The organism is Phenylobacterium sp., from assembly GCF_041913825.1.
Taxonomy (GTDB): domain Bacteria; phylum Pseudomonadota; class Alphaproteobacteria; order Caulobacterales; family Caulobacteraceae; genus Phenylobacterium.
The window spans coordinates 1-52048 of the sequence record NZ_JAYSEO010000028.1 but is presented as its reverse complement, the minus strand read 5'-3'; the positions used below and the strand labels follow the sequence as shown (position 1 = coordinate 52048).

Below are 52048 nucleotides of genomic sequence, written 5' to 3'. Positions count from 1 at the left end.
GTGTCGAGGCCGTTCACCCGGATCACCACCTCGCGGCCGCCGAAGCCGCCGCCCCGGACCGCGTCCGCCGCCTGGGCGCGGGCGTCCGCCTTTGCCTCCGGCGCCACCGCGTCCTCCAGGTCGAGGATGATCACGTCGGCGGGAAGGGTGCGGGCCTTCTCGATGGCCCGGGCGTTGGTCGCGGGGAGATAGAGGGCGCTGCGGCGGGGGCGGACCATGGGGACGAGGGGCTCCTTGGCGCATGGCGGACGCCTCCTCTTAGCGGTTAGGATGGCGCCATGACCACACGCTACGACCCGCACGCGAGGAACGTCCTGGGCGGCGAGCTGCAGCCCTGTTCCACCCGCCCCGTGACCGGCTTCTTCCGCAACGGCTGCTGCGAGACCGACCACAACGACCTCGGCATGCACACGGTCTGTGCGGTGATGACGGCGGAGTTCCTGGCCTTCTCCCGCTCGGTGGGGAACGACCTCTCCACGCCTCTGCCCGAGGCGATGTTCCCGGGCTTGCAGCCGGGCGACCGCTGGTGCCTCTGCGCGCCGCGGTGGAAGGAGGCGCTGGACGCCGGCGCGGCCCCGCAGGTGGTGCTGGAGGCGACCCACGAGGAAACCCTGGCGATCGTGCCGCTGGGCGTCCTCAAGGACCACGCCGTGGAGGCCTAGAGCCGGTACTCCGCCTCGAGGCGGTAGACCGAGCCGTCCTTGGTCTGGCGGCTCGAATAGAGGCCGAAGCGATCGACCCAGATGCCGGGGCTCTTCAGCAGGTTGTTGGCCTGGATCCAGCGGGCCACCTCGTCGGGGTTCGGCCGACGGGTGTAGGCGAGCGTCACGTGCGGCCGGTAGTGGCGGCCTTCGGCCTTCAGGCCGGCGCGACGGGCGGCGGTCTCGCAGGCCCGGGCGAGGTGGCGGAGCTCGGCGTTCTCCTGCACACCCGCCCAGACCGCGTGGATGTCGGCGCCGTCGCCGAACGCGCCGGCGCCTTCCAGCACCAGCTCGAACGGCCGGCCGCCCACCGCCGCGAGCTCGGCGTCGAGGTCACGGGCGACGTCCTCGCGCAGCTCGCCGAAGAAGCGCAGGGTGATGTGCAGCGCCTCGAGCGGGCGCCAGCGGGCGCCCTCGATGTCCTTCTGGCGTGCCTGAAGCGCCCGGCCGATGTCCTCGGGGATGGCGACGGCGGCGAAGAGGCGGATCATCCCCTCCCCTTTAGCCCGCCTGCAGCCCCTGCGCCACGAGCGGGGCGAGACGCCGGGCGATCAGGTTCACGCCGGCGGCGTTGGGGTGGATGCCGTCGCGCTGGTTGAGGTCGGGGTTGAGGACCACGCCCTCCAGCAGGTTCGGCAGGAACAGGACGCCGTGGGTGCGGGCGACGCTGGCGAAGGCCTGGTTGAAGTCTCGCGCATAGCGGCCGCCCAGCAGGTCCGGCACGCGGACGCCGGCCAGCACCACCTTGACGTTGCGCGCCTTCAGCCGGCGCACGATGCGGTCGAGGTTGGCGCGCACGGCGGCCGGATCGGCGCCGGTCAGCAGGTCGTTGCCGCCCAGCGCCACCACGCAGAGCTCGACGCCCGCCGGGACCGCCCGGTCGACGCGGGCCGCGCCTCCGGCGGTGGTGTCGCCGTTGACTCCCGCCGGCAGCACGCGGACCGGGGCGCCCAGCCGGGCGAGCTCGGCTTGCAGGCGGGACGGCAGGGCCTGACTGGCGGGCAGGCCGTAGCCGGCGGTGATGGAGTCGCCCAGGACGGCCACCTTGCGGACAGGCGCGGCCTCGGACGCCCCGGCCGCGGCGGCGAGCGCGAGGCCGGCGGCGAGCACGCCGCGGCGGGAGGGATCGGAAGAATTCATGGTCCGCGGCCATTTAGGCGCCCGCGATCAATCGCCAACCCCCTGCGACCCTAGAGTTTTGCTGCACCTGCGAGGTGCAGAGTTGCTGCACGTTCCGAGGTGATCCAAACGGCGTTTTTTAGGAACCCTTCACCCACCAAGGCCTTGCTTAGGCGACGAGCGGCCCCGATATTTGGGGCTGCGTCCAATCCGGACGAACTAGACAAGGGCTTTGCCTCAGATGAGCGACTTCAACCGCGGCTACGCGCGCACGATCCCCGCCGATCGCGCCGACATGTCGGTGGACGCGGGTCTTCGCAGCTTCATGCTCGGCGTCTACAACAAGGTTGCGCTGGGCCTGGTGGTCTCCGCCGCCCTCGCCTACCTGACCGGCCAGTTCCCGCCCGTCCGCGACCTGATGTACGCGGTGACGCCGGACGGCCGCTTCGCCGGCATGACCCCCATCGGCATGATCGTGGCCTTCGCGCCGCTCGCCGTGATGCTGTTCGGCATGTTCGCGCTGCGGAACGCCTCGCCGCGCAGCTCGGGCATCTTCTACTGGACGATCGTGGCGCTGATCGGCGCGGGCCTGGGCGTGCTGACGCTGGTCTACACCGGCGGCTCGATCGCCTCGACCTTCCTGATCACGGCCGCCGCCTTCGGCGCGCTGAGCCTGTTCGGCTACACGACGAAGAAGGACCTGACCGGCTTCGGCAGCTTCCTGATCGTCGGCCTGATCGGCCTGATCATCGCCTCGGTGGTGAACATCTTCCTGCAGAACTCGATGATGAACTTCATCATCAGCGTGCTGGGCGTGTTCATCTTCGCCGGCCTGATCGCCTACGACACCCAGCGCCTGAAGATGACCTACTACGAGCTGGGCGGCGACCAGGCGGCCATGGGCGTGGCCACCAACTACGGCGCGCTCAGCCTCTACATCAACTTCATCAACCTCTTCCAATTCCTGCTCAGCATCTTCGGCGACCGCCGCTAGACCAGAGCCAGGATCGAGGATCCGGAACCCCGGCGGGCGACCGCCGGGGTTTTTCTTTGGGCGATCCGGCCCTAGCCTCTCCCGCATGGTCGAGCTCCGCACCGAGAGGCTGAGGCTGCGCCGGGCGAGGCCCGAGGACCTGGAGGCGCTGTTCGCGGTGCTGAGCCACCCCGAGGCGATGCGGTACTGGTCGAGCCCGCCGCACGCCGACCGCGAGCAGACCCGCGCCTGGCTGGACGAGATGATCGCCGCCACGGACGAGGATTTCGTGGTCGAGTTCGAGGGTCGGGTGATCGGCAAGGCCGGCGCCTACCGCCTGCCCGACGTGGGCTACATCCTGCACCCGGACGCCTGGGGCCGGGGCCTGGCCACCGAGGCCATGGCCGCGGTGGTCGCCCACGTGTTCGCCACCCGCGACGTGGACCGGCTGACCGCGGACGTGGATCCGCGCAACGGCGCGTCCATCCGGCTGCTGGAGAAGCTCGGGTTCCGCGAGACCGGACGGGCGGCGCGCACCTGGCGGGTGGGCGAAGAGTGGTGCGACAGCGTCTACCTGGCCTTGGAGCGGCCTACTCCACGACCTTGAAGCGGCCCTTGTCGAAGAAGCGCAGCACCTGCTCCAGCTCGTGGCCGCGGCGCAGGATCATGCCGCCCTCGCCGATGATCGCCCAGGCGCCCTGTCGGCGGGCGAGCGCCGGCCGCTTCTCGATGCGGTAGAGCGGCTGTTCGCTGGAGCGGCGGAAGACCGAAAAGACGGCGGCGTCGGACAGGCCGTCCATGGCGTAGTCCCGCCACTCGCCCGCGGCCACCATGCGCCCGTAGAGGCTGAGCAGGCGCTCCAGTTCGCGCCTCTCGAAGAATACCCGCCCCTGCCGGGGCGCCGCGTAGGGCGGATCGAATGCCATTGAAACGAAGCCTAGACTGAATCTTCTGAGTTGTGCGAGCGCAGGCCGCAGAAGATGGGTTCCCGGGCGCGGGGAACAACCGGGGCCGGCACGCCTAGAAATCACCTTAATTCGGTCGCGCGGGCGACAAGGGCGAGGGGTTTATTGGCTGTGTCGGTTGGACAGAGACGGCGGTCCCGGATCCTGAACAGCCCCCCCAGCCCCCCTGGATCGGCGGCCTGTTCAACCGACACACTACACTGATCCCCCGACGAGCCCCCGCGGACCTCTCCAGCCGCGGGGGCTTTCGCGTTTAAGGGCTGCTGCGCGGGCCGTCGCTCTCCTGAGCGGGAGCTGTCGCCGCAGGGCGACGTTCCGGGCGTCTGAGCGGACCCCTCCGGCCCTCCGGGCCACCTCTCCGACCGGGGAGAAACCTCGGCTTCGCCCTCAGTCGGCCTTGGGCTGGGCCACGGCCAGTATGCGGCCGCCCTTGGCGCCCTGCACGATCACCACGGTGGCGAGGCCGGGATCCTCGGCCTCGGGCAGGCGGTAGGCGGTGGGCCGGCCCCGCCAGGCGCCCAGGCGATGGATCTCGCGCACCACGTTGCGATGGACGATGGTCTCGCCGCGGTTGTCGCCGCTCTTCACGGCCACCCCCTGCTCGCGCGGGTCGTAGCGCACCAGCCAGACCTCGGCCCCGCCGCGGGGCACGCGGCCAGAGCCCACGTCGACGCGCCGGGGGCTCATGAACTGCATGTCGGGCGGATCGACGGGCGTGCGGGCCGCCTCGCGGACGAGCTGCTCCACGCGCTGGGTCTGCCGCCCGGCCACCTGGGCACGCCCATCCACCACCACCTGCGGCGTGTAGGGCTCCCGCAGCTTCAGGCGCGCCACATAGGCCTTCTGACGCTCGGCGAACTCGGGCCGGGCGAAGGTGTCCTCCCAGCCCAGGTAGTCCCAGTAGTCCACCGAGAAGGTCAGCGGCAGGACGCCCGGGCGCTCAGCGAGGCGCACGACATAGGCGTTGGCCTCGCCGCAGGACTGGCAGCCCTGGGCGGTGAACAGCTCCACGACCACGGGCGGCCGCGCGAGGGCCGCCGCCGGCGTCAGCAGCAGCAGGAGGGTGAGGAGCGCGGCCTTCCGCATCGAGGCCGACTTAAGGGGTGTTCCGGCGGCTGTAAATTACAACAAGGCGTGAGACCTCCGGGGCGTCAGGCCGCAGGGGGCCGGAAACGGATCGGGCTCCGGACGGGGTCGTCCGGAGCCCGAGGTCTGCGCCGTTCGGCGAGCCGTCAGCCCTGGCGGGCGAGGCCGCGCAGCACGTAGTTCAGGACGCCGCCGTGCTTGAAGTACTCGAGCTCGGTGGGCGTATCGATCCGGCAGCGGACCGGGAAGCGGGCGATGCGGCCGTCGCTCGGACGGTACATCTCGACGATGAGCTGCTTGCGCGGCGCAAGGTCGGTGAGGCCGCGGATGGTGACGATCTCCTCGCCGGTCAGGCCGAGCTTGTGCCAGCCTTCCTGGGTGAACTGCAGCGGCAGCACGCCCATGCCGACCAGGTTCGAGCGGTGGATGCGCTCGAAGCTCTCGGCGACCACGGCCCGGACGCCGAGCAGCTTGGTGCCCTTGGCCGCCCAGTCGCGCGACGAGCCGGTGCCGTATTCCTTGCCCGCGAAGACCACCAGCGGACGGCCCTCGCCCTGATAGCGCATGGCCGCGTCGTAGATCGACATGGTCTCGCCGGAGGGGAAGTGCTTGGTCACGCCGCCCTCGATGTCGGGCGTGATCTTGTTGCGGATGCGGATGTTGGCGAAGGTGCCGCGCATCATGACTTCGTGGTTGCCGCGGCGCGCGCCGTAGGAGTTGAACTCCGACGTCGGCACCTGGCGCTCACGCAGGTAGACGCCCGCCGGCGAGGTGGCCTTGATCGAGCCGGCCGGCGAGATGTGGTCGGTGGTGATGGAGTCGCCGAACACGCCGAGGACGCGGGCCTCGACGATGTCCGTCACCGGCGCCGGCTCCATCTGCATGTCCTGGAAGTACGGCGGGTTCTGGACGTAGGTGGAGCCCATGTCCCAGGCGTAGGTCTGGCCGCCGGCCACCTTGATGCCCTGCCAGTTCTTGTCGCCCTTGAAGACGTCGGCATAGCGCGAGGCGAACATCTTGTTCGTCACGTGCTTGCGCTGCAGCGCGGCCACTTCCTCGGTGGTCGGCCAGATGTCCTTCAGGAACACTGGCCGGCCGTCCTTGCCCTCACCGAGCGGCTCGGTGGCCAGGTCCTTCAGCATGGTGCCGGCCAGCGCATAGGCCACCACCAGCGGCGGCGAGGCCAGGTAGTTGGCGCGCACGTCCGGGTTCACCCGGCCCTCGAAGTTCCGGTTGCCCGAGAGCACCGAGACAGCGACGAGGTCGTTCTTGTTGATGGCGTCCGAGATCGGCTCCGGCAGCGGGCCGGAGTTGCCGATGCAGGTCGTGCAGCCGTAGCCCACCAGGTTGAAGCCCAGCGCGTCGAGGTGCTTCGTCAGGCCGGCGGCCTTCAGGTAGTCGGTGACCACCTGCGAGCCGGGGGCGAGCGAGGTCTTCACCCACGGCTTCACCTGCAGGCCCTTCTCCACCGCCTTCTTGGCCACCAGGCCGGCGGCGATCAGCACCGAGGGGTTGGAGGTGTTGGTGCAGGAGGTGATGGCGGCGATCACCACGTCGCCGTTGCCGATGTCGAAGTTCTCCTTCTCCACCGGGAAGCGCACGTCCATGGCGTCGGCCTTGCCGAAGTCGTTGGCCAGGGCCGCCTTGAACTCGGCAGCCGCGCCGGTGAGCAGCACGCGGTCCTGCGGGCGCTTCGGGCCGGCCAGCGAGGCGGCGACCGTGCCGAGGTCGAGCTCGAGGGTGTCGGTGAACACCGGATCCGGGTCGGACGCGTCGCGCCAGATGCCCTGCTCCTTGGCGTAGGCCTCGACGAGGGCCACGCGGTCGGGGTCACGGCCGGTGGCGGTCAGGTAGCTGATCGTCGCCTGGGTGACCGGGAAGAAGCCGCAGGTGGCGCCGTATTCCGGGGCCATGTTGGCGATGGTGGCCTGGTCTTCCAGGGTCAGGTTGGCGAGGCCGGGGCCGTAGAACTCCACGAATTTGCCCACGACACCCTTCTTGCGGAGCATCTGGGTGACGGTGAGCACCAGGTCGGTGGCGGTGGCGCCCTCCGGCAGGGCGCCGTCCAGGCGGAAGCCGATGACCTCGGGGATCAGCATCGGGATCGGCTGGCCCAGCATGGCGGCCTCGGCCTCGATGCCGCCCACGCCCCAGCCCAGCACGGCCAAGCCGTTGACCATGGTGGTGTGGCTGTCGGTGCCGACGACGGTGTCCGGATAGGCGACGGTCGCGCCCTCGTCGTCGTTGGTCCACACGGTCTGCGCCAGGTACTCGAGGTTCACCTGGTGGCAGATGCCGGTGCCCGGCGGCACCACGCGGAAGTTGTTGAAGGCCGAGGAGCCCCAGCGCAGGAAGCGGTAGCGCTCCATGTTGCGCTCGTACTCGCGCTCGACGTTGGCGGCGAACGACTTGCCGGTGCCGAAGTAGTCCACCATCACCGAGTGGTCGATGACGAGGTCGACCGGGTTCAGCGGATTGATCTTCTCGGGGTTGGCGCCGAGCTGGGTCATGGCGTCGCGCATGGCGGCCAGGTCGACCACCGCCGGCACGCCGGTGAAGTCCTGCATCAGCACGCGGGCGGGACGGAAGCTGATCTCGTGCTCCACGGAGCCCTTGTTCTCGAGCCAGGCGGCCAGCGCCTTGAGGTCGTCCTGGGTGACGGTGTCGCCGTCCTCGTTGCGCAGCAGGTTCTCGAGCAGGACCTTCATCGAGATCGGCAGGCGGCTCACGCCCGAAAGTCCCGCTTCCTCGGCGGCGCGAAGGCTGTAGTAAGCGTAGGTCTTGTCGCCCACCACGAGCTCGCGGCGGGTTTTCAGGCTGTCGATCGACGCCATAGGGGAGATCCTCTCTCTGTTCCCGGCCGCCCCACGTCATCCCCGAGGAGCGCGCGTCTTTAGAGGCGGACACACAGGTTCCGACTCCGCGCGGCGTACGTCCCCTTCGTCGACGGCGGCCGGGCGCTCCATACGCCGAACCGCCTGGAACGTCCATGCGAAGGGCGTGTGCGAATGATTCGCACGGTGGAGCTGCAGGCGGTGGCCGTGCGCCGCGGCGGGCGGCTGCTGTTCGAAGGGGTGGACCTGGCGCTGCACGCGGGCGAGGCCTGCGCGCTGACCGGCGCCAACGGGGTGGGCAAGACCAGCCTGCTGCGCTGCGTGGCCGGCCTGGTCCGGGCCGAGGCGGGGCAGGTGGCGTTCGGCGGGATCGAGCCGTCGGAGGCGCGCGGCGCGGGCCTGCACTTCGTCGGCCATCACGACGGGCTGAAGCCGGCGCGCACGGCGCGCGAGGAGCTGGCCTTCTGGACGCGCTGGCTGGGCGGGGCGGAGATCGGCGAGGCCGCCGAGGCGCTGGAGCTCGGGCCGCTGCTCGACCTGGAGGTGCGCCGGCTGTCGGCCGGGCAGCGGCGGCGCGTGGCTCTGGCCCGCCTGCTCGCCGCGCCGCGGCCGCTGTGGCTGCTGGACGAGCCGCTCAGCCCGCTGGACGCCCGCTGGCGCGCCCGGCTGGGCGAGATCATGCAACGGCACCTGGACGGCGGCGGGATGATCCTCGCGGCGGTCCACGATCCCCTGCCGGTGGCCACCCGCAGCTTGGAGCTGGTGGGATGAGCCGGATTCTCACCCTGCTGTCGCGCGAGGCGACCCTCGCCTGGGGCCGCGGCGGCGGACCGCTGGTCGCCGTGGGCTTCTACGCCGGCGTCGCCACCCTGTTGCCCCTGGCCATCGGGCCCGAGCCCGCCCGGCTGGCGGCCGTGGCGCCGGGCCTCGCCTGGGTCGCCCTGGCCCTGGCGTCCCTGCTCTCCCTCGAACGGCTCTTCGAGCGCGACTACGAGGACGGCGCGCTGGACCTGCTGCTGCTGGCCGAGACGCCGCTAGAGCTGACCTGCGCCGTGAAGTGCCTGGGCCAGTGGCTGGCCACAGGGGCGCCGCTGGCGCTGGCCGCGCCGGTGGCCGCGATCGCGCTCGGCGCCAGCCCGGCGCTCGCCCCGCTGATCTTCGCCTGCGCCCTGCTGGGCGGCCTGGCCTTCGCCTTCGTGGGCGGGATCGGCGCGGCGCTCAGCCTGGGGGCGCGGCGCGGCGGGCTGCTGACGGCGGTGATCGTCCTGCCGCTGTTCACCCCGCCGGTGATCTTCGGCGGCGGGGCGCTGGACTCCTTCGCCGCCGGCCTGCCCTGGCAGCCGGGGTTCGCCCTGCTGGGCGCCTATGCGCTCGCTGCCGTGGCGCTGGGGCCGGTGGCCATGGCGGCGGCCTGCCGCAACGCCCTCTCCTAGGGCTGGGCGTCGCGCGGCTTCGGGTACCAGAGCGCGTTCACGATCACCCAGCGCTCGCCGAACCGGCCGAGATGGAAGTAGTCCACGAACCAGGGCGTCTCGACCCGGGCCACGGCGGCGTTGCCGGTGACGTCCAGCACCTTCACCGAGCGGCTCCACTGGGCCCTCGGCGTCTTCAGCACGCCCTGTCGGGTGAGCTCGACCAGCTCCTCCTTGGTCATCCGGCGCAGGCCGAGCGGCTCGTCGGGGTCGGTGGTCTCCACCGCCCGCTTGGCGAGGTCTGGGTGCAGCGAGCGGGCCACGCGCCGGGCGTCGCCCTCGAGCTGGCCGTCCACATAGTCGTAGGCCACGGCCTCGATCGCCTGGACGGTGGCGGCGTCGGCCGGCGCGGGGGCGGCGGCCTGCAGCGCCGCGGCGGCGGCGAGGACGGCGAGCATGGCGGAGGTCTCCGGGTTCGAACGGGCCGGCCCTATCCAACCGGTCACGGCTCGCGCAAGCGCGTTCGGCGAACATGAACAAAGCTTCACGCTAAGCGGCGCCGTTTCGCCCATTTTGGGCGTGAGCTTCGGGCTAGCTTGACGGTCCGCGACCTGGAGACACGGCATGACCCGACTGACCCACTCCGCCCTGGCGGCCGCCCTGGCCGCGCTGCTGGCCGGCGGCGCGGCCGCGGCCTACGCCCAGACCAGCCCTGACGAGGCCGTGCGCCAGGCGCAGCACGACGCCCGCAAGGCCGAGCGCGACGGCCGCGTCGCCGCCATGGAGGCCCGACGGGCCGGGCGCCAGGCGGAGCGGATGCGCGGCCGCCCGGCCCATCCCGTCATCGTGCGCCTGGACGACGACCGCGACCGCAGCGAGCACCTGCGCAACATCCTGCAACTGCGCCCCAACCAGGAGGCGGCGCTGAACGCCTACCTGGAGGCGATGACGCCGAAGACCGACCACCTCGTGCGGTTCGACCGCGAGGACGGCGAGGCCCGGCGCACCACGCCCGAGCGTCTGGCCGAGATGGAGCAGCGCCTGGCCGAGCGCGAGGCGCAGGGCCGCGCCCGCATCGAGGCCACCCGCCGGTTCTACGCCCAGCTCGACGAGCGCCAGAAGAAGGCCTTCGACGAGCTGCCGCTGATGATGGGCCCGGGCCATTTCGGGCCGGGGGCGATGCACATCGTCCACCGCGGCGCGCCGCTGCACGCGCCGCTTCCGCCGCCGCCGCCCGCGCCGCCCCGGCCGCCCGCCCCCCCGTCCCCGCCCTCGGACCTTTAGCCCGACTTGCGAGGCGGGCCGGCGGGCTCTAAGCCAGCGGCATGATCCCGGCGCCCGCCTTCCTGGCGAACCCTGAGCGGTTCATGGCCTTCTCGCGATGGGCCGCGCCGCTGCTGGGCGCGCTCGCCCTCGCGCTGGCCGTCGCGGGGCTTTGGCTGACCTTCTCGGTGCCGGAGGACTACCAGCAGGGCGACACCGTGCGGATCATGTTCATCCATGCGCCGGCGGCCCAACTCGGCCTGTTCGTCTACGCCTGCCTGGGCGCGGCGAGCTTCCTGGCGCTCGTCTTCCGCCACGTGCTGGCCGACGCCGCCGCCCAGGCCGCCGCCCCGCTGGGCGCGGCCTTCACCTTCCTGGCGCTGGCCACCGGCTCGCTGTGGGGCCAGCCCATGTGGGGGACGTGGTGGGTGTGGGACGCCCGCCTGACCTCGGTGCTGGTGCTGTTCCTGTTCTACGTGGCTTACATGGCGCTGCGCGCTTCGCTCGACGACGAGGCCAAGGCCAGCCGCGCCGCCGCCATCCTGGCGCTGGTCGGCCTGGTCAACCTGCCGGTGGTCTATTTCTCGGTCGAATGGTGGAACACCCTGCACCAGGGGTCCTCCACCTTCGCCGGCGAGGGCCGCGGCCTCGCGCCGGTCTACCGGCCGCCCTTCTACCTGATGAGCCTGGCCTATATGGCGGCGTTCGGGTCGCTGTGGCTGGTCCGCATCCGCGGCGAGGTCTGGCGCCGGCGCGCCGAGGCCGCGGCGCTGCGGGCGGCGAGGGCCTGAGAGCATGACGCCGGACTTCGACGCCAGCCCCTACGCCGCCTACGTGTGGCCGGCCTTCGCGCTCACCGCCCTGGTGTTCGCCTGGATGGTGCTGGGCGCGCTGGCCCACGCCCGCAAGTGGAAGCGCCGGGCCGACGAGCGCGGCGGCCGATGAGGCGCTGGCTCGCCTTCCTGCCGCTGGCGGTGCTGGCCGCTCTGGGCGGCCTGTTCGGCCTCTACGCGCTGAACCGCAACCCGCAGGTCCAGCCGGAGGCCATGGTCGGCAAGCAACTGCCGAACCTCACCCTGCCGACGCTCGCCGAAGGCCAGCCCGTGCCGCTGCGCGAAGCGGCGGCCGAGGGGCCGATGCTGGTGAACTTCTTCGCCTCCTGGTGCGCGCCCTGCGAGATCGAGCATCCGGTCCTGGTGCAGATGAAGCGCGACCAGGTGCGGATCGTCGGCATCGCCTACAAGGACGCGCCGCAGAACACCCAGGGCTTCCTGACCCGCCTGGGCGACCCGTTCTCCGAAATCCTGGTGGACCGCGACGGGCGCGCCGGCATCGAGTTCGGCGTCACCGGCGTGCCCGAGACCTATGTGGTCGGCCGCGACGGCACGATCCTGGCCAAGCACACCGGCCCCCTGACCCTCGAGGCGGCGCGACAGCTCGCCGCACGCGCCCGCTGAGCGCCGGGCTTCCGCCGCAAACCGGCCGATATGGCTAACGCGCCGTTAACCATGTCCGGCGAGCCTGCCTGACGTGACTCCGATCCGCCCGACCGGCCTTGCCCCCACGCCTCCGGCCCAGCCGGTCCAGCGGCCTGACGCCGGCCGCCTGGCGGCGCAGCGCGCCTTCTTCGACATGATCGCCGGCAAGACCCCCGCGGCGGCGGCCCCGGCGGCGGCGGCCGCCCAGCCGGAGCCTGCGGTCGCCAGTCCGCAGCGGATCGCCCCGGCTCCGGCCGAACCGCCGGCCCGGATCCTGCGGCCCGGCTCCCTGCTCGACATCCGGGTCTGACCGAACGGCGTTCCGCTGTTAAGCTGTTCAAGAAATTGCCCAAATTCATCGCGGAACAGCTCGCCCGGTGCGCGAGTTACGCCCGCCGTGATGGCAAATGATGAGACGAGCGAGAGGGACGCGCGCGTCCAGGCCGAAGCCGCCGCCCTGTGGCGCGAGCTGTTCGGCGAACCACCCCCGATCCGGGCGGAGGGCTCGATGATGCTCGACGCCATCATGCAGAGCCTGCCGGCCAAAGGGTACGACCGCCTGTGCTCGCCCTACCTGCGCCCGTCGCAGATCGCCCATCCGCGGCAGGGCTTCGCCGGCCGCTAGGCCTTCACCGCCTTCTTGCGCTTCTGAGGCTCGGGCTTGGCCGGCTTCGCCGCCTTCTTGCCGTTGCGCCCCGCCCCGGACGCCGCCTCCGCCTGGGCTTCCACCAGATCGCGAAGGATCGAGACCAGGGTGGTGCGCCGCCCGCCGCCGGCGATCAGCTTCAGCAGGCGGGCGTCCGCCTCGGCCATCTTCGGCCGCGCAGCCTCCAGGGTCTCGCGTCCGAGCACGGTCAGCCGCACGGCGTTGGCCCGGGCGTCGGAGGCGGAGCGCTCGCGCTCCAGCAGCCCCTTGGTGATCATTCGCGCGGCCATGTCGGCCAGGGTGGAGCGGTCGATGCCGGTGATCCGCACGAGGTCCGTCTGCGTCGCCCCCTCATGATCGGCGGCCGCGGCCAGCACCGCGTACTGCCGCTGGGTGACGCCAAGCGGGCCGAACACCTCCGCATAGATATCGACGGCGACCTGCTGTGCGCGGTGCAGCAGGTGACTGGGCGACCGGTCTAGCGCGGCCACACCCTTCGTCGCTGATTTGGATTTCGCCATGGACTCCTACAGACGCCCCCACCTGCAGTGTAACGCCGTTATACGAGTCGCTGTGTCGGGTAAACGACGCAAATCTATGTCTGGCGAGAAATTTTATTCCGTCGGCGGAGGCGGAAGGTCCTCGGCCTTCATGTACCGCATGAGCAGCGGCAATTGGGTCAGGACGAAGGCGATGGTCAGGAGCTGGAGCCCGAAGGAGCGGAACGCGACCCAGGTGGCTTCCGTCTGGGTGCGCCAGACCGCCTCGTTGAGGACCGCCAGGCTCCAGTAGAAGAGCCCGAACCGCAGCATGAGCTTGCGCCAGACCTCGTCGGGCAGGACGAGCGTCTGGCCGAGCACCGCCTTCAGCGGGTTCTTCTTCATCAGCAGGCCGCCCAGCAGCACGGCCCCGAGGGCGAAGTTCAGCACCGTCGGCTTCACCTTCATGATCCGGGGATCGTGGAACACCAGCGTCAGGCCGCCGAACAGCGCGCCCATCAGGCCGACGAACAGCGGCAGGGGCGCGAGCCGACGCTCGACGATCCCGCCCACCAGCAGGGCCACCACCGAGGTGACCACGATCGCGACGGTGGCCTTCATGAAGTCGCGGCCGAAGCCGAAGTAGACCACGGCGAAGGCGATGGGGGCCGAATAGTCGACGAACCAACGGACCCACTTGCGACGGCTCTCGGCGCTCATCGGACGGGCTCCTCAAGGCCGACCAGGGAGCGGGCGAAGGCGCGGGCGTCGAACGGCTGCAGGTCGTCGATCCCCTCGCCGACGCCGACCAGCTTGATCGGGCTGTCCGACGCCTGGGCGACGGGGACGAGGACGCCGCCGCGCGCCGTCCCGTCGAGCTTGGTCATCACGATGCCGGAGACGCCGATCTGGTTGCCGAAGATGTTCTCCTGGGCGAGCGCGTTGCGGCCCACCGTGGCGTCGAGCACCAGCAGGGTCTCGTGCGGCGCGTCGGGATCCACCTTCTTGACCACCCGGATGATCTTCAGGAGCTCGTCCATCAGCCCCTGCTTGTTCTGCAGCCGCCCGGCCGTGTCGATGAGCACCACGTCGTAGCCTTCGGCCTTGGCGCGCTCGACGGCGTCGAAGGCCAGGCCCGCGGCGTCCGAGCCCGTCGGCCGCGACATGAAGTCGGCGCCGGACCGCTCCGCCCACACCTTGAGCTGCTCCACGGCGGCGGCCCGGAAGGTGTCGCCGGCCACCACCAGCACCTTGGCCCCGCGGCTCTTCAGGTCCGAGGCGATCTTACCGAGCGTGGTGGTCTTGCCCGAGCCGTTCACCCCGATGAACAGCACGATGTAGGGCCGGGGGCCGGACAGCGGGTCGAAGTCGCCCTGCCGGGTGGAGAGCTCGTCGCCGATCGCCTGGGCCAGCGCCTCCTTGATCTCCTCCTCGGAGACCGTCTTGCCGAACTTCTCGTCGGCGAAGCGCTGGGTGATCCGGGCGGCGGAGTGGGGGCCGAGGTCCGCCTCGATCAGCATCTCCTCGAGCTCGTCCAGCTTGGCCTGGTCGAGCGGCGCCTTCTGGACGAAGGCGCTGGTGATCTGCTCGCCCATCTGCTTCGACGAGCGGGAGAGGCCTTCGGTGAGCCGCTGGAACCAGCCGCGTTTGGGTTCTGCCATGGGGCGGGGTTCTAGCCGCAGGCTTGCGGCGCGTCACCTGCGACCGCAGAAGGAGGCATGGACGGGCTCGCCGCCAGCCTCATCGTGCTCGACTACGCCGCGGTCGCCGTGTTCGGGGCCTCCGGGGCGCTGGCCGCCGCGCGCCGCAAGCACGACATCGTCACCTTCACCTTCTTCGCGGCCATCACCGGGGTCGGCGGGGGCACGCTGCGCGACCTGCTGATCGCCGCCCCGGTGTTCTGGGTGGGGCGGCCCACCTACCTGCTGGTCTGCGCGGCGGCGGCGGTGGCGGTGTGGGTGTTCGGCTGGGGCCGCGGCCGCGAGCGTCTCCTGCTCTGGCTCGACGCCGTGGGCATGGCCGCCTACGCGGTTGTCGGGGCGCTGAAGGCCACCTCGGCGGGCGTGCCGCCGGTCTCCGCCGTGGTCATGGGGGTGCTCACCGCCACCTTCGGCGGGGTGCTGCGCGACGTGCTGGCCAACGAGCCCTCGATCCTGCTGAAGCGAGAGCTCTACATCACCCCGGCGGCCGTCGGCGCGACGGGCTTCGTGGCGCTGAACGCGCTCGGCCTGCCGCTGACGATCGCCGGCGCCCTGGGTTTCCTGGCGGCTTTCGGGCTACGGGCCGCGGCCATGCTGTTCGGCTGGCGGATGCCGGGCTTCCCGGGCCGCGCGCCACCGGACTAGGCCTTGGGCGTCCAGCTCTCGGTGTCGTGGTCCGGATGCTGGTTCGAGACCACGCTCGCGTAGTACCCCTCCAGCTTCGCCGCCTCCTCGGGAGAGCGGGTGGCGATGTCTCCGAGATCGTCCACCCAGGGCAGCTTGGCCTCCAGGCCGATCTGCACCACCGGCCGTACGTCGGTGGGATGGTCCAGCGTGCCGATGGCGAAGTCGAACCACTTGGGCCCGCCCTCGAAGGTGAGCTGGGTCCCGCAGTCCGGGCAGAAGCCGCGGCGGACCACGTTGGAGCTCTGGAAATACTTCGGCCGACCGCGCGTCCAGGTGACCTGCTCGGCGCGGGCCGAGACATAGGGGCCATAGAAGGCGCCGAAGGCCTTCTGGCACATCCGGCAGTGGCAGATGCTGGCGCGCCCGAGCTCGCCCTCGATGCGGTAGCGGATCGCCCCGCACTGACATCCGCCGGTCCGGATCATTCTGCAGCCTCCAGGATCGGAACGCGGGCGAGCGCCCGCTGGCCGTCGTGGCCAGTGACCTCCAGCGCCACGACCGCGCCCACCGGCGCCTCGCCGGTGAAGGCGATCTCGGTGAAGTCCTCGGCGCGGGCGACGCCCGGCCGCTCCACCAGGCCAGACAGGGTGCGGCCCACCTGGCGGGCGAGATGCCGGCCAAGCCCGGCCTCGCCGGCGGCGCGCAGGCGGGCGGCGCGCTCCTTGACCACCGGCCGCGCGAGCTGCGGCATCCGGGCGGCGGGCGTGCCGGGCCTCGGGCTGAACGGGAAGACGTGCAGGAAGGCGAGACCCGCCTGCTCCACCAGGGCGAGGGTGTTCTCGAACATCTCGTCGGTCTCGGTGGGGAAGCCGGCGATCAGGTCGGCGCCGAAGGCGACGTCCGGTCGCACGGCGCGCACGTCGGCCACCAGCTTCAGGGCGTCGGCCCGGCTGTGCCGGCGCTTCATCCGCTTGAGGATCATGTCGTCGCCGGCCTGCAGCGAGAGGTGCAGGTAGGGCATCAGCCGCGGCTCCTCGGCCAGGCAGCGCAGCAGATCCGGATCGATCTCGGCGGCGTCGATGGAGGACAGCCGAAGCCTCGGCAGCTCCGGCACGAGCCTGAGGATGCGGGCGACGAGCTGGCCGAGCGTCGGCTGGCCCGGCAGGTCGGCGCCCCAACTGGTCACGTCGACGCCGGTCAGCACCACCTCCTGGTAGCCCTGGGCCGCCAGCCTGCGGACCTGCTCCACCACCTCGCCGGCGGCGGCCGAGCGGGAGTTCCCCCGCCCGTAGGGGATGACGCAGAAGGTGCAGCGGTGGTCGCAGCCGTTCTGGACCTCGACGTAGGCGCGGGCGCGGTCCTTCAGGCCGTCGATCAGGTGACCGGCGGTCTCGCGCACGCTCATGATGTCGTTGACCCGAACGCGCATCGGCTCGGCGCCATCCGTCAGGGTCTGCGGCGCATAGGCGCCGGCCTGGGCCTTCTCGGCGTTGCCGAGCACGAGGTCGACCTCGGGCATGGCGGCGAAGGCGGCGGGGTCGATCTGCGCGGCGCAGCCCGTGACGATCAGCCGGGCGTCCGGCCGCTCGCGGCGGGCCTTGCGAATGGCCTGGCGCGCCTGCCGCACCGCCTCGCCCGTGACGGCGCAGGTGTTGAACACCACCGCGTCCTCCAGACCGTCCTCGGCTGCGCGCCTGCGGATGACTTCGCTCTCGTAGGCGTTGAGGCGGCACCCGAAGGTCACGATATCGACGGCGGCGCCGGGCGGCTTCTCGCTCACGGGAGCTCTCCCGCAAAGTCCACCGCGGCGGGGCCCGTCATAATCACGTGGCCGTCGTCGCGCCATTCGATGAACAGCTCGCCGCCGTCGAGTTGCAGGGTGGCGGCGCGGTCCACCAGCCCCCGTCGCGAGGCCGCGACCAGGGCGGCGCAGGCCCCGGTGCCGCAGGCCTTGGTCAGGCCGGCGCCGCGTTCCCAGACCCGCAGGCGGATGTGGTCGCGGCCGACAACCTGGGCGAAGCCGACGTTGACGTGCTCGGGGAACAGCGGGTGGGTCTCGATCCGGGGTCCGGCTTCGGTCACCGGCGCCTGCTCGGCGTCCGGCACGAAGAACACCACGTGCGGATTGCCCATCGAGACGCAGCCCGGCGGGGCCATCAGGTCGGCGTACTCGTACAGGACGACGCCCAGCTCGCGGGTGTCCTGTTCCGAGGCGAGCGGGATCTCCTGCCATTCCAGCCGCGGCGGGCCCATGTCGACGCTGACCAGGCGGTCGCCCGCCCGGGTCGCGAACAGGCGCCCGGCCTTGGTCTCGATCACCGCCTCGTCCTTCTCGCCCGACTGCATCAGCAGCCAGCCCACGCAGCGCGTGCCGTTGCCGCAGGCGGAGACCTCCTCGCCGTCGGCGTTCCAGAAGCGCGCGCGGGCGTCGACGCCGGCATCCTTGTCTTCAGGACCCGGCGGCTCGATGGAGATGAGCTGGTCGCAGCCGATCCCCGTGGCGCGGTCGGCGATCGCGCGCACCTCCTCCGCAGTTGGCGCGAATGGGGCGGAGCGGGCCTCGACCACGACGAAGTCGTTGCCGAGCCCGTTCATCTTGAGGAACGGACGGGCCATGGGCGGCGACATATAGGCGAGAACGGCCTCGCGCGCACGTCGGGCGAGACAGGCCCGTTGCGCCCTGTCTAGAAAAGCCGGCATGAAATCCTTCGCCGCCGCGCTTCTCGCGCTCGCCGTCGCCCTTCCCGCCCAGGCCCAGACGCCCGACAACGATCCCTTCCTCTGGCTCGAGGAGGTCGACGGACCGCGCGCCACGCAGTGGATCGAGGGCCAGAACGCCCGCACGGCGAACCGCCTGGAGAGGGATCCGCGCTATCCGACCTTCCTGACCGAGGCTCGCGCGATCTTCACCGCCAAGGACCGCATCCCCACGCCGCACTTCCGGGCCGGCGGGATCGACAACCTGTGGCAGGACGCTGAGCATCCGAACGGCGTCTGGCGCCACACCAGCCTGGCGAGCTATCGCACCGCCGCCCCTGCCTGGGAGACGATCCTCGACGTGGACGCCCTGGCGAAGGCCGAGGGCAAGCGCTGGTTCTACAAGGGCGCGACCTGCCTGAAGCCCGCGGAGACCACCTGCCTCGTGCGCCTGTCGAACGGCGGGGGCGACGCGGTGGAGCTGCGCGAGTTCGACACCAGGACGAAGCGGTTCGTGGACGAGGGCTTCCGCTTCGCCGAAGGCAAGCAGTACGTGGACTGGCTGGACGCCGACACCCTGGTGGTCGCCCGCGAGTGGACGCCGGGCGAGGTCACCGAGTCCGGCTATCCGTTCGTCATCAAGACCGTCGGCCGGAACGGGCAGGCGCGCGAGATCTACCGCGGCCAGAAGACCGACGTCTCGGCGGCCCAGATCGTCCTCCGCGGCGAGGGCGGCCGCACCGAAGGGCTGATCGTCCAGCGCGGCGTCACCTTCTTCGAGAACGAGTTCTTCCTGGTGACGGACGCAGGGCCCGTCCGGATCGCCCTGCCGCGTCGGGCGGAGCAGCAGGACTATGTGGACGGCCAGGTGGTCTTCACCCTGCAGGAGGCCTGGGGCGGCTTCCAGCCCGGGGCCCTGGTCGCCTACGACCTCGCCGCGCTGAAGGCCGGGACGGCGAAGCCGCAGCTCGTCTTCCAGCCGGGCCCGCGGCAGGCGATCCAGCAGGTGGCGGCCACCGACGGCAAGCTGGCGGTCGTGCTGCTCGAGGACGTGAAGGGCGCGGTGGACGTCTGGGACCACGCCGCCGGACGCTGGACGTCGAAGCGCCTGCCGCTGCCGAAGGACGCCAACATCACCCTTGTGGACGCCTCGCCCAAGGACGACCGGCTGTTCGTCAACGTCGAGGGCTTCCTCGATCCCACCGGCCTGTGGCTGGCCGACGGCGCCGCGGGAACGGCGGCGCAGGTGAAGACCCTGCCCGCCCGCTTCGACGCCGCGACGCATCAGGTCGAGCAGTTCTGGGCCACCTCGTCCGACGGGACGAAAATTCCCTACTTCGTGGTCCGGCCGAAGGCGGCGAAGCTGGACGGATCGATCCCGACGCTGATGTACGGCTACGGCGGCTTCGAGGTCGCCAAGCCGCCGATCTACATGCCCGAGGCCGGCAAGCTCTGGATGGAGCGCGGCGGCGCCTATGTCATCGCGAACATCCGCGGCGGGGGCGAGTTCGGGCCTTCCTGGCACCAGGCGGTGCTGCGCGAGAAGCGCCAGCTCGCCTTCGATGACTTCGCGGCGGTGGCGAAGGACCTGTTCGCGCGCAACATCACCTCGCCGCGCCGGCTCGGCATCTACGGCCGCTCCAACGGGGGCGTGCTGACCAGCGTCTCCATGACCCAGCATCCGGAGCTGTGGAACGCCGTAGTCATCGAGAGCCCGCTGATCGACATGCTGCGCTACCACAAACTGTCGGCCGGGGCCTCCTGGGTGGGCGAGTACGGCGACCCGGACGTTCCCGAGGACCGCGCCTTCATCGCGAAGTACTCGGGCTACCAGGCGCTGACGCCCGGCGTGCGGTATCCGGAGGCCTACATCACCACCAACACCCGTGACGATCGGGTGCATCCGGGCCACGCGCGCAAGTTCGCCGCACGCCTGCAGGCGCTGGGCGTCCCCTACCTCTACTACGAGCAGACCTTCGGGGGTCACGCCAACGACGCCGACCCCGAGCTGAACGCCCGCCGCTGGGCCCGGCACTACGTCTACCTGGCCCAGAAGCTGATGGACTGAGGCCTAGGCGGCCGCTTCCCGCGCCGCCTCGGCCTTGGCGATCGCCTCCTGGATGGCGGCGAGGAGCTGGGGGAGTTGGATCGGCTTGGGCGCCAGGGTGTCCATGCCGGCGGCGGCGTACTCGGCCACCTGGTGGGCCATGGCGTTGGCGGTGAGGGCCACGATCGGCGTGCGCGGCAGGCCCTGCTCGGCCTCCAGCCGGCGGATCTCGCGGGTGGCGGCGACGCCGTCCATCTCCGGCATTTGCACGTCCATCAGCACCAGGTCCCAGCGGCCCGCGGTCCAGGCGTCCAGCGCCTCGCGGCCGTCCTCGGCGAAGGTGACGGCGAGGCCCACCTGCTCGAGCAGGGTCTTCAGCACCAGCCGGTTGGTGGCGTTGTCCTCGGCCGCCAGGATCCGCAGGTCCTCCGGGGCGGGCTCGGCGGCGGGCGGGGCGGGCGCCGGCGCGGCGTGGACCGCCGGGTCCGCCTCGGGCAGGCGCATCCGCGCGGTGAAGGTCGAGCCGTGGCCCAGGTCGGAACGGACCGTGATGTCGCCGCCCATCAGCCGCGCCAGGCCGCGCGAGATGGAGAGGCCCAGGCCCGATCCGCCGTAGCGCCGGGCGCTGGAGGCGTCGGCCTGGGTGAAGCGCTCGAACAGGGCCGGCAGGACTTCGGCGGCTATGCCGGGGCCGGTGTCGGCCACCTCCAGCACCAGCTCGTCCCCCGACGCGGTGATGCGGGCGGTGACGCGGCCCTGGTCGGTGAACTTCACCGCATTGCCCAGCAGGTTGTAGAGGATCTGGCGCACCCGCATGGGGTCGCCCCGGCGCACGCCTCGGGCGTCGCTGGCCACCCACACCTTGACGCCCACGCCCTTGGCCTCGGCGAGGCCGGCGAAGGCCGCCTGCGCCTGGGCGGCGAGCGCGGCGACGTCGATCACGCCGTCCTCCAGCTCCAGCCGGGCCGCCTCGATCTTGGACAGGTCCAGAAGGTCGTTCAGCAGGGTGAGCAGCACCTCGCCCGACTGGCGGATGACGCCCAGGCGCTCGCGCTGCTCGGCGTCCAGGGCGCCGGCGTCCATCACCTGCGCCATGCCGAGCACGCCGTTGAGCGGCGTGCGGATCTCGTGGCTCATCACGGCCAGGAAGTCGCTCTTCGCCTGGTTGGCCGCCTCGGCCCGCAGCCGCTCGCTCTTGGAGGCGCGGAGCGCGCTGCGCAGCTCCTGCTCGCTCGCGTGCCACTTCCGGACCGCGACGGCCAGGTGCGAGAGAAACAGCACCACGCCGAGCGTCAGGAACAGCATGCCGCCCAGGGAGACCTTGCGGTCCATGAGCCAGGTGACCAGCGGCAGGGTCAGGACGGCGAAGGTCACCGGCAGCATGCCGATCAGCACGAAGGTCACCGAGGCGTTGCCGAGCACGGCGACGTTGAGGACGCCGGCCAACAGGATCACCAGGGCCTCCAGCCGGCCCACCTCTCCGCCCGCGAACCAGGCGAACAGGCCGATGCTGGCGAAGACCAGGCCGTTCAGCGCCTGGCTGGCGAGGTAGGCGTGCTCGAGCCGCCGGTTCACCGGCCCGTCGGCCGAGCGCCGGAGCGGGGCGGCGATCAGATGGTGGGCGAGCTGGCAGGCGAGGTTGACGGCCCACCAGGCCGCCGGCCAGGCGCTCTGGCAGACGTAGGCCGCGCCGGCGGCGATCACCACCGAGAACGCGACGCGGCTGGGGAGCTCGCGGGCCCGGGCCACCGCCAAGTGGTGGTAGGCGTTCTTCACGGGCGGGCCCCCATCAGGCGGCGGCCTCTTCGGCCGCGGGCGCGGCGGCGAGCACGCCCTGCATGGTGGCGATCAGCTCCGCGAGCTGGATGGGCTTGGGCGACAGCGCGTCCACGCCGGCGGCGGTGTACTCGGCGAGCTGGTGGGCCATGGCGTTGGCGGTGAGCGCCACGATCGGCGTGCGGGCCAGCCGTCCGGCGGCTTCGAGCCGGCGGATCTCCCGGGAGGCGTCGACGCCGTCCATCTCGGGCATCTGGATGTCCATCAGGATCAGGTCCCAACGGGCCGCGCGCCAGGCGTCCACCGCCTCGCGCCCGTTCTCCACGAAGTGGGCCGTGAGCCCGACCTGCTCGAGCAGGGTGGCGAGCACCAGGCGGTTGGTGGCGTTGTCCTCGGCCGCCAGGATCCGCAGCCCCGCGCGGGCTGGCGGCGCGGCGGCGGGCGGATCGGCGAGGGGCGCCTGGGGCGCAGCGCCGGCGAGTTCGGGCAGGTCGATGCGGGCGGTGAAGACCGAGCCCTGGCCGGGCGTGGAGCGGACCGTGATGTCCCCGCCCATCAGCCGGGCGAGACCGCGCGAGATGGAAAGCCCCAGCCCCGAGCCGCCGTAGCGCCGCGCGTTGGAGGCGTCGGCCTGGGTGAACCGCTCGAAGAGCTGCGGCAACACGTCGGCGGCGATCCCCGGGCCGGAGTCGGCCACCTCGAAGACCACACCGTCGGCGCCGGCGGCGATTTCGGCGACCACCTCTCCGCGCTCGGTGAACTTCACCGCATTGCCGACAAGGTTGAACAGGATCTGGCGCACCCGCATGGGGTCGCCGGCCCGGCGGCCGCGGGCGGCCTCGTCCAGGCGCACGGTCAGGGTGACGCCCTTGGCCTCCGCCAGCGGCGCGAAGGCGGCCTGGGCGTGGGCGCCGAGCTCGGCGAGGTCGACGCAGCCATCCTCCAGCTCGAGCTTGGCGGCCTCGATGCGCGACAGGTCCAGCAGGTCGTTGAGCAGGGTGAGCAGCACCTCGCCCGACTGGCGGACCACCGACAGCCGCTCGGCCTGGCGTTGCGGCAGCTCGTCGCCGGCCATGGCCTGGGCCATGCCGAGCACGCCGTTCAGGGGCGTGCGGATCTCGTGGCTCATCACCGTGAGGAATTCGCTCTTGGCGGCGTTGGCCTCCTCGGCGCGCAGCCGTTCGGTGCGAGCCACGTCCAGGGCGGCGGCGAGCTCGGCCGAGGCCTGCTCGGCCCGACGGGCGGAGAGCGCCAGGTGCACCAGATAGAGGGCGCAGCCGACCAGCACGAACGCCATGCCCAGCGGGTTCTCGGCCCCGGTGACCAGGGACATGCCCGGCAGCGCCAGCAGCCAGAGCGCGTGGGGCGTGCAGCCGGCCAGCAGGAAGCGGGGCGACGACTGGGCCTGGAGGGCGACGTTCAGCAGGCCGGCGGTGGGGATGAACAGGGCGAACAGGTGGCCTTCCAGTCCGCCGTCCCGCCAGCACAGGACGGCGATGGACGAGAAGACGGTGGTGTTGAGGGCGAAGGAGCCGATGTAGGCGGCCTCGCGCAGGCGACCGGGCATGTAGTGCGGGTCCCGGCGCATGGGGCCGGCCAGCCAGTGGTCGAAGAGCTGGATGGCGGTGACGGCGACGAGCCAGGCGACCGGCCACAGGCTCCCGGTGGTCGCCCAGACGCCGAGCGCGATCACAAGGCCGTAGCCGACCCGGCTCCAGAGCTCCCGGGCTCGCGTGACGGCGAGCTGGTGATAACCGGCGCTGTTCGTCATCTTCCCCCCGTCGGGGAGGATGCCGGCCTGCGGTTAAGACAACCCTGATATGGCTAGGCTTTTTCCGGCTGCGCCTGGCGCATCACCTCCGCCAGCAGACGGCCCTCCACGGCGCGGTTCGAGCCGGCGCGCCAGGCGATGACGATCTCGCGGCTGGGATGCTCGGCTGCGATCGGGCGGATGGCGACGGGGGCGGCCTCGGCCAAGCCGGCGCTCACCGCCATCTTCGGCAGGAAGGTCACGCCCAGCCCGGAGCCCACCATCTGCACCAGGGTCGGCAGAGAGGTGGCGGCGAAAGCCTCCTCGTCGGCGGCCTTGGGCGGCTTCAGCCCGCAGGCGGACAGCGCGTGTTCCCGAAGGCAGTGGCCGTCCTCCAGCAGGATCAGCCCTTCCTTCTCCAGCGCCTCGGGCGTCGCCGAGGCCTGCTGGGCCAGCGGGTGGCCGGACGGCATGGCCGCCAGCAGCTCGTCGTCGGCGACGTGCGCCCATTGGAGCCCGGCCATGTCGTAGGGGAGCGCGATCAGCGCGGCGTCGAGCTGGCCCGCCTTGAGAGAGGCGATCAGCCGCTGGGTCAGGTCCTCGCGCAGGAACAGGCGGAGCTTCGGGTAGCGTTCGCGCAGGACCGGCAGCGCCTTGGGCAGCAGGAACGGCGCGATGGTCGGAATCACGCCCAGACGGAAACGGCCGGTGAGCGGCTGGCCGGCGTTCTTCGCCGCCTCCACCAGCTCCTCGGCCTCGTTGAGGATGACGGTGGCGCGGCGCAGCGCTTCCTCGCCAACGGCGGTGAGGATCACGCCGGACCTCGCCCGGTCGACCACCGCGGCCCCCAGCGTCCGCTCCAGTTCCTGGATGCCGGCCGACAGGGTGGGCTGGGTCACGTGCGCGGCCTCGGCGGCGCGGCCGAAGCTGCCCTGCTCGGCAAGGAGCTTGAGATAGTGGAGCTGTCGGAGCGTCGGGAGCATGGCCGGACCCAAGATAGAGCCCGCCTATCCCACTTTCAAAGACAATCGATTAGCCGCAAGTCGGAGGCCGGCCTAGAAGGACGACGTCCCGCCGCGATCTCTCCCACGCGGAGCCCGGGCTCCTGGAAGGCCGAAGGCCGTTTCAGACGTCCGGGAGGAGTCCTCCCCCCACAACCCAGCTCCTCCCGGACGGCCGGCCCTACTCGGGTCGGCCGCTCGCCAGGTAGCGGGCGAAGCGGGTCATCTGCTCGCGCATCACCTGGTCCACCGGCCCGGCGAGGGTCTCGGCCAGGCCGGTCCTGGCTCCGCCCACCGCATAGGTCTGGACCACCTCCACCCCATCGCCCTTGGCCTTCACCTCGAAGGTGAGCGCGCCGGAGACGCCCTCCTGCTGCAGGGGACCGAGCGCGCCCTCGAGGCGGAGCAGGCCCTGGGCCGGCCAGGCCATCACCACCCGCGCGTGCGCCACCCCGCCGCCGGGCAGGGTCTCGCAGAAGCAGGCGCCGGGTTGCAGCGGCAGGCTCAGCCGCGCCGCGTCGCCGGAGTAGGTGTGCGACGGGTTCCACCAGCGGGCGACCTCTCCCAGCGCGGCGAACGCCCGCTCAGGCGTGGCCCGGGCCTCGACCGCGTTGCGGCTGGTGAACGACGTGGCGTCCTGGCGGACGACCTCGGCGCGCGCGGCGCCGGCGAACGCGAGCGCGGCGAGCGCCGCAAGCGCGATCCTCATGGCGGGATCTCCCCTAAGCCTGCTCGAAGCTTAGCGGGCCTCCCCAGAAGGTCTCAACCAGGCTGTGCTGCGCCCCGGGCTGGCCGGTGGTCAGGAAGCGGCGGAGGCCGCCCTGGCCCGGGTCGAACTCGGGATGGCGCTCGAAGTAGCGGGCCAGCGCGTCGGCGGTCGCGTCCGGCTGGTGGATCAGCGGCGTGCCCGGGGGCAGCGCCTCCCGGAACAGGTCGGCGACGATCTCGTAGTGGGTGCAGCCGAGGATCGCCCGGTCGGGGGGGCGGCCGACGCGGGTCTTCAGCGCCTGGACGTGGCGCTCGATGACCGCCTTCAGCTCCTCGCGTGGCGCCCCGGCCTCGATCATCCGGGCCAGCTCCGGGCACGGCTCGGAGAAGACGGCGACGTCCTGCCGTCGCTTGTCCACCTCGATCTCGTAGACCCGGCTGGCGGCCGTGGCGGGCGTGGAGAAGACGCCCAGGATGTCCAGCTTCTCCACCTTCTCGCCGCGGCGGTCGGCCTCGTGTTCCCAGGGAAGGCCGGTGGCCGCCTCGATGGTGGGCACGACGATGCCGAGCACGTTCACCGGCCGGCCGAGCTCGCGCCTGTAGCCGGGGAGCCAGGTCTGCTGCAGGCGGCGCAGCGCCACGCTGGCGGCGGTGTTGCAGGCGAGGACCACCAGGTTGCAGCCCTCGGCGAACAGCCGCTCGCACCCGGCCCGGGTGAGGGCGACGATCTCCTCGCCGCTCTTGCCGCCGTAGGGGGCGTTGGCCTGGTCGGCCAGATAGACGAAGTCGGCCGTGGGGAACCGCTCCACGAGCCTGTGGTGGACGGTCAGACCGCCCACGCCGGAGTCGAACACGCCGATGGCCATGCCCTGGTGTTAGCGGCGCCCGGCTGCGTCGGCTAGGGCGCGGGCGTGGGTTTTCCGTGCAGGCCCGCCGACCGGCGTCACATTAACGTCCTGTCATGTGACGTTCAGGGCGCGCCTGCCTAAGGTCCTGCCGACTTTCGTGTTTTTCGTCTGGAGACCGCATGCGCCGGCGCACGTTCCTTGCCGCTTCCTCGGCCCTGGCCGCCACGTCCTTGCTCGCCGAGAGCGCGCTCGCCCAGGCCGGCAATCCCCTGCTCGCGGAGTGGACCGGCCCCTTCGGCGGCGTCCCCGCCTTCGACAAGGTGAAGGTCGCCGACTTCAAGCCTGCGCTGGAAGCGGCCATGGCCGAGGAGATCCGCGAGGTGGAGGCCATCGCCAACAATTCCGCCCCGGCCACCTTCGAGAACACCATCGCCGCGCTGGAGCGGGCTGGCCAGGCGGGCGACCGGGTGTCGACCTACTACGGCATCTGGGGCGCCACGCTCTCGACGCCCGAGGTCCGCGCAATCGAGAAGGAGATGCAGCCGAAGCTGTCGGCCCACTCCGACCGCATCCTGCAAAACGCCAAGCTCTTCCAGCGCATCGACCAAGTCTATCAGCACCGCGACCACCTGAACCTGACGCCGGAGCAGAAGCGGGTCACGGAGCTGCGCTGGAACGCCTTCGTCCGGGCTGGCGCCAAGCTGACGCCCGAGCAGAAGGCGCGCGTCGCCCAGATCAACCAAGAGCTGGCCGGCCTGTTCACCAACTTCAGCCAGAACCTGCTGCACGACGAGGACGCCTACGTCCTCTATCTGAAGGAGGCGGACCTCGCCGGCCTGCCGGCTGACGTGCGCGCCGCCGCCGCCTCGGTGGCCAAGGACCGCGGCCGGGCCGGCGAGTACGCCATCGCCAACACCCGCTCCTCCGTGGACCCGTTCCTCACCTACTCGGCGCGCCGCGACCTGCGCGAGAAGGTCTGGAAGACCTACTACAGCCGTGGCGACAACGGCGACGCCTACGACAACAACGCGATCATCCAACGGATCCTGAAGCTGCGCGCCGAGCGGGCGAAGCTGCTGGGCTTCCCGACCCATGCTCACTGGCGCCTGCGCGACAACTCCATGGCCGACACGCCGGAGGCCGCCATGGCGCTGATGGAGCGGGTGTGGCCGGCCGCCATCGGACGGGTGCGCGAGGAGGTGGCCGAGATGCAGGCCATCGCCGACAAGGAAGGCGCGAAGATCAAGATCGCGCCCTGGGACTACCGCTTCTACGCCGAGAAGGTCCGCAAGGCCCGCTACGACCTCGATATGAACGAGGCCAAGCCGTACCTGCAGCTCGAGAAGCTGCGCGAAGGCATGTTCTGGGCCGCCGGGGAGCTCTACGGCTTCTCGTTCACGCCGGTGACCAACGTGCCGGTGCAGCATCCGGACGTGCGGGTCTGGGAGGTGAAGCGCGGGCCCGAGCACGTGGGCCTCTGGTACTTCGATCCCTACGCCCGTCAGGGCAAGCGCTCGGGCGCCTGGATGAACGCCTACCGCGGCCAGGAGACGTTCGACGGCAAGGTCACCACGATCGTCTCGAACAACTCCAACTTCGTGAAGGGCGCGCCCGGGGCGCCGGTGCTGATCTCCTGGGACGACGCCGAGACCATGTTCCATGAATTCGGTCATGCCCTGCACGGCCTGAACTCGGACGTGACCTATCCCACCGTCTCCGGCACTCGGGTGTTCCGCGACTACGTGGAGTTCCCGAGCCAGGTGAACGAGTCCTGGCTACGGACGCCGCAGGTGCTCAACCGCTTCGCCCTGCACCACCAGACCGGCAAGCCGATCCCGCAGGAGCTGGTGGCCAAGATCGAGCGCGCCTCCACCTTCCGCCAGGGCTTCGACGTCACCGAGTACCTCGCCTCCGCGCTGATCGACATGAAGCTGCACCTGGCCGGCGACGCCGACATCGACCCTGACGCCTTCGAGCGCGACGAGCTGAAGAAGCTCGGCATGCCCGAGGAGATCGTCATGCGCCACCGCACCCCGCAGTTCGGGCACGTGTTCTCGTCGGACGGCTACTCGGCGGGCTACTACTCCTATCTCTGGTCGGAGGTGATCGCGCTGGACGCCGTGGAGGCGTTCCGCGAAGCGCCCGGCGGGCTCTACGACAAGGCCGTCGCCAAGCGACTGCACGACACCATCATGTCCAAGGGCAACTCGGTGCACCCGCGCGACCAGTACCGCGCCTTCCGCGGCCGCGATCCGGACGTGAAGGCCTACCTGCGCGACAAGGGCTTCCCGGTCGCCTGACCGGGAGGGCCCCGTCAGCCGAACAGGTCGCCCTGGGCCGCCGCCGGCGCGCCCTCGATCGCCAGCAGCTTCAGCTTGGTCCGGGCGCCGCCCCGGGCCGAGAAGCCGCCGAGCTTGCCGCCGGATCCGGTGACCCGGTGGCAGGGGACGACGATCGGCCAGGGGTTCTTGCCGAGCGCCTGGCCGACCTGCTGGGCGAGCAGCCTGTCGCCGAGCCGCACCGCGACCTCGCTATAGGTGAGCGTCTCGCCCGGCGGGATGGCGCGGGCGATCTCGTAGACACGGGCGTGGAACTCCGGCGTGCGGGAGAGGTCGAGCGGCGCGTCCGACAGGTCGGCCTTCTCGCCGCGCATCAGCGCCTGGACGCCGGCGACGGCGCCGCCGAGCCGCGTCGGGACCTCGGCCTCGCGGGCCTCGGGGAAGCGGCGCAGGAAGCTCCGGCGCGCCGTCTCGGCGTCGGCCTCCGGCAGGTGGCAGGCGACGAGGCCCAGGTCGTTCCACGCGATCCCGGCCCAGCCGATGGCGGTCTCGAACACGGCGTAGTGGGTCATGGCGCGAAGATAGCGCCGTTCGCCGGGAGGCGCTGGCGGCTTTCGGACTTTCATGGGCGCCGCGCCGCCCTCGCCTTGACCTGATCCATCCACAGGCGCATAAGCGCGCGCTTCCGGCCTGATCTCGATCAGCGCCCTCCACCGCCACGACCCCCATCACCATATGGGACGAGGGCGGCGAGGCCCCCCGTCGACGCAATCGTCCACGGGGGTCGATCGCGTTTGGGCCATAGGAGAGTTGTTTGTTCGACGCACTGACAGATCGCCTGTCCAACGTCTTCGACCGCCTCGGCGGCAAGGGCGTGCTGTCCGAGAAGGACGTGGACGAGGCGCTGCGCGAGGTCCGCATCGCGCTGCTGGAGGCCGACGTGGCGCTCCCGGTGGTGCGCGACTTCATCGCCAAGGCCAAGGAGCGGGCGACCGGCGAGGCGGTGATCCGCTCGGTGCGTCCGGCCGACCAGGTGGTGAAGATCACCTATGACGGCCTGGTGGAGATGCTGGGGGGCGAGGGCGAGCCCGAGGCGCTGAACCTCTCGCTGAACCCGCCGACCGTAATCCTGATGGCCGGCCTGCAGGGCTCGGGCAAGACCACCACCGCGGGCAAGCTGGCGCTGCGCCTCTCCAAGGACCGTAAGAAGGTCCTGGTGGCGTCGCTCGACACGCGCCGTCCGGCGGCCATGGAGCAGCTCGCCCTGCTCGCCAAGCAGGCGGGCGTCGACAGCCTGCCGATCGTCGCCGGCCAGGCCGCGCCCGACATCGCCAAGCGGGCGATGAGCGCCGCGAAGCTGCAGGGCTACGACGTCCTGATCCTCGACACCGCCGGCCGCACGACGCTGGACGAGGCGATGATGGCGGAAGCCGCCGAGATCGCCCGCATCAGCTCGCCGTCCGAGACCCTGCTCGTCGCCGACAGCCTGACCGGCCAGGACGCGGTGCGCACGGCCAAGGCCTTCCACGAGCGCCTGCCGCTGACCGGCCTGGTGCTGACCCGGGCCGACGGCGATGGCCGCGGCGGCGCGGCGCTGTCCATGCGCGCCGTCACCGGCCTGCCCATCAAGTTCCTCGGCGTGTCGGAGAAGATCGAGGGTCTCGACGCGTTCGACGCCCGCCGGGTCGCCGGCCGGATCCTTGGCCAGGGCGACGTGGTCGCCCTGGTGGAGAAGGCCGCCCAGGACCTCGACGCCGCCAAGGCGGAGGCCATGGCCAAGCGGCTGGCCAAGGGCCAGTTCGACCTCGACATGATGGCCGACCAGCTCACCCAGATGAAACGGATGGGCGGCATGGAGGGCCTGATGGGCTTCCTGCCGGGCGTCCAGAAGATCAAGAAGCAGGTCGCCGAGGCCGGCATCACCGACAAGGTGTTCGACCGGCAGATGGCGATCATCTCGTCCATGACGAAGCAGGAGCGGAAGAAGCCCGAAATCCTGCAGGCTTCCCGCAAGCGGCGCATCGCGGCCGGCGCCGGCGTCGACGTGGCCGAGGTCAACCGGCTGCTGAAGCAGCATCGGCAGATGGCCGACGCGTTCAAGATGATGAGCAAGGGGGGCGGCAAGGGCTTCGCCCAGATGGCGCAGATGCTGGGCGGCGGCGGCATGGACCGCCTGAAGGCCCTCGGCGGCGGCAAGATGCCCGCGCCCACCCAAGCAGAGATCGAGGAGGCCGCGTCCAAACTGCCCGGCCTCGGAGGCGGCCCTGGCGGCCTGAAACTACCCGGCCTGGGCGGCGGCGGACTGCCCCCCGGCTTCAATCCCTTCAAGAAATAGACTGCAAGACCAAGGACTTGATGAAATGCTGAAGATCCGTCTCGCCCGTGGCGGCGCCAAGAAGCGTCCCTACTACTCGATCGTCGTCGCCGACAGCCACTCGCCGCGCGACGGCCGCTTCATCGAGAAGGTGGGCAGCTACAACCCGCTGCTGAAGAAGGACGACCCGAACCGCGTCGTCCTGAAGGCCGAGCGCATCCAGGAGTGGCTGGGCAAGGGCGCCCAGCCGACCGAGCGCGTGCAGCGCGAGCTGGCCAAGCAGGGCATCGGGACCTGGACCAACAGCAACAACCCGAAGAAGGGCGAGCCGGGCCAGAAGGCCAAGGAACGCGCCGAGGAGAAGGCCCAGCGCGAGGCCGACCGCGCCGCCGCGGCCGCCGCCGCCCCGGCTCCGGCCGAGGAAGAGGCTCCGGCCGAGCAAGAAGCTCCGGCCGCCGAAGCCGCTCCGGCCGAAGAGGCCGCCCCGGCCGCCGAGGAAGCCGCTCCCGCCGCCGAAGGCGAAGAGCAGGCGTCCTAAGACCCTCTGTCTCCGCCCGCTCCGGACGCCGGGGCGGGCGGACCCAGTTCACGGCCCTCGATGGACAAATCCGACCTGATCCTCGTCGGCCGCGTGGCCGGGGCGTTCGGCGTGAAGGGTGATGTGCGCATCACCAGCTACACCGCCGAGCCCCTGGCGCTCCTCGACTACAAGACCCTCCTGCGCGAGGACGGCGCCCCGGCGCTCACGCTCACGTCGGGGCGGCCCGACAAGGCCGGCGTCGTGGCCCGGGCCCGCGAGGTGGAGACGCGCGAGCAGGCCGAGGCGCTCCGCGGCCTGAAGCTCTACATCCCGCGCGATGTCCTCCCCGAGCCGGAGGAGGACGAGTTCTACGTCACGGACCTGATCGGCCTTGCGGTGGAGACGCCCGACGGCGCGCCGCTCGGCCGGATCCGCAGCGTCCAGGACTTCGGGGCCGGCGACCTCCTGGAGGTCCAGCCGCCTGAGGGCGCGAGCTGGTGGCTGCCGTTCACCCGCGAGGCCGTCCCCGAGGTGCGGATCGCCGAGGGCAAGGTGATCGGCGTGAAGCCGGAAGAGACGGAGTAGGCCGGGGCGCCCCTACCCCCTCCCTAACCCTGCGGCTTGGGCCGGCGCATCCGCATCAGGCCTTCCTGGGCGCAGCTCGCCACCAGGGCGCCGTCCGACGCGCGGTAGATGTAGCCCAGGTTGAAGCCGCGGCCGCCGGAGGCCGAGGGGCTCTCCTGGACGTAGAGGTGCCACTCGTTGAAGTCCGTCGGGCGGTGGAACCACATGGCGTGGTCCAGGCTCGCCGACTGGAAGCCGGGGGTCCGCCAGCTCACCCCGTGCGGCCGGATCGCCGTGCCGAGCAGGCTCATGTCCGAGGCGTAGGCCAGGATCACCTGGTGCATGGACAGGTCCGACCCGATGGGGTCCTTGGCGCGGAACCAGACCTGCTGGTTCGGCTCCCGCGGGTCGGGGTCGGCCACGTCGAAGCGGCCGCCGACGGTGCGCATCTCGATCGGCTGGTGGCGGTCGATCCAGTCCAGGTCCTTCGGCGGCGGGTCGCCGGCCAGGCGGCGGCGGACCACGTTGTCGTCCTCCACGTCCTCGTAGTCGGGTGCGGCCGGCATGCCCGCCTGGTGCTCGTAGCCCTCCTCCTCGGTCTGGAAGGAGGCGGCGAGGTTAAAGATCTGCTGGCCGTGCTGGACGGCGATCACACGGCGGGTGGTGAAGCTGCCGCCGTCCCGCGAGCGGTCCACCTCGAAGATGATCGGCACGGTCGGGTCGCCCGGCCGGATGAAGTAGCAGTGCAGCGAGTGGCAGATCCGGCCCTCGACGGTGGCGTAGGCCGCCAGCAGCGACTGGGCGATGACCTGGCCGCCGTAGATGCGCTGGCGCTGCTCCTTGTCCGGGGTCGTCCCGCGGAAGAGGTTCACCTCGAGGCGCTCGAGCTCGAGGGTCTTGGCCAGGGTGTCGACGGTCATCGGGCGCCCGTTGCTGCAACTGCGAAGGCGGCTGGATTACGCCGCAGGGCGGCCGCCGTCTACTTCGGCGCGCGCATGCGCATCAGGCCTTCCTGCGCCACGCTGGCCACCAGGGTCCCGTCCTCGGCGTAGATCGCGCCGCGTATCAGGCCGCGCCCGTCGCTCGCCGAGGGGCTGTCGTGGGCGTAGAGGTGCCAGTCGTTGAACCGGGCCGGGGCGTGGAACCACATGGCGTGGTCCAGGCTCGCCGACTGGAAGGCCGGGGTCTGCCAGTGCACCTGATGCGGGCGCATGGCCGTGGACAGCAGGTTCATGTCGGAGGCGTAGGCGAGGATCACCTGGTGCATACGCGGATCGTCCCCGATCGGCGTGCGGCAGCGGAACCAGTTCTGCGACGTGGGCGCCTTGGGCCCGTCCATCCAGTAGGTGCGCGCGTCCTGCGAACGCATCTCTATCGGCATGGGGCGGGAGAGCCAGCGCTTGGCCTGCTCGGGCGCGTCCTTCATCAGTTCGCGCAGCACCTCGTGCTGGTCCTTCAGCTCGCTCCAGTGGGGGCCCGGCGGCCGCTCCGCCTGATGGTGGAAGCCCTCCTCCGGGTCCTTGAACGAGGCGGCCAGGTTGAAGATCTGCTTGCCGTGCTGGACGGCCACCACGCGCCGGGTGGTGAAGCTGCCGCCGTCGCGGGCGCGGTCCACCTCGAAGACGATCGGCACCGTCGGGTCGCCCGGGCGGATGAAGTAGCAGTGCAGCGAGTGGCACAGCCGGCTCTCCACCGTCTCGTAGGCGGCGAGCAGCGACTGGGCGATCACCTGGCCGCCGAAGATCCGGCCGGGCTGGGTGTCGGGGGAGGTCCCGCGGAACAGGTTCTCCTCGATCCGCTCGAGCTGCAGGGTCTCGACCAGGGTCTCGGCCTGGCCTTGGGTTTCCGGCGCTTCGGTCTCACTCATGAAGCGGCGATACGCGGTGCGCCGCCCCGGGGCAAGCCGGCCCTCGGGGAAGCTTCAGTAGTAGTCCTTCAGCCGCAGCACCCGCCGGCTGCCGTCGTCGAGCGTCAGGGCCACCTCGCGGCCCGCCGGGCCGTTGATCCAGCCGAACAGCGGCGTCAGGCCGAAACCGGGGGTGATCGGCTGACCGTCGATGGCGGTGATGGCGCTGCCGACCCGCCAGCCGGCCGCGGCCGCGGGGCTGCCGGGCGCCACGTGGGTGACCCGCAGCCGGTCGCCCTCGTTGACCGTCCAGAGGCCCGCCCGGTTCTTGCGGAACGGCGCCCGGGCCGCCCCGGGGTAGGGCTGCAGCCACAGCCGGCCGCCCGTGAAGTCAACGGTCACCCGGAAGCGGCTGAGCAGGCCCAGGCCCACGTTGACCGGCGCCGCGGACATCAGGCCGGGCGTGGCGACCGTGGGCGCGCCGTCGAACCGCACCCCCCCGACCTCGATCCCGTCCAGGCTGGTCACCGCGCTCTCCAGCGGACCGTCGACACCGACCGAGAGCTGGGTCGAGACCGGGCGGCCGGAGAGCAGGCCACGCGCCTCGGCCCAGTCGCGCCGGATCAACAGCGCGCCGGAATTGCCGAGGTCTAGGATCGCCGCGACCGTCTCCCCCGCCACCGCCACGGGGAAGCTCCTCAGCTCGCCGGAGGCGGCGAGCGGCAGGTGCGGCGCGTCCGGCGGGGCGAAGGCGGTGGGATCGAGGAAGGCGATGCGCCGGGCCTGGAAGTCGATGTCGACCACCGTTGCCTCGAAGACGTCCCGCCCGAGGATCAGTTGCGCCGGCCGGGGCGTGACGCGGGTGAGCGGCGTCAGATCCATGATCGCCACCCGCCGGCCGTGCATGACGAGGTCGCCGAGCTGCAGGTCGGCCACCGCGAGCCGCACCCCCTGCACCTCCGAGGCCAAGCCGTGCACCGAGGCGGCGCCGCCGCCCAATACGCCCAGCTCGGCGGCGAGAGCCGCATCGACGACCGTCGCGCTCGCACCGGAGTCCAGCCAGGCCTCCACGACCCGGCCGTTGAGCGTCACCGGGAAGAGGATCTGGCGGTCCTGCAGGAAGTCGAACGGCGTGGCGTGCACCGCCGCGGCCACGGGCGCCTGGGGCTGCGGCTGCGCCCTGGCCGCCGGCGCCAGGGCCAGCGCGAGCGCGAGGAGGGCGGCGGTGACGCGCGGCATCCTGCGGGGCTTAAACCTCGCGCCGGCGCTTGACGAGGCTCCGCAGCCGCGCAGAAGGGGTCCATGTCCTTCGACGCCACCGTTTTGACCATGTTCCCCGAGGCCTTCCCCGGCCCGCTGGGGGTTTCGCTGATCGGGACCGCCTGGCGCGAGCATGGGCTCTGGACTCTGGAAACGGTGGACATCCGGGCCTTTTCCACAGATAAGCGCGGCTTCCTCGACGACACCCCTGCGGGTGGCGGTCCGGGGCAGGTGATGCGGGCGGACGTGATCGCCTCCGCGCTCGACAGCGTGGAGCGGCGCGGCCGGCCGCTTTTGTACATGAGCGCCAGGGGCCGTCCCCTCACCCAGGCGCGTGTTCGTGAGTGGGCCCAGGCGCCTGGGCTGATCGTCCTCTGCGGGCGGTTCGAGGGGGTGGACCAGCGGGTGCTCGACGCCCGCGGGTTCGAGGAGGTCTCCGTCGGAGACGCGGTCCTCGCCGGGGGCGAGGCGGCGGCGATGGTGGCGATCGAGGCGTGCGTACGGCTGGTCCCGGGTGTGTTGGGACAGGCCGAGAGTTTGAGCGAAGAGAGCTTCGAGGACGGGCTCCTCGAGCATCCGCAGTACACGCGACCGCGGACGTTCGAAGGCCTCGACATCCCCGAGGTGCTGCTGTCCGGGAACCACGCGGCCATCCGCAAGTGGCGCCAGGAACAGCGGGAGACGACCACGCGGGAGCGCCGCCCGGACCTCTGGGCGAAGCTTCCCGCCAATCAACAGGCAAAGGGCGGGTAAAGCCCAGTACTCAAAGGACCAGACCGATGAACGTGATCGAACAGCTCCGCAAGGAAGAGGCCGACCGCCTCCTGGCCGACAAGAAGATCCCGCAGTTCCAGCCGGGCGACACCGTGCGCGTCAACGTGCGCATCAAGGAAGGCGAGCGCGAACGCGTTCAGGCTTACGAGGGCGTCTGCATCGCCCGCGGCGGCCAGGGCGTCGACGAGTCCTTCACCGTCCGCAAGATCTCCTTCGGCGAAGGCGTGGAGCGGGTGTTCCCGGTCCTGTCGCCGATGATCGAGTCGATCGAGGTGAAGCGCCGCGGCGTCGTTCGCCGCGCCAAGCTGTACTACCTGCGCGATCGTCGCGGGAAGTCGGCCCGGATCGCCGAGCGGGCCATGACCCGCGCGGCGGCCGACGAGCCCTCCGAGACGCCGGAAGCCTAAGCGCTCCCGACGCGACGAATTCGACGGCGGCCGCAGCGATGCGGCCGCCGTTTTCGTTGGCGGCGTCCGCCTGATCCCGCAAACCTGTGTTCTGCAGGACATAGCGGAGCCGTGCGTGCTTGGTTAAGCCAGACGGCTCCGCTGCCAGGGGGAGCCGCATGGGCCAGCTTCACGTCGACACCGCGATCCGCCGCGACGGCGAGCGCCTGGTCGCGGACCTGTCGCGCGACTGGGAGATCTGGGGCCCCAACGGCGGCTATGTGTCGGCCGTGGCGCTGCGCGCGGCCGGCGCCGTCACCCCGGAGGGACATAGGCCGGCCACCCTCACCGTCCAGTACGTCGGCGTAGGCGCCTTCGGGGAGACCGAGTGCCGGGTCACGCCGGTGAAGCAGGGCCGCAGCGCCTGGTTGTTGAACGTGGCGCTGGCCCAGGGCGACAAGGTCTTCCTCCAGGCCCAGGTGTGGACGGTCGCCCGGGACGATGGCCCGCGGGTCGACGAGGCGCGGATGCCGGACGTCCCCGCGCCGGCCGAGCTGAAGACCTACGTCGAGCACGCCGCCGGGCATTACGGCGACCGGGCGCCGCCGCCGCACGTGTTCTGGGCCAACTTCGACGGCAAGCCGCTGGCGTGGCGGCCGATGGAGGCGCCGCGCCAGCCGGGACCGGCGGTGCTGCACGAGTGGTTCCGCTTCCGCGGGTTCGAACCCACCGCCGATCCCTTCTGCGACTTCGGCCGGGCGGTGATCCTGCTCGACACCCTGATCTGGCCGACCCATCACCGCGGCCTGCCGCAGGAGCCGGACTACATCGCGCCGAGCCTCGACCTGACGGTGTGGTTCCACGATGCGCCGGGCGCCGCCGAATGGCTGCTTGTCGACGGGGTGGCGGACGCAGCCCGCGCGGGCCTGATCCACGGGCACAGTCGGCTTTGGACCGAGGACGGCCGGCTGGTCGCCACCGGCGGGTCGAACCTTCTGCATACGCCTCGGCGCTAGCCGCCCTGGGCGAAGCGCCCCAGCTCCTCCGCGAGGTGGTCGAACATCAGGCGCATGCGTCGCGAGCCGCGCAGGTTCTCGTGCATGGCGACCCAGAGCTCCAGGTGGAACTGGAACAGGTCCGGCAGCACGCGGACCAGGCCGTGGCGCCTGGCGATCTGGTGCTGGCAGGCGGCGATGCCGAAGCCCGCCTTCAAGGCGGCGAGCTGCGCGGCGTCGTTGTCCGTGCGCAGGGCGAAGAGCTCGCGGGTGATCGGCCGGCCGATGTCGAGCGTGTCGACCACCGCCGGCCCCTGGGTGTCGAAGCCGATGATCGGATGCTCGGTGAGTTCGTCGAAGGACCGGGGCGCGGTCACCTGATCGAGGTAGTGGGGCGCGGCGTAGAAGCCGATGCCCAGGTCGGCGATCTTGCGCGCGACGAGGTTGTTCTGGGTCGGCCGCCCCATCCGTACGGCGATGTCGGCGTCGCGCCGCGACAGGTCCTCCAGCTTGTTGGAGGTGACCAGCTCCACGTCGATCTGCGGGTGCTTGCGCCGGAAGCTCGCCAGGATGGGCGGAAGGACCTCGGTGCCGATGATCTCCGAGGCCGTGACGCGGACGACGCCGCCCACGCCGTCGGCCGCGCCCGAGGCGTCGCGCATGGCCGCGCCCGAGGCGGCGGCCATGTCGTCGAGGTGCGGCTTCAGGGAAAGCGCCAGGTCGGTGGGCTGGATGCCCCGCGGGCTGCGCAGGAACAGCGGCGCGCCGAGCTGGCGCTCGAGCTGGTCGATGTGTCGCCCGAGCGTGGGCTGGGTGAGCCGCCGCCGCTTGGCCGCGGCCGAGAGGCTGCCGGCCTCCAGCACGGCGTGGAGGCTCTGCAGAAGGTCCCAATCGGCATAGGAGGCCATGCGCCGATCAATACCCTGCCGCCGGCCGGCCGCGAAGAGGCGAGCTGAGCAAGAAAATTGCTGCAACCGCGCGCGCAATGCGGCGCCGCGGCACTAGACGTGCGCCGGTGCGGGGACCTACATGGCCGGCATGCCCGGCAAGACGCTCTATGACAAGATCTGGGACGCGCACGTCGTCGACCAACAGGACGGCGAGGCGATCCTCTACATCGACCTGCACCTGATCCACGAGGTCACCACCCCGCAGGCCTTCGCCGGGCTTCGCGCGGCCGGCCGCAAGGTGCGCCGGCCCGACCGCACGCTGGCCGTCGCCGACCACAACGTGCCCACCGAGGGACAGGCGCTGGGCGTCGCCGCGGTGGCCGACGACGAGGCGCGCCTGCAGCTCCAGACCCTGGCGCGCAACGTGGCCGACAACGGCATCGAGTTCTTCCCCATGGGCGACGTGCGCAACGGCATCGTCCACGTGGTCGGTCCCGAGCAGGGCCGCACCCAGCCCGGCATGACCATCGTCTGCGGCGACAGCCACACCTCGACCCACGGGGCGTTCGGCGCCCTGGCCCACGGCATCGGCACCTCCGAGGTGGAGCACGTGCTGGCCACCCAGACGCTGCGCCAGAAGAAGGCCAAGAACTTCCGCGTCCGCATCGAGGGCGAGCCGGCCCCTGGAGTGGGCGCCAAGGACTACGCCCTGGCTGTCATCGGCGAGATCGGCACGGCCGGCGGCACGGGCTACGTGATCGAGTTCGCCGGCTCGGCGGTCCGGGCGCTTTCCATGGAAGGCCGGATGACGCTGTGCAACCTGACCATCGAGGGCGGCGCCCGCGCCGGCCTGGTCGCGCCCGACGAGACCACCTTCGAATACCTCAAGGGCCGCCCCTCGGCCCCCAAGGGCGGGGCCTGGGAGATGGCGCTCGACTACTGGAAGACCTTCTTCACCGACGCGGACGCCGCCTTCGACCGCGAGGTGGTGATCGACGCCGCCAAGATCGCGCCACTGGTCACCTGGGGGACGAGCCCGGAAGACGTGATCGCGGTCACCGACACTGTGCCGGATCCGGCCTCCTTCGCCACCCCGGACAAGCGGGCCGCCGCCGAGCGGGCCCTGGAGTACATGGGGCTCTCCGCCGGCCAGCCGATCACGAGCGCGAAGATCGACGTGGTGTTCATCGGCTCGTGCACCAACAGCCGCATCGAGGATCTGCGCGCGGCGGCGAAGATCGCCGAGGGCCGGCAGGTGGCGCCGGGCGTGCGCGCCATGGTGGTCCCGGGCTCGGGCCTGGTCCGCGAGCAGGCGGAGGCCGAGGGCCTGGACGAGGTGTTCAAGGCGGCCGGCTTCGAATGGCGCGAGCCCGGCTGCTCCATGTGCCTGGGCATGAACCCCGACCGGCTGAAGCCGGGCGAGCGCTGCGCCTCCACGTCCAACCGCAACTTCGAGGGCCGCCAGGGCCGCGGCGGGCGCACCCACCTGGTCAGCCCGGCCATGGCCGCGGCGGCCGCCATCGCCGGCCACATCGCCGACGTCCGGGAGTTCCTGGGGTGATCACCGGCCTCGACCACGTCGCCGTCGCAGTCCGCGACTTCGACGCCGCGGTCGACGGCTACCGGCGCCTGTTCGCGCGCGAGCCGGACCTGGAGCCGGGCCAGGGCGCCCGGCGGGCCTGGTTCCGCTTCCCGAACGCCGCCCTGGAGGTGATCGCCGCCGACGGCGAGGGGGTGGCCGGCGACCGGGTGCGGGCGAGGCTCGACGAGGCCGGCGAAGGGATCTGGGTGCTGTCGTTCACCGTCGGGGACGTCGCCGCCGCCACGCGCCTGCTGGAGCGCCGGGGCCTGGACGTGGAGGCGGTGGCCGGAGTCGCGCTGGTGAAGGCGGCCGGCCTCAGCTTCACCCTGCGCGAGGCCCGCGACGCGCCGCCGTCGTCCGCCACGGGCGAGGGGCCGGTGGACGCGCTGGACCACGTGGTCGTCTACACCGCCAATCCGGACCGCGCGCTGGCGCTATTCGGCGCCAAGCTCGACCTCGACCTGCGGCTCGACCGGGCGAACTCGCAGTGGGGCGCGCGGCAGTTGTTCTTCCGCTGCGGCGGGGCCGTGGTGGAGGTGGGGGCCAGCCTGAAGACGCCCGTGTCGGACGATCCCGACCGCTTCGGCGGCCTCGCCTGGCAGGTGACCGACCCGGACGCCGCCCGGGCCCGCATGGCCGCCGAAGGCTTCGACGTGTCCGAGGTCCGCACGGGGCGCAAGCCGGGCACCCGCGTCTTCACGGTTCGCGACGCGCCGGGCGGCGTCCCCACCCTGATGCTCCAGCCCACCCAGCAGGCGGGGGTCGCATGATCGAAGCCCTGATCCTCGCCGCGGCGGCGAAGGCGGTCTCGATGGAGGTGCGCCTGAAGGACGGCGCCACCTGGACGGTGACGGCCGAGCGGACCCACACCGAGCAGGGCGACGGCGCGTCCGCCGGCTGGTCCCTGCGCACGGAGCGCCACCTGCGCTGGCGAAAAGGCGGCCTCAGCCGCAACGACGAGCTGACGATCACGCCGCTCAAGGCCGAGGCCGGTCCCGGCGCCGCGGCCGACCTGGCCGCCGCCCACAGCTTCCCGGCTCCCGTGACGGTGGAGGTGGACTTCCAGCTCAAGCCGATGAGCTTCGTCGATCCCAAGGCCGTGCGGGCGATCCAGGCCGGGCTCGATTCGGAGAGCGCGAAGGGTCCGGCCTGGCGCACGGACGCCGCGGCCATGGCGCGGATCGCGCCCGAGCTCGCGCTTGTGAGCCGCGGCCAGAGCCATCCCCTCGTCCCCGGCAAGCCGCAGACCTACGCCCCCACCCTGCCCGGGCCCGTAGGGCCGGTGAAGGGCCAGGGCGCGTTTGCCCTGGAGTCGCACGATCCGCAGGCCGGACGGGCGGTGATCGTCTGGCGGCAGACGGTCGAGCCCGCCGCCATCCGGGAAAGCGTCGAACAGGCGCTGGCCATGGCCCGCAAAATCGATCCGGCCCGCGCCGAGCGGCTGGCCGCCGAGATGCCGGCCTTCACGACAGGGTTCGAGGACACCTGCCGCTATGAGATCGACCTGCCCACCGGGCTGGCGGTCCGCACCGTCTGCGACCTGACCGCGGGTTCCGACACGCACCGCGTGTCCGACCGCTGGGTCGTCACCCAATCCCTTCCGGAGCCCCGTTGATGGAAGCCTTCATCCGCCTCGACGCCAAGGCCGCGCCGCTGCCGCTGGCCAACATCGACACCGACCAGATCATCCCCAAGCAGTTCCTGAAGACCGTGGAGCGCGAGGGCCTCGGCCGCGGGCTGTTCTACGACTTCCGCTTCGACGAGGCGGGCAAGGAGAAACCCGACTTCGTGCTGAACCGGCCGGAGTACCGGGGCGCGGGCGTGCTGGTGGCCGGCGACAACTTCGGCTGCGGCTCCAGCCGCGAGCACGCGCCGTGGGCGCTGATGGACTTCGGCATCCGATGCGTGATCTCCACCAGCTTCGCCGACATCTTCTACAACAACTGCTTCCAGAACGGCCTGCTGCCGGTGGTGCTCAAGGCCGAGGAGGTGCAGCAGCTTCTCGACGAGGCGCGCGGCGGCAACCACGTGGTGAGCGTCGACCTGGAGGCCCAGACGGTGACGTCCCCGTCGGGCGCGGTGTTCCGGTTCGAGATCGACGCCCAGCGCAAGGAGAAGATGCTGAAGGGGCTGGACGCCATTGGCGAGACCCTGCAGCGCGCCCAGGCCATCGACGTCTACGAGATGAAGCGGGCGCTCGCCCAGCCGTGGCTGGAAGACGCATGATCGTGGTGATCGCCGGCACGTTCCGCGTGCCGCCGGAGGCCCTGGAGGGCTTCCGTCCGCACATGGCCGCCATGCTGGCCGCCAGCCGGGCCGAATACGGCTGCATCGCCTATTCCTACGCCCTCGACGTGGAAGAGCCCGGGCTCGTCCGGGTGTTCGAGGCCTGGCGCGACCAGGCTGCCCTCGACGCGCACCAAGCCGCGCCGCACATCGCCGCCTGGCGCGCGGCCTGGCCGGAGTTCGGTGTCGGCGAGCGCCGCCTGACGGCCTACGAGGTGGCCGCCGAACGCCCGCTCTGAGCGCCCGGCGGCCCGCAGGTTACGGCTTCTTTTCTTCGTCCGCCCCGGTCTTGGCCGAGGCCTGGCCGTTCACGCCGCCGCTGGCGCTGACGCCCGCGCGGGTGTCGGCCGACGCGCCGGCGCTGGCGCCCAGGTCCGCGTCGGCGGTGGCCGGCGCAGCGCTCGAGGCGGCCGAGGCCGAGCCGTCGGCAGCCGTGGCGCCCGACACCGCCGCGTTGGGACTGGCCTCCTCCCGAGCGGAGTCGGCCGCCTTGGCCGCGCCGCGCGCCTTCTGCCGCGCCGTCTGGCTGACCCCGCGGGCGGTGTCCGCGCCGGAGCGGGCGGTTTCGCGCACGGTGGAGCCGAGGCCGGAGCCCGTCTGGCCGAGGCCCGTCTGGGTCGCGCCGCCGACGGTCGCGCCGATCGAGCCGCCGACCTGCCCCCCGCCGCCCAGAAGCTGGGCGGAAGCCGGCGCGGCGAGGGCCACGGCGGCGGCCGCGGCGAGAAGTGTGGTGATGGTTCGCATCTGGTCGTCCTCCATTGGGCGCCCGTCTCTCCTGGAGCGCCCGGTGGTCCCCTCCGACCGTGGCCGAGCCTCGCCGCGAGGTGGGGCGAGAAAACGGCGCAGCCGTGGCCCTGGCTTGACCGTTGCGGGACTTCCCGCCGGCGCGGTCTTCGCCTACGAGGTCGCCCGACCGCAGTGAAACAGAGCCTCGGGGGCCCCGCCGTGACCGACCTTCTCCTCCTGCCCGGCGACGGGATCGGCCCGGAAGTGACCGCCGAGGTGCGCCGCGTGGCCGCCGCCCTTTGCCCGGACCTGGCCGTGGAGGAAGGGCCGTTCGGGGGGCGCAGCTACGACCTGCACGGTGAGCCGCTGACCGACGAGACCCTGGCCCGCGCCAAGGCCGCCCGCGCGGTGCTGATGGGCGCCGTGGGCGGGCCGAAGTGGGCCAGCGCGCCGCGCGACAAGCGCCCGGAGGCCGGCCTGCTGGGCCTGCGCGCGGGGATGGGCGTGTTCGCCAACCTGCGGCCCGCGCTCTGTTTCCAGCCGCTGGCCGACGCCTCCTCCCTGAAGCGCGAGCTGGTCGAGGGGCTGGACTTCATGATCGTCCGCGAGCTCACCGGCGGCATCTACTTCGGCGAGCCCCGCTACATCGAGGACCTGCCGGGCGGCGGCAAGCGGGCCGTGGACACCCAGGTCTACACCACCGCCGAAATCGAGCGGGTGGCGCGCGTCGCCTTCGAGCTGGCCCGCGGCCGCCGGAACAAGGTCCACAGCGCCGAGAAGTCCAACGTCATGGATTCCGGCCTGCTCTGGCGGCAGGTGGTCACCGACCTGCACCAGCGCGAATACGCCGACGTCCAGCTCGAGCACATCCTGGCCGACAACGCCGCGATGCAGATCGTCAAGGCGCCCAAGCAGTTCGACGTGCTGCTGACCGACAACCTGTTCGGCGACATCCTCTCCGACGCCGCGGCCCAGCTCACCGGCTCGCTTGGCATGCTGCCCTCGGCGGCGCTCGGTGCGCCCGGGACGCCCGGCCTCTACGAGCCGATCCACGGCTCGGCGCCGGATATCGCCGGCAAGGGCGTGGCCAACCCGCTGGCGGCGATCCTGTCGTTCGAGATGGCCCTGCGCTGGTCGCTCGGGCGCGCCGAAGAGGCCGACCGGCTGTTCGCCGCCGTGAACAAGGCGCTGGAGGCCGGCGCACGCACGCCGGACCTCGGCGGCCAGCTCACCACCGTCCAGATGGGTGACGCCGTCCTGGCCGCGCTCTAGGCTCCGCCCGATCGCGGTCGGGAGGGACGCCATGGCGAACTGGCTCGTGAAGTCGGAGCCCAACACCTACAGCTTCGAGGACCTGCAGCGGGACGGCCGCACGGTGTGGGACGGGGTCCGGAACAACGCCGCGGCCCTGCACCTGAAGGCCATGAAGCCCGGCGACGAGGTGCTGTTCTACCACTCCCAGGAAGGCCTGGCGGTGGTCGGGATCGCCCGCGTGTCGAAGCCGGCCTTCCCGGACGCCAGCGACCCGACCGGCCGGTTCGTGGCGGTGGAGCTGGAGCCGGTGCGGTCGCTGAAGGGCTCGGTGACGCTGGCCGCAATGAAGGCCAACCCGGCGCTCGCCGAGATGGCGATGCTGCGCCAGTCGCGGCTCTCGGTGTCGCCGGTGACGCCGGAGGAGTGGGCGGCCATCCTGAATATGGCGGGCGACGCCTAGAGCCTGAGCCGCCAGCGCTCGCTGACCAGGCCGTAGCCGCCGAAGTCCTCGTTATCCCAGCTCTCCTCGAGCTCGAAGCCGACCGCCTGGTAGATGGACCGGGCGGCGGTGAGCACGCTCTGGGTCCACAGCGTCATCTCCCGGTAACCCACCTCGCGGGCGCGGGCGACGCACGCGTCCACCAGCCGGCGGCCGAGCCCAAGGCCGCGGGCGGCGGGATCGACCAGCAGCAGGCGCAACTTGGCCGTCGTCTCGTCCTGCTTCTGCAGGAAGACGCAACCGACGTTGGTCCCGGCCCGCTCGGCGATCCAGCTTCCCTCGCAGGCGGGATCGAAGTTCTCCACGAGGTCGGCCGCGAGCCGCGCCACCAGGGCCTCGAAGCGGTGGTCCCAGCCGTACTCCCGCCCGTAGATCACCCCATGCGCCTGGGCGACCCAGCCGATATCGCCGGCGCGGTGCGGGCGCAGGACGTAGCCCGGGTCCGGCTCGGGCCCGCCGAGCAGGCGCTCCACCTCCGCGAGCGCCGCCTCAAGGCGGGCGCGGTCCTCCCCCGACAGCGGCGCGAGCATCCCGCGCACCTGGGCCAGCGTGCGCCGGTGCAGCTCGGCGTAGACGTCGCGGCCGGCCTCGGTCACCCGCAGGACCACGCTCCGCCCGTCCGAGGCCGAGCGCTCCCGCGCCACCATCCCCTCGCGGCCGAAGCGCGCGACGATGCGGCTGAGGTAGCCTGCGTCCAGCCCGGTCTCGGCGGCGATGGCGCCCGGCGTGACGCCATCACGACGGGCGATCTCGTAGAGCACCCGGCTCTCGGCCAGGGTGTAGGGCCCGCCCAGATGGCTGCGGTCCAGGACGCCGATGGCGCGGGTGTAGAAGCGGTTGAACCGGCGGACGGCGGCGACGGTGGCGGTGGTCTCGGGCATGGACGCCTCCCTGCCGCGCAGCAGACGCCAGGTATTTGACGGAGTCAACTAACTGAGCCGCCCCGCTCCAGCCGGAAAGCCTCCGTTAACGCTAAGCTGGGCAAGGATGGCGGGAGACACCCGGTCTCCGATCCGTCGGACCTGCCCGCCCCATGGCGCTCGATCCCGCCTCCCGGTCCCGCTACAACCTCGAGGACGCCTCCGTGCTGCTCCTCGACGACACCAGCATGGGCATGTCCATCCTCGTGCAGATCGTCACCGGGCTCGGGGCCAAGAAACTGCACCGCTGCACGGACGTGGACACCGCCCGACGCGTGGCCCAGAAGCACCAGCTCGACCTGGCCATCGTCGACGGCCTGGCGCCGAGCGGCGCGGGGTACGACTTCGTCCGCTGGATGCGGACGAACTGCGAAGAGCCGAACTGCTACACCCCGGTGATCCTCACCACCGCCCACACGCCGGCCAGCGACGTGGTCCGCGCCCGCGACTGCGGGGGACACATCATCGTCAAGAAGCCCTTCGCGCCGATCGTCATGCTCGAGCGCATCATCTGGGTGGCCAAGGAGGGCCGGCCGTTCCTGTTCTCGGCCGAGTACGTGGGTCCCGACCGCCGCTTCCGCGACGACGGCCCTCCCGACGGCGCCGGCCGCCGCCGCGAGGACCGCAACGCCGGCGCCTGGGACGAGAACGGGCCCGACATCCAACTCCAGCCGAGGCTCGCATCTTGAGCGCCGTCCGTTTCGTGTTCCCCAAGCCCAGGCTGGCCAAGCTCCTGAAGCTGCCCGGCGGGGTGCCGGTCGCCGAGGCCCTGGAGCGCGCCCAGGCCAACCTCGACACCATCCGGCCGACCTGCCTGGCGGAGATGGAGGACCTCGCCGGCCAGGCCGAGGCCCGGCTGCAGGCTATGGGCGAGGCCCACGACGACGCCGGCATGGCCGACCTTTACGCCATCGCAGTGCGGGGCATCGGCGGCGGCGAGGTCTGCCGGTTGCCCGCGGTCGACGTGGCGCTGACCAGTCTCTGCGACCTGCTGGACCACCTGCGCACGGCCCGGCGCTACGACCGCGCGGCGATCGCCGTGCACGTGCAGGCCTGGCGGATGCTGCTGACCATGACCGACGGGGCGAACGCCGAGGCCCTGGTGGACGGGCTGAAGCAGGTCAGCGGCCGCTACGCGACCGCCTAGGCCTCCACCGTCATCTGGGTCTGCACCACGAGCGCGAGGAGCCTGCCCTCGGGCGCGGTGATCCGGGTCTGCCAGACGCTGGAGCGGCGGCCGAGGTGCAGGGGCGTGGCCTCGCCGAACACCTCCTCGCCCTCCCGCGCCGCACCAAGGAAGTTGGTCTTGGATTCCAGCGTGGTGGTCCGCGCGCCCGGCGGCAGGTTCAGGAAGCCGCCGATGGCGCCGAGCGCGTCGGCGAAGGCCATGTAGGCGCCGCCGTGCAGGATCCCGCCGGCCGTGCAGAGCTCCGGGCGCACGCGCAGCCGGCCGCGCACGCGGTCCCTCGAGCGCTCGAGGATCTCCACGCCCATCAGGTTGGCGAACGGCATCCCAGTGTCGGTGAGCACGGCCTCGGACATCGCGTCTCCTCTCTCCCGCCTGCACGGGGAATCCATCGAACGCCGGCTTGCGGTCCCTGGCGCCGCCCGCCATTTGTCGCATCCCGGCGTGCGCAAGCCGTTCTGATGCGGCTGTCAGTTCTGCTCGCCTTGCTACCGAGCCTTACCCGGCGTACGGGAACGCTCCCCAGTCTTAGGAGAACTGCCATGGGTTACCGGGTGGCCGTCGTCGGCGCCACGGGCAATGTGGGCCGCGAGATGCTGAACATCCTCGAGGAAGTGAACTTCCCCGTGGACAAGATTCACGCGATCGCGTCGCGCAAATCCATCGGCCAACTGGTCTCGTTCGGCGAGCAGACCGTCGCGTGCGAGGACGTCGAGCAGTTCGACTTCTCCACTGTCGACCTCGTGCTGATGTCGGTGAGCGGCGCCTTCTCGAAGGAATGGTCGCCCAAGATCGGCGCCGCCGGCCCGATCGTGATCGACAACTCCTCGGCCTGGCGAATGGACCCCGACGTGCCGCTTATCGTGCCGGAGGTGAACCCGGACGACGTGGAGTGGGCGAACCGCAAGAACATCATCGCCAACCCCAACTGTTCGACGGCGCAGCTCGTGGTGGCCCTGAAGCCGCTGCACGATCGCTTCCGGATCAAGCGGGCGGTGGTCTCGACCTACCAGTCGGTGTCCGGCGCCGGCAAGGAAGGCATGGACGAGCTGTTCGACCAGACGAAGAACGTCTTCGTCCTGGGCGCCACCCCGCCGAAGAAGTTCCCCAAGCAGATCGCGTTCAACGTCATCCCCTTCATCGGGTCGTTCCGTGACGACGGCTACACCGACGAGGAGGCCAAGATGTGGGACGAGACCCACAAGATGATCGACCCGGAGATCAAGCTGACGGTCACCTGCGTCCGCGTGCCGGTGATGGTCGGCCACTCCGAGAGCGTGAACCTCGAGTTTTACGATCCCGTGGACGAGGACGAGGCCCGCGAGCTGCTGCGCGAGAGCCCCGGCCTGATCGTCATCGATAAGCGCGACGACAAGGGCTACATCACGCCCAAGGAAGCCCAGGGCGAGTTCCCGGTGTTCGTGAGCCGGATCCGCAAGGACCCGACGGTCGAGAGCGGCCTGTCTCTGTGGGTGGTGGCGGACAATCTGCGCAAGGGCGCGGCGCTCAACGCGGTGCAGATCGCCGAGCTGCTCCACGCTCGCGGCCTGATCCGCCAGAAGGCGCTGGCGTAGGATGAGCACCCCGACCGCGTCCGGTGGGGAAGCCCGCCTGGCGCTCGGGGCGGGGATCCTCTGTTACCTGATCTGGGGCTTCGTGCCGCTCGCCATGCAGGCGATCGGCGGGCTGGGCGTCGGCGCGACCGAGATCCTGGCTCACCGCATCGTCTGGAGCGTACCCACCGCCCTCCTGTTCGTGCTCGGCGCGCGCCAGCTCCCGCAGGTGCTGGACGTGCTGCGCCGGCCGAAGGTGCTGGCCTGGCTGGCGCTGTCCTCGGTGCTCATCGCCCTGAACTGGATCGTGTTCATCTGGGCGGTGAACTCCGGCCGGCTGCTGGAGACCAGCCTCGGCTACTACATCAACCCGCTGGTCAACATGGCCGCCGGCGCCCTGCTGTTCCGCGAGCGCATCGACCGGATCGGCAAGGCGGCCATGGGCCTCGCCGGCGTGGGCGTGGTGGTGCAGGCGGCCGCGCTCGGCCACCTTCCCTTCGTGTCCCTGGCGCTCGCGCTGTCGTTCGGCGGCTACGGCGTGGTGCGCAAGCAGGTGGCGGCCGACGCCCAGACCGGCCTCTTCGTGGAGTGCCTGCTGCTCGGCCTGCCCAGCCTCGCCTTCATCGCCTGGGTCCAGAGCCAGGGGACGGGCCACTTCGACGACAGCTTCGCCACCGTCGCCTGGCTGATCGCCGCGGGCCCGATCACCGCCGTCCCGCTGGTGCTGTTCGCCTGGGCCGCCCGGCGGATGCCGCTCTCGGCCATGGGCTTCCTGCAGTTCATGGCCCCGACCATCAGCTTCATGATCGGCCTGACCCAGGGCGAGCCGTTCACGCCGCTCCGCGCGGTCTCTTTCGGCTTCATCTGGCTGGGCGCGGCGGTGTTCTGCTACGGCGCCTGGCGCCGGAGCCGCAGCGTGGCGGCCGCCGAGAAGGTGGTCCAAGCCGCCGCGGCGGCGGAGTAGGCCTAGAGGGCGGCGTAGGCCGCCTCGATCAGGCGCTTCGGCCGGGGATCGCCCATCAGGGCCGTGCCCTGCTTGTTCATCACGTAGGCGAGGCCGAGCCGGCGCTCCGGGTCGGCCACCGCGCACGAGCCGCCCCAGCCGGAATGGCCGAAGCTCTGGTCCGCCGGGCCCCAGGGATGCTCGGTCTCGTTGCGCATGAAGCCGGCGCCCCAGCTCATGACGAAGGGCAGCACCAGGTCCTGGCCGCGGATCCGCTCGCGCGCCGCCTCGGCGATGAGCGCCGGCGACAGGATCTGCCCGCCCTCAAGCCAGCCGTCGTCGGCCAGCGCGCCCATCAGCCGCGCGAGCCCCTCGGCCGTGGCGTGGCCGTTGGTGGACGGGATCGGCAGGGCCCGCCACTCCGCCTGCGGCCGGCCCGCGGCGGCGGACCAGGGGACCAGGAAGGCGGCCCGGGTGGGCTCGTTGACCTCGCCGAAGTCCGGCAGGCCGTTCGGCCGCTGCAGCTCGGCCACCCGGCCAAATTCGCTCTCCGGCAGGCCCATCCAGAGGTCGAGGCCGAAGGGCCCGGCGATATCGTCCCGGAACGCCTGGCCCATGGTGCGGCCGTCCACCCGGCGGAAGATCTCGCCGACGATATAGCCGACCGTGATCGGGTGGTAGCCGCTGGCCGTGCCCGGCGGCCACATGGGGGCCATGGCGGCGAGCTTGGCGCAGATGGCGTCCCAGTCGAACCAGGTGACGGGGTCCATCTCCTCCGGGAACCCGGAGAGCCCCGCCTGGTGGGAAATGGCCTGCTCGACGGTGATGGCGTCCTTGCCCGCCTGGCCGAACTCCGGCCAGACGCTGGCGACCGTCTGGCGGTAGTCGAGCTTCCCCTGGTCCACCAGCCGGGCGATCAGCAGGGCGGCCATGGCCTTGGTGGTCGAGAAGATCGGCGCGAGCGTGCGCGTGTCGAAGGCGTGGGTGCGCTTGCGGTCGGCGTGGCCGGCCCAGAGGTCCACCAGCACCTCGCCGCCCTGCACCACGGTAAAGCGGGCGCCCAGCTCCTCATCGGCCTCGAAGTTCGCGGCGAAGACGTCCTTCACGGTGGCGAACCGAGCCTGGGCGGAACCGTGGATCTCGACCATGCTCACTCCGTGGGACGCTCGTGGAAGCCCTTGGCGCCGTCGTCCGTTCCGGGGGCGCGGGCCACCCGCTGCACCCGGGCGGCGGCGGGACCCTCGGCGCAGGCGGCGGCCAGGGCGTCGATCTCCGGGCGCGGGCCGATCGCCAGCAGCTCCACCGAGCCGTCGCGGCGGTTGCGCACCCAGCCGTCGAGGCCCAGGCGGCGCGCCGTCTGCACCGCCCACCAGCGGTAGCCCACGCCCTGGACGCGGCCTTCGATCCGGAAAAGTTCGGCCTCGCGCATCAGAGGCGCTCTATACGCACCTCGGCGGTGGGACGCACGAGCCGATCGCCCAGCGCCACGATGGGCAGCTCGGGCGCACGCCAGTCGGAGCCGGCCTTCACCGTCTCGGCGGCGGCGCGCGAGGCCCGTTCGGCGGCGTCGGCCGGCGGCAGGCCTTCCACCAGGCTCGCGCCGAAACTCGCGGCCACCAGGTCGCCCGTTCCGTTCGGCGCGCGCTCGAGCCGCGGATGCGTGAAGAGGGTCGCCTGCGGCCCGTCCACCAGTAGCAGGCCGATGCGGTCCGGTCCCGCGGGCACGGAGGTGACCAGCGCCCGCGCCCCGAGCGCCCGCGCCGCGGCCGCGGCCTCGTCCGCGCTGCCCACCGGCCGCCCGGCCAGGTGCGACAGCTCCCAGACGTTGGGGGTGATCCAGTCGGCCAGCGGCACGAGGCGGGCGGCCACAGCGGCGGCCACCTCCGGCTTCACGTAGAGGCCCTTGGGCTCGTCGCCCATGATCGGGTCGACCACGACCACCGGCTGGCGCTCGGCGCCGGCGCGCACCCGCTCCAGGACCCCGGCGGCGATCTCCACCTGCTCGGCCAGGGAGAAGTGGCCGGTGATGACCAGGTCGACCATACCGAACAGGGCGTCGGCCTCGATGTCGCCGAGCATCCGACGGAAGACGTCCGGCTGGGTGACCTCCCCCTGGGCGCCCTTGGCGGGGCTGCGGCCGAACAGGACCGTCGGAGCGAGGACCGGATCGATCTTGTGCTGGGCCAGCACGTACTGCTGCGCCGCGCCGCCGATCCGCGAGGCGGCCACGAAGGAGGACATGACGAGCGCCAGCGGCATGGCGCAGGTTTGTAGCGGAGGTGATCGCCGGTAACCACCCTCCTCCCCTCAGGCGGGAAGCGACGAGGGCTGCGAACGAAGAAGGCCCCGCGGCGTCGCCGCGGGGCCTTCTCGTCTCGAGAGCGTCGGCCGCCCTAGTAGCGGTAGTGCTCCGGCTTGAACGGACCCTCGACGGTCACGCCGATGTAGTCGGCCTGGTCCTTGGAGAGCTTGGTCAGCTTGGCGCCCAGCTTCTCGAGGTGGAGCATGGCCACCTTCTCGTCGAGGTGCTTGGGCAGGGTGTAGACCTTGGTCTCGTACTTCGCGCCGTTCTGCCACAGCTCGATCTGCGCCAGCGTCTGGTTGGTGAACGACGCCGACATCACGAACGACGGGTGGCCCGTGGCGTTGCCGAGGTTCACCAGGCGGCCTTCCGACAGCACGATGATCTTCTTGCCGTCCGGGAATTCCACGTGGTGGACCTGGTCCTTGATCTTGTCCCACTTGAAGTTCCGCAGGCCCGCGATCTGGATCTCGGAATCGAAGTGGCCGATGTTGGCGACGATGGCGTTGTTCTTCATCCGCCGCATGTGGTCGACGGTGAGCACGTCCTTGTTGCCGGTGGCGGTGACGAAGATGTCGGCCTTGTCGGCCACGTCTTCCATGGTGACCACCTCATAGCCTTCCATCGCGGCCTGGAGGGCGCAGATCGGATCGATCTCGGTGACCATGACCCGGGCGCCGCCGTTGCGCAGCGAGGCGGCCGAGCCCTTGCCCACGTCGCCGTAGCCGAGCACCACGGCGACCTTGCCGGCCAGCATCACGTCCGTGCCGCGGCGGATGGCGTCCACCAGGCTCTCGCGGCAGCCGTAGAGGTTGTCGAACTTCGACTTGGTGACGCTGTCGTTGACGTTGATCGCCGG

Annotated in this window: 61 protein-coding genes (1 of these 61 cut by a window edge); 31 read left to right on the top strand and 30 right to left on the bottom strand. The window is 71.5% G+C overall.

Annotated features, from left to right (window positions below):
* Nucleotides 1–218: the 5' end (the start) of a CoA ester lyase gene (locus ACE3Q8_RS19645; RefSeq protein WP_374472111.1), read on the bottom strand. It extends 652 nt beyond the left edge of the window; 218 of the gene's 870 nt are visible here — the first part of the coding sequence; its start codon is at nt 216–218; its stop codon lies beyond the left edge, outside the window.
* Between the two features lie 60 nt (nt 219–278).
* Between ACE3Q8_RS19645 and ACE3Q8_RS19640 the strand changes: the two genes are divergently transcribed.
* Nucleotides 279–662, top strand: coding sequence for a DUF2237 family protein (locus tag ACE3Q8_RS19640; RefSeq protein WP_374472109.1), 384 nt, complete (start codon nt 279–281; stop codon nt 660–662).
* On the opposite strand, the gene thpR is transcribed toward ACE3Q8_RS19640, so the two are convergent.
* Nucleotides 659–1192 carry an RNA 2',3'-cyclic phosphodiesterase gene (thpR, locus tag ACE3Q8_RS19635; RefSeq protein WP_374472107.1) on the bottom strand — a complete coding sequence of 178 codons (534 nt, stop codon included), beginning with the start codon at nt 1190–1192 and terminating at the stop codon, nt 659–661. The two genes, ACE3Q8_RS19640 and thpR, sit on opposite strands and share 4 nt — an antisense overlap.
* 10 nt (nt 1193–1202) lie before the next feature.
* Nucleotides 1203–1841 (bottom strand): arylesterase, encoded by a 639-nt coding sequence (locus tag ACE3Q8_RS19630; protein WP_374472105.1) that lies wholly within the window; start codon nt 1839–1841, stop codon nt 1203–1205.
* 220 nt (nt 1842–2061) lie between these two features.
* On the opposite strand from ACE3Q8_RS19630, the gene ACE3Q8_RS19625 reads away from it, so the two are divergent.
* Together ACE3Q8_RS19625 and ACE3Q8_RS19620 are read left to right on the top strand one after the other, a co-directional pair.
* Nucleotides 2062–2814 (top strand): Bax inhibitor-1/YccA family protein, encoded by a 753-nt coding sequence (locus ACE3Q8_RS19625; RefSeq protein WP_374472103.1) that lies wholly within the window; start codon nt 2062–2064, stop codon nt 2812–2814.
* Between the two features lie 85 nt (nt 2815–2899).
* Nucleotides 2900–3400, top strand: coding sequence for a GNAT family N-acetyltransferase (locus tag ACE3Q8_RS19620; protein ID WP_374472102.1), 501 nt, complete (start codon nt 2900–2902; stop codon nt 3398–3400).
* Here ACE3Q8_RS19620 and ACE3Q8_RS19615 read toward each other — a convergent pair.
* The 3 genes from ACE3Q8_RS19615 to acnA form a co-directional block, all read right to left on the bottom strand.
* Nucleotides 3384–3719, bottom strand: coding sequence for a DUF2794 domain-containing protein (locus ACE3Q8_RS19615; RefSeq protein ID WP_374472101.1), 336 nt, complete (start codon nt 3717–3719; stop codon nt 3384–3386). The genes ACE3Q8_RS19620 and ACE3Q8_RS19615 overlap by 17 nt on opposite strands.
* Before the next feature lie 426 nt (nt 3720–4145).
* Nucleotides 4146–4844 carry a DUF1223 domain-containing protein gene (locus ACE3Q8_RS19610; RefSeq protein WP_374472099.1) on the bottom strand — a complete coding sequence of 233 codons (699 nt, stop codon included), beginning with the start codon at nt 4842–4844 and terminating at the stop codon, nt 4146–4148.
* 146 nt (nt 4845–4990) lie between these two features.
* Complete coding sequence (gene acnA / locus ACE3Q8_RS19605; RefSeq protein WP_374472098.1) at nt 4991–7678, bottom strand: aconitate hydratase AcnA; 2688 nt, start codon at nt 7676–7678, stop codon at nt 4991–4993.
* A 174-nt stretch (nt 7679–7852) separates the two neighbouring features.
* Here acnA and ccmA point away from each other — a divergent pair, with 174 nt between their 5' ends.
* Both ccmA and ccmB read left to right on the top strand, forming a co-directional pair.
* A complete protein-coding gene (ccmA, locus tag ACE3Q8_RS19600) occupies nt 7853–8449 on the top strand; it encodes a heme ABC exporter ATP-binding protein CcmA (protein WP_374472096.1) in 597 nt (198 codons plus the stop codon).
* Nucleotides 8446–9111 carry a heme exporter protein CcmB gene (gene ccmB, locus ACE3Q8_RS19595; protein ID WP_374472095.1) on the top strand — a complete coding sequence of 222 codons (666 nt, stop codon included), beginning with the start codon at nt 8446–8448 and terminating at the stop codon, nt 9109–9111. Before ccmA ends, ccmB begins: the two co-directional genes overlap by 4 nt.
* Here the strand turns inward: ccmB and ACE3Q8_RS19590 are convergent.
* Nucleotides 9108–9548, bottom strand: coding sequence for a nuclear transport factor 2 family protein (locus tag ACE3Q8_RS19590; RefSeq protein ID WP_374472093.1), 441 nt, complete (start codon nt 9546–9548; stop codon nt 9108–9110). The two genes, ccmB and ACE3Q8_RS19590, sit on opposite strands and share 4 nt — an antisense overlap.
* Nucleotides 9549–9714: 166 nt before the next feature.
* On the opposite strand from ACE3Q8_RS19590, the gene ACE3Q8_RS19585 reads away from it, so the two are divergent.
* From ACE3Q8_RS19585 to ACE3Q8_RS19560, 6 genes are all read left to right on the top strand, one after another.
* The gene (locus ACE3Q8_RS19585) at nt 9715–10374 is read left to right on the top strand and encodes a Spy/CpxP family protein refolding chaperone (protein WP_374472091.1); all 660 of its coding nucleotides are present in this window, start codon (nt 9715–9717) and stop codon (nt 10372–10374) included.
* 41 nt (nt 10375–10415) lie between these two features.
* On the top strand, nt 10416–11144 hold the full coding sequence (ccmC, locus tag ACE3Q8_RS19580; RefSeq protein ID WP_374472089.1) for a heme ABC transporter permease CcmC: 729 nt from the start codon (nt 10416–10418) through the stop codon (nt 11142–11144).
* Nucleotides 11145–11148: 4 nt separating this feature from the next.
* A complete protein-coding gene (gene ccmD, locus ACE3Q8_RS19575) occupies nt 11149–11298 on the top strand; it encodes a heme exporter protein CcmD (RefSeq protein ID WP_374472087.1) in 150 nt (49 codons plus the stop codon).
* Nucleotides 11295–11810 (top strand): DsbE family thiol:disulfide interchange protein, encoded by a 516-nt coding sequence (locus ACE3Q8_RS19570; protein ID WP_374472086.1) that lies wholly within the window; start codon nt 11295–11297, stop codon nt 11808–11810. The genes ccmD and ACE3Q8_RS19570 overlap by 4 nt, the downstream gene beginning before the upstream one ends.
* 73 nt (nt 11811–11883) lie before the next feature.
* Complete coding sequence (locus tag ACE3Q8_RS19565; protein WP_374472085.1) at nt 11884–12141, top strand: hypothetical protein; 258 nt, start codon at nt 11884–11886, stop codon at nt 12139–12141.
* An 87-nt stretch (nt 12142–12228) separates the two neighbouring features.
* Nucleotides 12229–12456 (top strand): hypothetical protein, encoded by a 228-nt coding sequence (locus ACE3Q8_RS19560; RefSeq protein WP_374472083.1) that lies wholly within the window; start codon nt 12229–12231, stop codon nt 12454–12456.
* Here the strand turns inward: ACE3Q8_RS19560 and ACE3Q8_RS19555 are convergent.
* From ACE3Q8_RS19555 to ftsY, 3 genes are all read right to left on the bottom strand, one after another.
* Entirely contained in the window at nt 12453–12998 is a 546-nt protein-coding gene (locus ACE3Q8_RS19555) for a MarR family winged helix-turn-helix transcriptional regulator (RefSeq protein ID WP_374472081.1), read from the bottom strand. The genes ACE3Q8_RS19560 and ACE3Q8_RS19555 overlap by 4 nt on opposite strands.
* A gap of 93 nt (nt 12999–13091) precedes the next feature.
* Nucleotides 13092–13676 (bottom strand): inner membrane-spanning protein YciB, encoded by a 585-nt coding sequence (locus ACE3Q8_RS19550; protein ID WP_374472079.1) that lies wholly within the window; start codon nt 13674–13676, stop codon nt 13092–13094.
* Nucleotides 13673–14617: a signal recognition particle-docking protein FtsY gene (gene ftsY, locus ACE3Q8_RS19545; protein WP_374472078.1), complete on the bottom strand. Its 945-nt coding sequence runs from the start codon at nt 14615–14617 to the stop codon at nt 13673–13675. The genes ACE3Q8_RS19550 and ftsY overlap by 4 nt, the downstream gene beginning before the upstream one ends.
* A 57-nt stretch (nt 14618–14674) precedes the next feature.
* Between ftsY and ACE3Q8_RS19540 the strand changes: the two genes are divergently transcribed.
* Nucleotides 14675–15301: a trimeric intracellular cation channel family protein gene (locus tag ACE3Q8_RS19540; protein ID WP_374472076.1), complete on the top strand. Its 627-nt coding sequence runs from the start codon at nt 14675–14677 to the stop codon at nt 15299–15301.
* Here ACE3Q8_RS19540 and ACE3Q8_RS19535 read toward each other — a convergent pair.
* Genes ACE3Q8_RS19535 through dapF form a run of 3 tightly spaced genes read right to left on the bottom strand, consistent with a single transcriptional unit; the run spans nt 15298 to nt 17899 of the window.
* Complete coding sequence (locus ACE3Q8_RS19535) at nt 15298–15768, bottom strand: GFA family protein (RefSeq protein ID WP_374472074.1); 471 nt, start codon at nt 15766–15768, stop codon at nt 15298–15300. The two genes, ACE3Q8_RS19540 and ACE3Q8_RS19535, sit on opposite strands and share 4 nt — an antisense overlap.
* Nucleotides 15765–17129 (bottom strand): tRNA (N(6)-L-threonylcarbamoyladenosine(37)-C(2))-methylthiotransferase MtaB, encoded by a 1365-nt coding sequence (gene mtaB / locus ACE3Q8_RS19530; protein ID WP_374472072.1) that lies wholly within the window; start codon nt 17127–17129, stop codon nt 15765–15767. Before mtaB ends, ACE3Q8_RS19535 begins: the two co-directional genes overlap by 4 nt.
* Complete coding sequence (gene dapF / locus ACE3Q8_RS19525) at nt 17060–17899, bottom strand: diaminopimelate epimerase (protein WP_374472070.1); 840 nt, start codon at nt 17897–17899, stop codon at nt 17060–17062. The genes mtaB and dapF overlap by 70 nt, the downstream gene beginning before the upstream one ends.
* Nucleotides 17900–17981: 82 nt before the next feature.
* On the opposite strand from dapF, the gene ACE3Q8_RS19520 reads away from it, so the two are divergent.
* Entirely contained in the window at nt 17982–20048 is a 2067-nt protein-coding gene (locus tag ACE3Q8_RS19520; RefSeq protein WP_374472068.1) for a prolyl oligopeptidase family protein, read from the top strand.
* A 3-nt stretch (nt 20049–20051) separates the two neighbouring features.
* Here ACE3Q8_RS19520 and ACE3Q8_RS19515 read toward each other — a convergent pair whose 3' ends face one another.
* The 5 genes from ACE3Q8_RS19515 to ACE3Q8_RS19495 all read right to left on the bottom strand — a co-directional run bounded on the left by ACE3Q8_RS19515 (nt 20052) and on the right by ACE3Q8_RS19495 (nt 26128).
* Complete coding sequence (locus tag ACE3Q8_RS19515; protein ID WP_374472066.1) at nt 20052–21803, bottom strand: ATP-binding protein; 1752 nt, start codon at nt 21801–21803, stop codon at nt 20052–20054.
* A gap of 13 nt (nt 21804–21816) precedes the next feature.
* Complete coding sequence (locus ACE3Q8_RS19510; protein WP_374472064.1) at nt 21817–23574, bottom strand: ATP-binding protein; 1758 nt, start codon at nt 23572–23574, stop codon at nt 21817–21819.
* A 53-nt stretch (nt 23575–23627) separates the two neighbouring features.
* Entirely contained in the window at nt 23628–24536 is a 909-nt protein-coding gene (locus tag ACE3Q8_RS19505) for a hydrogen peroxide-inducible genes activator (RefSeq protein ID WP_374472062.1), read from the bottom strand.
* Between the two features lie 199 nt (nt 24537–24735).
* Nucleotides 24736–25263, bottom strand: a complete 528-nt coding sequence (locus tag ACE3Q8_RS19500; protein WP_374472061.1) for an SRPBCC family protein — start codon at nt 25261–25263, stop codon at nt 24736–24738.
* Between the two features lie 13 nt (nt 25264–25276).
* Nucleotides 25277–26128, bottom strand: a complete 852-nt coding sequence (locus ACE3Q8_RS19495; protein ID WP_374472059.1) for a glutamate racemase — start codon at nt 26126–26128, stop codon at nt 25277–25279.
* Nucleotides 26129–26289: 161 nt separating this feature from the next.
* On the opposite strand from ACE3Q8_RS19495, the gene ACE3Q8_RS19490 reads away from it, so the two are divergent.
* On the top strand, nt 26290–28410 hold the full coding sequence (locus ACE3Q8_RS19490; RefSeq protein WP_374472057.1) for a M3 family metallopeptidase: 2121 nt from the start codon (nt 26290–26292) through the stop codon (nt 28408–28410).
* A 14-nt stretch (nt 28411–28424) separates the two neighbouring features.
* On the opposite strand, the gene ACE3Q8_RS19485 is transcribed toward ACE3Q8_RS19490, so the two are convergent.
* Nucleotides 28425–28961, bottom strand: a complete 537-nt coding sequence (locus ACE3Q8_RS19485) for a methylated-DNA--[protein]-cysteine S-methyltransferase (protein ID WP_374472055.1) — start codon at nt 28959–28961, stop codon at nt 28425–28427.
* Between the two features lie 242 nt (nt 28962–29203).
* On the opposite strand from ACE3Q8_RS19485, the gene ffh reads away from it, so the two are divergent.
* The 3 genes from ffh to rimM are packed head-to-tail and all read left to right on the top strand — an operon-like array spanning nt 29204 to nt 31808.
* Entirely contained in the window at nt 29204–30724 is a 1521-nt protein-coding gene (ffh, locus tag ACE3Q8_RS19480; protein ID WP_374472053.1) for a signal recognition particle protein, read from the top strand.
* A gap of 25 nt (nt 30725–30749) precedes the next feature.
* Nucleotides 30750–31241, top strand: a complete 492-nt coding sequence (gene rpsP, locus ACE3Q8_RS19475) for a 30S ribosomal protein S16 (protein ID WP_374472051.1) — start codon at nt 30750–30752, stop codon at nt 31239–31241.
* A 60-nt stretch (nt 31242–31301) separates the two neighbouring features.
* Complete coding sequence (gene rimM / locus ACE3Q8_RS19470) at nt 31302–31808, top strand: ribosome maturation factor RimM (RefSeq protein WP_374472049.1); 507 nt, start codon at nt 31302–31304, stop codon at nt 31806–31808.
* Nucleotides 31809–31831: 23 nt separating this feature from the next.
* Here the strand turns inward: rimM and ACE3Q8_RS19465 are convergent, their stop codons facing one another.
* From ACE3Q8_RS19465 to ACE3Q8_RS19455, 3 genes are read right to left on the bottom strand one after another with little or no spacing between them, the layout of a single operon-like run.
* A complete protein-coding gene (locus ACE3Q8_RS19465) occupies nt 31832–32707 on the bottom strand; it encodes an acyl-CoA thioesterase (protein WP_374472048.1) in 876 nt (291 codons plus the stop codon).
* Nucleotides 32708–32766: 59 nt separating this feature from the next.
* Entirely contained in the window at nt 32767–33654 is an 888-nt protein-coding gene (locus ACE3Q8_RS19460) for an acyl-CoA thioesterase (RefSeq protein WP_374472046.1), read from the bottom strand.
* 54 nt (nt 33655–33708) lie between these two features.
* Nucleotides 33709–34872: an aspartyl protease family protein gene (locus ACE3Q8_RS19455; protein WP_374472043.1), complete on the bottom strand. Its 1164-nt coding sequence runs from the start codon at nt 34870–34872 to the stop codon at nt 33709–33711.
* A gap of 63 nt (nt 34873–34935) precedes the next feature.
* On the opposite strand from ACE3Q8_RS19455, the gene trmD reads away from it, so the two are divergent.
* From trmD to ACE3Q8_RS19440, 3 genes are all read left to right on the top strand, one after another.
* Nucleotides 34936–35646, top strand: coding sequence for a tRNA (guanosine(37)-N1)-methyltransferase TrmD (gene trmD / locus ACE3Q8_RS19450; protein WP_374472042.1), 711 nt, complete (start codon nt 34936–34938; stop codon nt 35644–35646).
* Between the two features lie 26 nt (nt 35647–35672).
* Nucleotides 35673–36074 carry a 50S ribosomal protein L19 gene (gene rplS, locus ACE3Q8_RS19445; protein ID WP_374472040.1) on the top strand — a complete coding sequence of 134 codons (402 nt, stop codon included), beginning with the start codon at nt 35673–35675 and terminating at the stop codon, nt 36072–36074.
* A gap of 158 nt (nt 36075–36232) precedes the next feature.
* Entirely contained in the window at nt 36233–37069 is an 837-nt protein-coding gene (locus ACE3Q8_RS19440) for a thioesterase family protein (RefSeq protein WP_374472038.1), read from the top strand.
* Here the strand turns inward: ACE3Q8_RS19440 and ACE3Q8_RS19435 are convergent.
* On the bottom strand, nt 37066–37956 hold the full coding sequence (locus ACE3Q8_RS19435; protein WP_374472036.1) for a LysR family transcriptional regulator: 891 nt from the start codon (nt 37954–37956) through the stop codon (nt 37066–37068). The two genes, ACE3Q8_RS19440 and ACE3Q8_RS19435, sit on opposite strands and share 4 nt — an antisense overlap.
* Nucleotides 37957–38086: 130 nt before the next feature.
* Here ACE3Q8_RS19435 and leuC point away from each other — a divergent pair, with 130 nt between their 5' ends.
* Genes leuC through ACE3Q8_RS19410 form a run of 5 tightly spaced genes read left to right on the top strand, consistent with a single transcriptional unit; the run spans nt 38087 to nt 42045 of the window.
* Nucleotides 38087–39499, top strand: a complete 1413-nt coding sequence (leuC, locus tag ACE3Q8_RS19430; RefSeq protein ID WP_374472121.1) for a 3-isopropylmalate dehydratase large subunit — start codon at nt 38087–38089, stop codon at nt 39497–39499.
* Nucleotides 39496–40290 (top strand): VOC family protein, encoded by a 795-nt coding sequence (locus ACE3Q8_RS19425; protein ID WP_374472034.1) that lies wholly within the window; start codon nt 39496–39498, stop codon nt 40288–40290. Before leuC ends, ACE3Q8_RS19425 begins: the two co-directional genes overlap by 4 nt.
* Nucleotides 40287–41135, top strand: a complete 849-nt coding sequence (locus tag ACE3Q8_RS19420) for a hypothetical protein (RefSeq protein ID WP_374472032.1) — start codon at nt 40287–40289, stop codon at nt 41133–41135. The genes ACE3Q8_RS19425 and ACE3Q8_RS19420 overlap by 4 nt, the downstream gene beginning before the upstream one ends.
* Nucleotides 41135–41746: a 3-isopropylmalate dehydratase small subunit gene (gene leuD / locus ACE3Q8_RS19415; protein ID WP_374472030.1), complete on the top strand. Its 612-nt coding sequence runs from the start codon at nt 41135–41137 to the stop codon at nt 41744–41746. The genes ACE3Q8_RS19420 and leuD overlap by 1 nt, the downstream gene beginning before the upstream one ends.
* Nucleotides 41743–42045, top strand: a complete 303-nt coding sequence (locus tag ACE3Q8_RS19410) for a putative quinol monooxygenase (RefSeq protein ID WP_374472028.1) — start codon at nt 41743–41745, stop codon at nt 42043–42045. The genes leuD and ACE3Q8_RS19410 overlap by 4 nt, the downstream gene beginning before the upstream one ends.
* A gap of 19 nt (nt 42046–42064) precedes the next feature.
* Here ACE3Q8_RS19410 and ACE3Q8_RS19405 read toward each other — a convergent pair whose 3' ends face one another.
* Nucleotides 42065–42550: a hypothetical protein gene (locus tag ACE3Q8_RS19405; RefSeq protein ID WP_374472026.1), complete on the bottom strand. Its 486-nt coding sequence runs from the start codon at nt 42548–42550 to the stop codon at nt 42065–42067.
* A gap of 201 nt (nt 42551–42751) precedes the next feature.
* Between ACE3Q8_RS19405 and leuB the strand changes: the two genes are divergently transcribed.
* Entirely contained in the window at nt 42752–43804 is a 1053-nt protein-coding gene (gene leuB / locus ACE3Q8_RS19400; protein ID WP_374472024.1) for a 3-isopropylmalate dehydrogenase, read from the top strand.
* Between the two features lie 31 nt (nt 43805–43835).
* Nucleotides 43836–44246: an EVE domain-containing protein gene (locus tag ACE3Q8_RS19395; protein ID WP_374472022.1), complete on the top strand. Its 411-nt coding sequence runs from the start codon at nt 43836–43838 to the stop codon at nt 44244–44246.
* Here ACE3Q8_RS19395 and ACE3Q8_RS19390 read toward each other — a convergent pair.
* Nucleotides 44243–45166 (bottom strand): GNAT family N-acetyltransferase, encoded by a 924-nt coding sequence (locus ACE3Q8_RS19390; RefSeq protein ID WP_374472020.1) that lies wholly within the window; start codon nt 45164–45166, stop codon nt 44243–44245. The two genes, ACE3Q8_RS19395 and ACE3Q8_RS19390, sit on opposite strands and share 4 nt — an antisense overlap.
* A gap of 152 nt (nt 45167–45318) precedes the next feature.
* Between ACE3Q8_RS19390 and ACE3Q8_RS19385 the strand changes: the two genes are divergently transcribed.
* Nucleotides 45319–45894, top strand: a complete 576-nt coding sequence (locus tag ACE3Q8_RS19385; protein ID WP_374472018.1) for a PleD family two-component system response regulator — start codon at nt 45319–45321, stop codon at nt 45892–45894.
* Nucleotides 45891–46352, top strand: coding sequence for a hypothetical protein (locus ACE3Q8_RS19380; protein ID WP_374472016.1), 462 nt, complete (start codon nt 45891–45893; stop codon nt 46350–46352). The genes ACE3Q8_RS19385 and ACE3Q8_RS19380 overlap by 4 nt, the downstream gene beginning before the upstream one ends.
* Here the strand turns inward: ACE3Q8_RS19380 and ACE3Q8_RS19375 are convergent.
* Entirely contained in the window at nt 46349–46747 is a 399-nt protein-coding gene (locus ACE3Q8_RS19375; protein WP_374472014.1) for a PaaI family thioesterase, read from the bottom strand. The genes ACE3Q8_RS19380 and ACE3Q8_RS19375 overlap by 4 nt on opposite strands.
* 186 nt (nt 46748–46933) lie before the next feature.
* On the opposite strand from ACE3Q8_RS19375, the gene ACE3Q8_RS19370 reads away from it, so the two are divergent.
* Nucleotides 46934–47965, top strand: coding sequence for an aspartate-semialdehyde dehydrogenase (locus tag ACE3Q8_RS19370; RefSeq protein WP_374472012.1), 1032 nt, complete (start codon nt 46934–46936; stop codon nt 47963–47965).
* 1 nt (nt 47966) lies between these two features.
* A complete protein-coding gene (rarD, locus tag ACE3Q8_RS19365; RefSeq protein WP_374472010.1) occupies nt 47967–48908 on the top strand; it encodes an EamA family transporter RarD in 942 nt (313 codons plus the stop codon).
* Nucleotides 48909–48910: 2 nt separating this feature from the next.
* On the opposite strand, the gene ACE3Q8_RS19360 is transcribed toward rarD, so the two are convergent.
* From ACE3Q8_RS19360 to ACE3Q8_RS19345, 4 genes are all read right to left on the bottom strand, one after another.
* On the bottom strand, nt 48911–50035 hold the full coding sequence (locus ACE3Q8_RS19360) for a serine hydrolase domain-containing protein (protein ID WP_374472008.1): 1125 nt from the start codon (nt 50033–50035) through the stop codon (nt 48911–48913).
* A 2-nt stretch (nt 50036–50037) separates the two neighbouring features.
* The gene (locus tag ACE3Q8_RS19355) at nt 50038–50316 is read right to left on the bottom strand and encodes an acylphosphatase (RefSeq protein WP_374472006.1); all 279 of its coding nucleotides are present in this window, start codon (nt 50314–50316) and stop codon (nt 50038–50040) included.
* Nucleotides 50316–51146: a PfkB family carbohydrate kinase gene (locus ACE3Q8_RS19350; protein ID WP_374472004.1), complete on the bottom strand. Its 831-nt coding sequence runs from the start codon at nt 51144–51146 to the stop codon at nt 50316–50318. The genes ACE3Q8_RS19355 and ACE3Q8_RS19350 overlap by 1 nt, the downstream gene beginning before the upstream one ends.
* Before the next feature lie 134 nt (nt 51147–51280).
* On the bottom strand, nt 51281–52048 hold a 768-nt coding region (locus ACE3Q8_RS19345), incomplete at its 5' end, for an adenosylhomocysteinase (RefSeq protein WP_374472002.1).

Bases quoted from the DNA above. Each gene is read 5' to 3' on its own strand.
- ACE3Q8_RS19640 (WP_374472109.1), top strand. From the start codon at position 279: ATGACCACACGCTACGACCCGCACGCGAGGAACGTCCTGGGCGGCGAG.
- thpR (WP_374472107.1), bottom strand. From the start codon at position 1,192: ATGATCCGCCTCTTCGCCGCCGTCGCCATCCCCGAGGACATCGGCCGG.
- ACE3Q8_RS19630 (WP_374472105.1), bottom strand. From the start codon at position 1,841: ATGAATTCTTCCGATCCCTCCCGCCGCGGCGTGCTCGCCGCCGGCCTC.
- ACE3Q8_RS19625 (WP_374472103.1), top strand. From the start codon at position 2,062: ATGAGCGACTTCAACCGCGGCTACGCGCGCACGATCCCCGCCGATCGC.
- ACE3Q8_RS19620 (WP_374472102.1), top strand. From the start codon at position 2,900: ATGGTCGAGCTCCGCACCGAGAGGCTGAGGCTGCGCCGGGCGAGGCCC.
- ACE3Q8_RS19615 (WP_374472101.1), bottom strand. From the start codon at position 3,719: ATGGCATTCGATCCGCCCTACGCGGCGCCCCGGCAGGGGCGGGTATTC.
- ACE3Q8_RS19610 (WP_374472099.1), bottom strand. From the start codon at position 4,844: ATGCGGAAGGCCGCGCTCCTCACCCTCCTGCTGCTGCTGACGCCGGCG.
- acnA (WP_374472098.1), bottom strand. From the start codon at position 7,678: ATGGCGTCGATCGACAGCCTGAAAACCCGCCGCGAGCTCGTGGTGGGC.
- ccmA (WP_374472096.1), top strand. From the start codon at position 7,853: ATGATTCGCACGGTGGAGCTGCAGGCGGTGGCCGTGCGCCGCGGCGGG.
- ccmB (WP_374472095.1), top strand. From the start codon at position 8,446: ATGAGCCGGATTCTCACCCTGCTGTCGCGCGAGGCGACCCTCGCCTGG.
- ACE3Q8_RS19590 (WP_374472093.1), bottom strand. From the start codon at position 9,548: ATGCTCGCCGTCCTCGCCGCCGCCGCGGCGCTGCAGGCCGCCGCCCCC.
- ACE3Q8_RS19585 (WP_374472091.1), top strand. From the start codon at position 9,715: ATGACCCGACTGACCCACTCCGCCCTGGCGGCCGCCCTGGCCGCGCTG.
- ccmC (WP_374472089.1), top strand. From the start codon at position 10,416: ATGATCCCGGCGCCCGCCTTCCTGGCGAACCCTGAGCGGTTCATGGCC.
- ccmD (WP_374472087.1), top strand. From the start codon at position 11,149: ATGACGCCGGACTTCGACGCCAGCCCCTACGCCGCCTACGTGTGGCCG.
- ACE3Q8_RS19570 (WP_374472086.1), top strand. From the start codon at position 11,295: ATGAGGCGCTGGCTCGCCTTCCTGCCGCTGGCGGTGCTGGCCGCTCTG.
- ACE3Q8_RS19555 (WP_374472081.1), bottom strand. From the start codon at position 12,998: ATGGCGAAATCCAAATCAGCGACGAAGGGTGTGGCCGCGCTAGACCGG.
- ACE3Q8_RS19550 (WP_374472079.1), bottom strand. From the start codon at position 13,676: ATGAGCGCCGAGAGCCGTCGCAAGTGGGTCCGTTGGTTCGTCGACTAT.
- ftsY (WP_374472078.1), bottom strand. From the start codon at position 14,617: ATGGCAGAACCCAAACGCGGCTGGTTCCAGCGGCTCACCGAAGGCCTC.
- ACE3Q8_RS19540 (WP_374472076.1), top strand. From the start codon at position 14,675: ATGGACGGGCTCGCCGCCAGCCTCATCGTGCTCGACTACGCCGCGGTC.
- ACE3Q8_RS19535 (WP_374472074.1), bottom strand. From the start codon at position 15,768: ATGATCCGGACCGGCGGATGTCAGTGCGGGGCGATCCGCTACCGCATC.
- mtaB (WP_374472072.1), bottom strand. From the start codon at position 17,129: ATGGCGCGACGACGGCCACGTGATTATGACGGGCCCCGCCGCGGTGGA.
- dapF (WP_374472070.1), bottom strand. From the start codon at position 17,899: ATGGCCCGTCCGTTCCTCAAGATGAACGGGCTCGGCAACGACTTCGTC.
- ACE3Q8_RS19520 (WP_374472068.1), top strand. From the start codon at position 17,982: ATGAAATCCTTCGCCGCCGCGCTTCTCGCGCTCGCCGTCGCCCTTCCC.
- ACE3Q8_RS19510 (WP_374472064.1), bottom strand. From the start codon at position 23,574: ATGACGAACAGCGCCGGTTATCACCAGCTCGCCGTCACGCGAGCCCGG.
- ACE3Q8_RS19505 (WP_374472062.1), bottom strand. From the start codon at position 24,536: ATGCTCCCGACGCTCCGACAGCTCCACTATCTCAAGCTCCTTGCCGAG.
- ACE3Q8_RS19500 (WP_374472061.1), bottom strand. From the start codon at position 25,263: ATGAGGATCGCGCTTGCGGCGCTCGCCGCGCTCGCGTTCGCCGGCGCC.
- ACE3Q8_RS19495 (WP_374472059.1), bottom strand. From the start codon at position 26,128: ATGGCCATCGGCGTGTTCGACTCCGGCGTGGGCGGTCTGACCGTCCAC.
- ACE3Q8_RS19490 (WP_374472057.1), top strand. From the start codon at position 26,290: ATGCGCCGGCGCACGTTCCTTGCCGCTTCCTCGGCCCTGGCCGCCACG.
- ACE3Q8_RS19485 (WP_374472055.1), bottom strand. From the start codon at position 28,961: ATGACCCACTACGCCGTGTTCGAGACCGCCATCGGCTGGGCCGGGATC.
- rpsP (WP_374472051.1), top strand. From the start codon at position 30,750: ATGCTGAAGATCCGTCTCGCCCGTGGCGGCGCCAAGAAGCGTCCCTAC.
- rimM (WP_374472049.1), top strand. From the start codon at position 31,302: ATGGACAAATCCGACCTGATCCTCGTCGGCCGCGTGGCCGGGGCGTTC.
- ACE3Q8_RS19465 (WP_374472048.1), bottom strand. From the start codon at position 32,707: ATGACCGTCGACACCCTGGCCAAGACCCTCGAGCTCGAGCGCCTCGAG.
- ACE3Q8_RS19460 (WP_374472046.1), bottom strand. From the start codon at position 33,654: ATGAGTGAGACCGAAGCGCCGGAAACCCAAGGCCAGGCCGAGACCCTG.
- ACE3Q8_RS19455 (WP_374472043.1), bottom strand. From the start codon at position 34,872: ATGCCGCGCGTCACCGCCGCCCTCCTCGCGCTCGCGCTGGCCCTGGCG.
- trmD (WP_374472042.1), top strand. From the start codon at position 34,936: ATGTCCTTCGACGCCACCGTTTTGACCATGTTCCCCGAGGCCTTCCCC.
- rplS (WP_374472040.1), top strand. From the start codon at position 35,673: ATGAACGTGATCGAACAGCTCCGCAAGGAAGAGGCCGACCGCCTCCTG.
- ACE3Q8_RS19440 (WP_374472038.1), top strand. From the start codon at position 36,233: ATGGGCCAGCTTCACGTCGACACCGCGATCCGCCGCGACGGCGAGCGC.
- ACE3Q8_RS19435 (WP_374472036.1), bottom strand. From the start codon at position 37,956: ATGGCCTCCTATGCCGATTGGGACCTTCTGCAGAGCCTCCACGCCGTG.
- leuC (WP_374472121.1), top strand. From the start codon at position 38,087: ATGCCCGGCAAGACGCTCTATGACAAGATCTGGGACGCGCACGTCGTC.
- ACE3Q8_RS19420 (WP_374472032.1), top strand. From the start codon at position 40,287: ATGATCGAAGCCCTGATCCTCGCCGCGGCGGCGAAGGCGGTCTCGATG.
- leuD (WP_374472030.1), top strand. From the start codon at position 41,135: ATGGAAGCCTTCATCCGCCTCGACGCCAAGGCCGCGCCGCTGCCGCTG.
- ACE3Q8_RS19410 (WP_374472028.1), top strand. From the start codon at position 41,743: ATGATCGTGGTGATCGCCGGCACGTTCCGCGTGCCGCCGGAGGCCCTG.
- ACE3Q8_RS19405 (WP_374472026.1), bottom strand. From the start codon at position 42,550: ATGCGAACCATCACCACACTTCTCGCCGCGGCCGCCGCCGTGGCCCTC.
- ACE3Q8_RS19395 (WP_374472022.1), top strand. From the start codon at position 43,836: ATGGCGAACTGGCTCGTGAAGTCGGAGCCCAACACCTACAGCTTCGAG.
- ACE3Q8_RS19390 (WP_374472020.1), bottom strand. From the start codon at position 45,166: ATGCCCGAGACCACCGCCACCGTCGCCGCCGTCCGCCGGTTCAACCGC.
- ACE3Q8_RS19385 (WP_374472018.1), top strand. From the start codon at position 45,319: ATGGCGCTCGATCCCGCCTCCCGGTCCCGCTACAACCTCGAGGACGCC.
- ACE3Q8_RS19375 (WP_374472014.1), bottom strand. From the start codon at position 46,747: ATGTCCGAGGCCGTGCTCACCGACACTGGGATGCCGTTCGCCAACCTG.
- ACE3Q8_RS19370 (WP_374472012.1), top strand. From the start codon at position 46,934: ATGGGTTACCGGGTGGCCGTCGTCGGCGCCACGGGCAATGTGGGCCGC.
- rarD (WP_374472010.1), top strand. From the start codon at position 47,967: ATGAGCACCCCGACCGCGTCCGGTGGGGAAGCCCGCCTGGCGCTCGGG.
- ACE3Q8_RS19360 (WP_374472008.1), bottom strand. From the start codon at position 50,035: ATGGTCGAGATCCACGGTTCCGCCCAGGCTCGGTTCGCCACCGTGAAG.
- ACE3Q8_RS19355 (WP_374472006.1), bottom strand. From the start codon at position 50,316: ATGCGCGAGGCCGAACTTTTCCGGATCGAAGGCCGCGTCCAGGGCGTG.
- ACE3Q8_RS19350 (WP_374472004.1), bottom strand. From the start codon at position 51,146: ATGCCGCTGGCGCTCGTCATGTCCTCCTTCGTGGCCGCCTCGCGGATC.